This is a genomic window from Nostoc sp. (assembly GCF_036917315.1).
Classification (GTDB): domain Bacteria; phylum Cyanobacteriota; class Cyanobacteriia; order Cyanobacteriales; family Nostocaceae; genus Nostoc.
The window spans coordinates 1-43,736 of sequence record NZ_JBALDR010000026.1 but is presented as its reverse complement, the minus strand read 5'-3'; the positions used below and the strand labels follow the sequence as shown (position 1 = coordinate 43,736).

38 protein-coding genes and 2 pseudogenes are annotated in these 43,736 nt (G+C 42.1%); 16 read left to right on the top strand and 24 right to left on the bottom strand.

The genetic code is table 11. The features are described from left to right. Together V7K84_RS12015 and V7K84_RS12010 are read right to left on the bottom strand one after the other, a co-directional pair. Positions 1-2,363, bottom strand: a pseudogene (locus V7K84_RS12015) (calcium-binding protein); the annotation flags it as partial. Positions 2,364-2,615: 252 nt separating this feature from the next. Further along, entirely contained in the window at positions 2,616-4,130 is a 1,515-nt protein-coding gene (locus V7K84_RS12010; protein ID WP_334838287.1) for a phenylacetate--CoA ligase family protein, read from the bottom strand. A 178-nt stretch (positions 4,131-4,308) separates the two neighbouring features. Here V7K84_RS12010 and V7K84_RS12005 point away from each other — a divergent pair, with 178 nt between their 5' ends. Beyond that, positions 4,309-6,000, top strand: coding sequence for a serine/threonine-protein kinase (locus tag V7K84_RS12005; RefSeq protein ID WP_334838286.1), 1,692 nt, complete (start codon positions 4,309-4,311; stop codon positions 5,998-6,000). 51 nt (positions 6,001-6,051) lie between these two features. Continuing rightward, positions 6,052-8,232: a serine/threonine-protein kinase gene (locus V7K84_RS12000; RefSeq protein ID WP_334838284.1), complete on the top strand. Its 2,181-nt coding sequence runs from the start codon at positions 6,052-6,054 to the stop codon at positions 8,230-8,232. Between the two features lie 299 nt (positions 8,233-8,531). On the opposite strand, the gene V7K84_RS11995 is transcribed toward V7K84_RS12000, so the two are convergent. Together V7K84_RS11995 and V7K84_RS11990 are read right to left on the bottom strand one after the other, a co-directional pair. Next, positions 8,532-9,149 (bottom strand): NUDIX hydrolase, encoded by a 618-nt coding sequence (locus V7K84_RS11995; RefSeq protein ID WP_334838282.1) that lies wholly within the window; start codon positions 9,147-9,149, stop codon positions 8,532-8,534. Between the two features lie 87 nt (positions 9,150-9,236). Further along, positions 9,237-10,439, bottom strand: coding sequence for a phosphoglycerate kinase (locus V7K84_RS11990; protein WP_193948422.1), 1,203 nt, complete (start codon positions 10,437-10,439; stop codon positions 9,237-9,239). 89 nt (positions 10,440-10,528) lie between these two features. Here V7K84_RS11990 and V7K84_RS11985 point away from each other — a divergent pair, with 89 nt between their 5' ends. Both V7K84_RS11985 and V7K84_RS11980 read left to right on the top strand, forming a co-directional pair. After that, positions 10,529-10,939, top strand: a complete 411-nt coding sequence (locus V7K84_RS11985; RefSeq protein ID WP_334838292.1) for a universal stress protein — start codon at positions 10,529-10,531, stop codon at positions 10,937-10,939. Between the two features lie 460 nt (positions 10,940-11,399). Then, positions 11,400-11,696, top strand: coding sequence for a hypothetical protein (locus V7K84_RS11980; protein WP_334838280.1), 297 nt, complete (start codon positions 11,400-11,402; stop codon positions 11,694-11,696). 124 nt (positions 11,697-11,820) lie between these two features. Here V7K84_RS11980 and V7K84_RS11975 read toward each other — a convergent pair whose 3' ends face one another. Then, positions 11,821-12,456, bottom strand: a complete 636-nt coding sequence (locus tag V7K84_RS11975) for a hypothetical protein (RefSeq protein WP_334838278.1) — start codon at positions 12,454-12,456, stop codon at positions 11,821-11,823. Positions 12,457-12,596: 140 nt separating this feature from the next. On the opposite strand from V7K84_RS11975, the gene V7K84_RS11970 reads away from it, so the two are divergent. Next, on the top strand, positions 12,597-13,028 hold the full coding sequence (locus V7K84_RS11970; protein WP_334838277.1) for a biotin carboxylase: 432 nt from the start codon (positions 12,597-12,599) through the stop codon (positions 13,026-13,028). 170 nt (positions 13,029-13,198) lie between these two features. On the opposite strand, the gene V7K84_RS11965 is transcribed toward V7K84_RS11970, so the two are convergent. From V7K84_RS11965 to upp, 3 genes are all read right to left on the bottom strand, one after another. Beyond that, a complete protein-coding gene (locus V7K84_RS11965) occupies positions 13,199-13,477 on the bottom strand; it encodes a YggT family protein (RefSeq protein WP_069070457.1) in 279 nt (92 codons plus the stop codon). 125 nt (positions 13,478-13,602) lie between these two features. Continuing rightward, a complete protein-coding gene (locus V7K84_RS11960; protein ID WP_094348734.1) occupies positions 13,603-13,956 on the bottom strand; it encodes a hypothetical protein in 354 nt (117 codons plus the stop codon). A gap of 75 nt (positions 13,957-14,031) precedes the next feature. Continuing rightward, complete coding sequence (gene upp / locus V7K84_RS11955) at positions 14,032-14,682, bottom strand: uracil phosphoribosyltransferase (RefSeq protein WP_292740824.1); 651 nt, start codon at positions 14,680-14,682, stop codon at positions 14,032-14,034. 435 nt (positions 14,683-15,117) lie between these two features. Here upp and crtH point away from each other — a divergent pair, with 435 nt between their 5' ends. Then, on the top strand, positions 15,118-16,608 hold the full coding sequence (gene crtH / locus V7K84_RS11950) for a carotenoid isomerase (RefSeq protein WP_334838275.1): 1,491 nt from the start codon (positions 15,118-15,120) through the stop codon (positions 16,606-16,608). Between the two features lie 31 nt (positions 16,609-16,639). Here the strand turns inward: crtH and V7K84_RS11945 are convergent, their stop codons facing one another. The 3 genes from V7K84_RS11945 to V7K84_RS11935 form a co-directional block, all read right to left on the bottom strand. Next, on the bottom strand, positions 16,640-17,272 hold the full coding sequence (locus tag V7K84_RS11945) for a DUF1003 domain-containing protein (RefSeq protein ID WP_334838273.1): 633 nt from the start codon (positions 17,270-17,272) through the stop codon (positions 16,640-16,642). Between the two features lie 515 nt (positions 17,273-17,787). Beyond that, positions 17,788-18,252: a hypothetical protein gene (locus V7K84_RS11940; RefSeq protein ID WP_334838271.1), complete on the bottom strand. Its 465-nt coding sequence runs from the start codon at positions 18,250-18,252 to the stop codon at positions 17,788-17,790. 283 nt (positions 18,253-18,535) lie between these two features. Further along, entirely contained in the window at positions 18,536-18,667 is a 132-nt protein-coding gene (locus V7K84_RS11935; RefSeq protein WP_334838269.1) for a hypothetical protein, read from the bottom strand. Positions 18,668-18,715: 48 nt separating this feature from the next. Here V7K84_RS11935 and V7K84_RS11930 point away from each other — a divergent pair, with 48 nt between their 5' ends. After that, positions 18,716-20,119, top strand: a complete 1,404-nt coding sequence (locus V7K84_RS11930) for a serine hydrolase (protein WP_334838267.1) — start codon at positions 18,716-18,718, stop codon at positions 20,117-20,119. A gap of 232 nt (positions 20,120-20,351) precedes the next feature. Here V7K84_RS11930 and purT read toward each other — a convergent pair whose 3' ends face one another. The 7 genes from purT to rppA form a co-directional block, all read right to left on the bottom strand. Further along, a complete protein-coding gene (purT, locus tag V7K84_RS11925; protein ID WP_334838266.1) occupies positions 20,352-21,515 on the bottom strand; it encodes a formate-dependent phosphoribosylglycinamide formyltransferase in 1,164 nt (387 codons plus the stop codon). 64 nt (positions 21,516-21,579) lie between these two features. Then, entirely contained in the window at positions 21,580-22,062 is a 483-nt protein-coding gene (locus V7K84_RS11920) for a pentapeptide repeat-containing protein (RefSeq protein ID WP_334838265.1), read from the bottom strand. A gap of 103 nt (positions 22,063-22,165) precedes the next feature. After that, entirely contained in the window at positions 22,166-23,929 is a 1,764-nt protein-coding gene (locus V7K84_RS11915) for an ABC transporter permease (RefSeq protein WP_334838291.1), read from the bottom strand. Positions 23,930-23,973: 44 nt separating this feature from the next. Continuing rightward, positions 23,974-24,924, bottom strand: a complete 951-nt coding sequence (locus tag V7K84_RS11910) for an ABC transporter ATP-binding protein (protein WP_334838290.1) — start codon at positions 24,922-24,924, stop codon at positions 23,974-23,976. A 204-nt stretch (positions 24,925-25,128) separates the two neighbouring features. Further along, entirely contained in the window at positions 25,129-25,983 is an 855-nt protein-coding gene (locus V7K84_RS11905) for a mechanosensitive ion channel family protein (RefSeq protein ID WP_334838263.1), read from the bottom strand. Positions 25,984-26,598: 615 nt separating this feature from the next. Beyond that, on the bottom strand, positions 26,599-27,879 hold the full coding sequence (locus tag V7K84_RS11900) for a sensor histidine kinase (RefSeq protein WP_334838262.1): 1,281 nt from the start codon (positions 27,877-27,879) through the stop codon (positions 26,599-26,601). A gap of 102 nt (positions 27,880-27,981) precedes the next feature. Beyond that, positions 27,982-28,662 (bottom strand): two-component system response regulator RppA, encoded by a 681-nt coding sequence (gene rppA / locus V7K84_RS11895; RefSeq protein ID WP_334838260.1) that lies wholly within the window; start codon positions 28,660-28,662, stop codon positions 27,982-27,984. A 140-nt stretch (positions 28,663-28,802) separates the two neighbouring features. On the opposite strand from rppA, the gene V7K84_RS11890 reads away from it, so the two are divergent. After that, positions 28,803-29,189: a hypothetical protein gene (locus V7K84_RS11890; RefSeq protein ID WP_334838259.1), complete on the top strand. Its 387-nt coding sequence runs from the start codon at positions 28,803-28,805 to the stop codon at positions 29,187-29,189. A 19-nt stretch (positions 29,190-29,208) separates the two neighbouring features. Here the strand turns inward: V7K84_RS11890 and V7K84_RS11885 are convergent, their stop codons facing one another. Then, positions 29,209-30,009, bottom strand: coding sequence for an HNH endonuclease (locus V7K84_RS11885; protein WP_334838257.1), 801 nt, complete (start codon positions 30,007-30,009; stop codon positions 29,209-29,211). 656 nt (positions 30,010-30,665) lie between these two features. Between V7K84_RS11885 and V7K84_RS11880 the strand changes: the two genes are divergently transcribed. From V7K84_RS11880 to accD, 6 genes and pseudogenes are all read left to right on the top strand, one after another. Then, complete coding sequence (locus V7K84_RS11880; protein WP_334838256.1) at positions 30,666-31,223, top strand: hypothetical protein; 558 nt, start codon at positions 30,666-30,668, stop codon at positions 31,221-31,223. A 95-nt stretch (positions 31,224-31,318) separates the two neighbouring features. Continuing rightward, positions 31,319-34,090: pseudogene (locus V7K84_RS11875) on the top strand (HAD-IC family P-type ATPase). Positions 34,091-34,231: 141 nt separating this feature from the next. Then, on the top strand, positions 34,232-35,320 hold the full coding sequence (gene leuB / locus V7K84_RS11870) for a 3-isopropylmalate dehydrogenase (protein ID WP_334838255.1): 1,089 nt from the start codon (positions 34,232-34,234) through the stop codon (positions 35,318-35,320). Positions 35,321-35,410: 90 nt separating this feature from the next. Then, positions 35,411-35,671 (top strand): hypothetical protein, encoded by a 261-nt coding sequence (locus V7K84_RS11865; protein ID WP_094347451.1) that lies wholly within the window; start codon positions 35,411-35,413, stop codon positions 35,669-35,671. A gap of 123 nt (positions 35,672-35,794) precedes the next feature. Continuing rightward, the gene (locus V7K84_RS11860) at positions 35,795-36,622 is read left to right on the top strand and encodes a prepilin peptidase (RefSeq protein ID WP_334838254.1); all 828 of its coding nucleotides are present in this window, start codon (positions 35,795-35,797) and stop codon (positions 36,620-36,622) included. Between the two features lie 645 nt (positions 36,623-37,267). Further along, positions 37,268-38,218, top strand: a complete 951-nt coding sequence (gene accD / locus V7K84_RS11855) for an acetyl-CoA carboxylase, carboxyltransferase subunit beta (protein WP_334838252.1) — start codon at positions 37,268-37,270, stop codon at positions 38,216-38,218. 67 nt (positions 38,219-38,285) lie between these two features. Here accD and V7K84_RS11850 read toward each other — a convergent pair whose 3' ends face one another. Beyond that, a complete protein-coding gene (locus V7K84_RS11850) occupies positions 38,286-39,707 on the bottom strand; it encodes an MFS transporter (RefSeq protein ID WP_334838251.1) in 1,422 nt (473 codons plus the stop codon). 227 nt (positions 39,708-39,934) lie between these two features. Between V7K84_RS11850 and V7K84_RS11845 the strand changes: the two genes are divergently transcribed. Continuing rightward, the gene (locus V7K84_RS11845; protein ID WP_334838289.1) at positions 39,935-41,155 is read left to right on the top strand and encodes an ABC transporter substrate-binding protein; all 1,221 of its coding nucleotides are present in this window, start codon (positions 39,935-39,937) and stop codon (positions 41,153-41,155) included. A 60-nt stretch (positions 41,156-41,215) separates the two neighbouring features. On the opposite strand, the gene V7K84_RS11840 is transcribed toward V7K84_RS11845, so the two are convergent. The 4 genes from V7K84_RS11840 to V7K84_RS11825 all read right to left on the bottom strand — a co-directional run bounded on the left by V7K84_RS11840 (position 41,216) and on the right by V7K84_RS11825 (position 43,376). Further along, positions 41,216-41,569, bottom strand: a complete 354-nt coding sequence (locus V7K84_RS11840) for a hypothetical protein (RefSeq protein ID WP_334838249.1) — start codon at positions 41,567-41,569, stop codon at positions 41,216-41,218. A gap of 11 nt (positions 41,570-41,580) precedes the next feature. Further along, on the bottom strand, positions 41,581-41,985 hold the full coding sequence (locus tag V7K84_RS11835) for a hypothetical protein (protein WP_334838248.1): 405 nt from the start codon (positions 41,983-41,985) through the stop codon (positions 41,581-41,583). Between the two features lie 12 nt (positions 41,986-41,997). Then, a complete protein-coding gene (locus V7K84_RS11830) occupies positions 41,998-42,534 on the bottom strand; it encodes a hypothetical protein (RefSeq protein ID WP_334838247.1) in 537 nt (178 codons plus the stop codon). A 125-nt stretch (positions 42,535-42,659) separates the two neighbouring features. Continuing rightward, positions 42,660-43,376, bottom strand: a complete 717-nt coding sequence (locus V7K84_RS11825; RefSeq protein WP_334838245.1) for a hypothetical protein — start codon at positions 43,374-43,376, stop codon at positions 42,660-42,662. A 56-nt stretch (positions 43,377-43,432) separates the two neighbouring features. Between V7K84_RS11825 and V7K84_RS11820 the strand changes: the two genes are divergently transcribed. Next, positions 43,433-43,729: a hypothetical protein gene (locus V7K84_RS11820; protein WP_334838243.1), complete on the top strand. Its 297-nt coding sequence runs from the start codon at positions 43,433-43,435 to the stop codon at positions 43,727-43,729. The last annotated feature ends 7 nt before the right edge of the window (positions 43,730-43,736 follow it).

The window sequence follows — 43,736 nt, the reverse complement described above, 5'->3', positions numbered from 1 at the left end:
AAGAATGTACCTGAGATATTTAATCGTTCGATACTCTTGTAACTAACCCGATTCGTGCCTGCCGTAATTGAGCCAATGTTAGTAGTGGCATTGAATATCATTGTGATTCCTCCAGAACCACCATAATTGGCAGACAATAAATCCTCACCTCCCCCCCCATCTACCGTTTGAGTCACGAAGTTAGAGGAGCTACTATCATAAGAATTACCGCTGCTTACATAGAAGGAATCATTGCCATCGCCCCCAGAGAGGAGGTTATCGCCTATTGAAGAGTCAACATTCAAGGTATCGTTACCAGCGCCACCATCGAGAGTATTATTGCCAGTGGGAGCATAGCCTTGGATGTAGTCCTTCCTTGAAGCAGAGAGATAATCATTCCCATCTTCTCCCTTTAGTAGGTTATTGCCTGATGCATAGTTAATATTTAAGGTATCGTTACCAGCGCCACCATCGAGCGTGTTATTCCCAGAAGTGCCAAAGACTCCGAATTCAAAGTCGTAGAAGCCCCTAGCATCAAGAGAATCATTGCCATCGCCCCCGGAGAGCAGATTATCGCCTGTTGACAAGCCAGCACTCAAGGTATCGTCACCAGCACCACCGTTGAGAGTGTTATTGCCAGACACATAGCCATAGAAGTAGTATCCGTTAGGGCCGAGTCCAATGAGGGTGGGAGAGGCATCAAGAGAATCATTGCCATCGCCCCCAGAGAGCAGATTATCGCCTGTTAAATCGGAATTATCCGATAGAACATCGTCACCTAAACCCCCAATGAGAGTATCATTGCCTGCGCCACCCCTCAAAAGGTCGTTGCCACTTTTGCCGTCAATAATGTCATCACCTTTTTGACCATTGATTACATCATCCGAATTATCAAAGCCGTTGACATTGTTGGAGAGGTCGTTAAGGAAGGTGACTGTGTTTTTGTTGAAGATGGTGCTTTGGGTGGAGTTGGTATCGAAGACATCAAAGCTATCTGTGGTGCTAGTTTGCCCATCAAACACGATATTGCTGACCTGGGCTAAATTGTCTAGGTTTTCTAGGGCAAAGTTCTGCAAGACCACTTTGAAAGCAAGCGCACTTTCAAAAGTGATTTCAGTGTTGTTACCATTTTGAGTTAATTGCAGATTTCTCACAATTAATGTGTCATCAAAATCAGTTCTTCTAAATTGCAAGCTATCCGCTTGGGCAATCACTGCTGCTGATGGGTTTGAGCCTTTACCAATGCCATCGAAATCCGTGATGGTAATAGTACCACTATCAAACACGTGCCGCTGGAAAACAAATTTATCCTTGCCGCTGCCACCAGTTAAAATTTTATTGAGCGAATCAGCACCACTATAAGTGATGTTATACGCACCACTATAAAATGTGTCATTTCCATTGCCACCGTTGAGGGTGCTATTACCATAGATGTCATAGGCGAAGAGAGTATCATTGCCATCACCTCCAAAGAGCAAGTTATTGGCTTTTGGATCGCTAGCATCGAAACCGAAACCATAATCGCCTATCAAATCCTTAATATTTAAGAAATCGTCACCAGCGCCACCGTTTAGGGTATTATTTCCCGCACCAGTGTCAAGAGTGTCATTGCCATCACCTCCAATGAGAGTATCATTGCCATCACCTCCAATGAGAGTATCATTGCCCGTGCCACCTCTCAGCATGTCGTTGCCACTTTTGCCGTTAATGATGTCATCACCTCCCTGACCATTGATTACATCATCTGAGTTGTCAAAGCCGTTGACATTGTTGGAGAGGTCGTTAAGGAAGGTGACTGTATTCTTATTGAAGATAGTGCTTTGGGTGGAGTTGGCATCAAAAACATCAAAACTGTCGGTGATGCTAGTTTGCCCATCAAATAGGATATTGCCAACCTGGGCTAAATTGTCCAGGTTTTCCAAGGCAAAGTTTTGCAGAACAACAACTTGGTTCCCAACCACCTCGCTATCAAAGATGATTTCTAAGTTGTTACCATTTTGAGTTAACAGCAGATTTCTCGCAGTTAATTCCTTAGAACCTGTAAATTGCAAGGTATCCACTTTGGCAATCACCGCCGATGAAGGGTTTGAGCCTTTACCAATGCCACCAAAATCAGTAATGGTAATGGTAGTGTTAGTACCACCCCATAAATCGTCATACACCTCAAAAACAAATTTATCCTTGCCGCCACCACCAGTTGTCAATATTTCATAACTATTACTAGAAAAATCACTATAGATGATATCGTCACCAGTGCCACCATTTAGGGTGTCGTCGCTTCCGTTACCATATAGTTTATCGTCACCTGCTAAACCATTAATCAGGTCATCACTGATTGTCCCATTGAGGGTATCGTTACTGTTAGTACCATTGAGAATTGCCATATTTATACCTACTGAAATCTAAATCGATTTTCTGAGTAACTTCATTTTTGATTTCAACATTCACCCTGTTGAGCAACTTGTAAGTAGCACTTATCTAGCTATCTGGATACTGCTTACAATGATAAATTATGTTTTTACACATTTGAAATACACCTCTAGCTCTTATGCACTGTACAACTTTCTTATTGGTAGCAGGAAATCTGTGTAACTCTACCACGTGTCGCTTCTAACAAAAATTAATTCTATATTGTCTTATTGACGCGTATAACGATGTTTCACACCAATCGGGAAATATTCAAAATCACCCATTGGCGCTAATGTAACCTGTGGTGTTTGATATTCTGCGGGAACATAATTAGCAAACTCGCTATTTAGGCGTAACAGTTGTGAAAGAATAGAAGATGCGATCGCTTGCTTTTTATCTTCACTACCCTCTACCCCTACTGCTAATTCCACAACCACAGATAAAAATCGGTTTTTATCACCATCTTCCTTCACCTGCAACACAAATTTACCCGTCACCCATTCTTGAATTCCTGGTTGTTCTAATCCCACCGTCACATTTTCGGGATAGATATTTGCACCAAAGTAAGAAACTGTAAAATTAGAACGACCGAAGACATAAACAAAAGGTAGCTGATGAATACCTCTAGCTAATTCTTGAGTATCAGAACGAAGATTTTCAAGCGGGTTAAATCCCCATTCAGCTAAAAATTGCAACATGGCATCATAACTAATTATCCCGCCAGTATCTAAGATGTCATAACGCACTAAGGGAATACCGTTATCTCCCGAAAACAGCAATCCGCCATCTTGAACTTCAAAAAAGCGATTGAAAGGATCGTATTGTACTAGCGTGGGTAAACGCGATTCTCCAAATAAAGCTCTCGCTGCATCGGGATTTATTGCTAAAAAGCGGCGGATACAGATACTTAACGGTGTTTCATTACCCAAAACTCCCGCATCCGCAGTGCCGTAGAGTGATGCAAAATCATAGCAAGGATTTCGCGAACCAACTCGTTCGCCAACCAAACTCCGCCATTCTTCACTAAATACTTCTCCCGCCATCACTAATTTAATCTGATATTGCTGCCACTCCACACCACGAGCGATACCAGTATCAATCACATCTTTTAAAAATGGCGGGTATCCTAATAACACCACTTGCTCAAATGCTGAACCTAATTCTTCGACAACTCGCAAGATTTCTTCTTTGTTGTTACCAGGAGTAATTACAGTGATGAGATAACCTTTGTTAGCAAGATAACGACAGCAATTAGTAGTAAACATTCCACCTACCCAAGTGCCTAAAGTGAAACAAATCACTGCTAGGGTACGTCTGCTGTCTGTATAGAAACTATCGTGAAAAATCTGTTCAAAGCGTGTGGCGATTTGGAGTTCATCTGTGAAAAAACGAGGCCAAAATGTCGGTTTACCACTAGAACCTGATGAAGCAGCTATCATGTCGCACGCTTCTAGTTGTCCGTTACGGCACAAGTCAGCTAGAGGATAACGCAGTATATAATTTTGTTTAGCGATCGCTGGTAGTTTCTGAAACTCCTCTAAAGTTTGAATAGTCGCGGGATCAATTTCCCTTTCTGCTAAAAACGCCTTGTAGGCCGGTACATTCGCCGCCACATCGTGAAATAAACTCAAAGCTGGCGAAGTTTGAGTGTCGAGATGCCTTTGCAGTACAGTTTCTAGGGGGGTAGACAAAAAATCTTCAAATGCTTTAATTACCTGCTGCTGTCTTGATTTGCCGTTCATGACGCTTGTTGTTTATCCTGAAGTAGAATCAACACCGTTTAAAATAATTCGTAATTCGTAATGACGCTCCTGCGTCGCTAACGCTGCGCTAACGTAATTCTTAATTCGTAGAATATCCGAAAATGAGGGTATGCGCGTTGTAGTCATTCAATAAAACCTTAATTTATCCTTCAGCACCATGCAGCTCTATTGCAGTAAACAACACACAAATAATGGTAGTAACCGCTTTTGCACCCATTGTGGTGAACCATTACCTCTTGCTGTGGGACAGGTTGTGGATAATCGCTATCAAATTATCCGTCATCTAGGACAGGGCGGCTTTGGACGCACCTATTTGGCGGAAGATATCAATAAATCCCATCAAACCTGTGTGCTGAAGGAATTTGCACCCCAAGTACAAGAAAATCAAGATTTACAAAAAGCTAAAGAGTTATTTGAGAGAGAAGCGAATGTCCTAAAAAAACTCCAGCATCCACAGATTCCGCGTTTTCACGCCTCGCTACAAGTGAAGATAGGCAGTAAAGATTTTTTCTTTTTAGTGCAAGATTATGTGGATGGTGACAATTACTACCAGTTATTAGAACAGCGGGAAAGTCAAGGAAAAACCTTTAGTGAAGAGGAAGTAATCACCCTCCTGCAACAGATTTTACCTGTCTTATCATACATCCACTCACGAGATGTAATTCACCGTGATATCTCTCCCGATAATCTAATCTGGCGGCGTTCTGATAATTTGCCAGTGTTAATTGATTTTGGTGGTGTCAAACAATTGCCAGCTTCTCAAGGTTTTTGGCGCACCAAGTTGGTTGGAAATAACACTCTGCTGGGTAAAAAAGGTTACGCTCCAGAAGAACAGCTACGGCAGGGCAAAGCATTTTTTAGTAGTGATTTATACTCTTTGGCAGTAACAACATTAGTGTTACTCACAGGTAAAGAACCGCAGAAACTATACGATAGTTATCAGGGAATTTGGAGGTGGGGAAAGGAAATCCAAGTTAGTCCCAAACTAGAAGCAGTGTTAAAAAAGATGCTGGCTTATCGACCGAGCGATCGCTATCAACGAGCCGAGCAAATTCTCCGAGATTTACCATCACCAACTGCAACTAAATCTCCAGGCAATTATATTAGCACCAAGATCAAGACGATGGTCGTTGCTCCGGGAAGACAACACGCCAGTGCTGTTGTGAGTAGATTCCAGAGGCAAACGCAAGCGATTGCTAAACCGAGAACTTTCCCTGTTTGGATTCGCCCTTTTATGATGAGTTTAGGAATAACGGCTTTAGTTGGATTAACTTTAGCGGCGGGAAATGCAGCCATTCGGGCGGTAACTTCAATCACCATCCCATCAATTTCATTACCTTCATTACCGCAAATCCCACAGTTTCCAACTGGAAAACCAGCCGGCGACAAAGGAAAAAATAGCGACCTCCAGAAAATTATCAGTCGTCGTCAAGAGTTAGAAATTACTGAAGGATTTTTTATTCGCACAGTAGATGATTTATTTTATACAAAAAAACCAGAATTAAAAGGACGTAGCCTGACATCTAAATCTGAAGATGCTGGTTTACGAGATGAATGGTCTGATATCGCCGATAATTTATTGGATAAACTAGAACAGGCTAACCTCAGTACAGCAGCTCGTCGGAAATTGGGGAACTATAGTCAAAAAGATTACGATACATGGAGACAACAAGCGCGATCGGGACAGTTTGGGAACTATACAATCGATCGGTTGACCAAAGACACCAATGAAAAATTCGATCGCTTGTTTCCCGATCAACAGCGTAGGAAACTCAATCAACAGACTTTTGGTCAAATTTGGTATGCGATCGCAGCCGATCGAGTCAGTAAAGTACAATCTGGCAAATAAGGCGACTGGGGAATAGTAACTTAATAACAAATGACAAATGACAAATGACAAATGACAAAAATATTTTGTTCTAAAGGACATGAAAATTCCCCAGGTAGTCGCTTTTGTCTCCAGTGTGGCGAAAATTTGTTGGATACGCCCATGAGTTATGGTATACAACCGGGACTGACTTTAGGCGATCGCTATGCGATCGTGCGTCAAATTGGCCAAGGTGGCTTTGGACGCACTTATTTAGCTGAAGATGTCAACCGTTTCCGCGAACTTTGCGTTTTAAAAGAATTTTCTCCCCAAGTTCAAACCGCTTACGTTGTCCAAAAAGCTGAAGAACTGTTTGAGAGAGAAGCGAGTGTTCTTTATAAACTGCAACATCCCCAAATTCCCCGCTTCCGGGAACTGCTGCGGCTAAATTTAGGGGGCAAAGAATATCTGTTTTTGGTGCAAGATTATGTAGAAGGGGAAACTTACAATTCTTTGTTAAATACCCGGATACAAAAGGGTTTGCGCTTTACAGAGGCGGAAGTACGCCAATTATTCCAGCAAATTTTGCCAGTGTTGGAATACATCCACTCACTAGGAGTAATTCATCGAGATATTTCTCCAGATAATTTAATGCTTCGGACTGTTGACAAACTGCCAGTTTTAATTGATTTTGGCGGTGTCAAACAAGTAGTAGCAACCGTAGCTTCCGAATATTACCAACCCGGTATGGTTGCACCTCCGCCAGCACCAACCTTATTAGGCAAAATAGGATTTGCACCCCCAGAACAAATGCAAACTGGGTTAGTATCTCCCCACAGCGACTTGTATGCTTTGGCCGCAACAATGTTGGTTTTACTGACAGGGAAACAACCCCAAGAATTAATTGATACCTATACTCTCAGTTGGCAATGGCGACGGGAAGTTAATCTGAGTCAAGATTTGGCACAGGTATTAGATAAAATGCTATCGGCTAGACCAAGCGATCGCTATCAATCAGCCCGTCAAGTACTCCAAGCCCTCAACTCACCCCCAGCGAACTATCCGCCAACTCAATATCCCACTCCACCACAACCCACATCCGCCACCGTCGCCGTCTCCCCACCTCCCCCACCTTCCCCAACCCCTGCATATCCCTCATATCCCTCATCTTCCCCCTCTTCCTCCTGGTGGACACCAACAAAAACCTTCCTGGTGGCGGCGCTAGTCGCTGGGAGTGTGGGATTAATTTGGTGGGGATTGAATGGCAGACGAGATGTCGGGCAAGTCGATCCTAATCCTACAGCCAGCCCCATTCCAACTAGCGAACAACCAACCGATCCTTTAGCGCAATATTCGCCAGCAGAACGAGAACGCAAAGAAAGATTAAGCGATCGCCGTCAACAGTTGGGTATTGACTCTAACTTCTACGTGAACTTGGTGAATCAAGTTTTTTGGGATAGAAATCCCAGTTTACGAGGACGTACTCTCAGCAATGGCCCTGAAGATGAGAGTTTGCGGGCAGAGTGGGATCAAACAGCTTCAGAATTACTAGAAAAGCTTGCACCACTGAGTAATAATGCCCGCCAAAAATTGGGAACTTACACAACTGCTGAACGCGATCGCTGGAAAGTGGCAGTCAACAAAATCAACGTTGGTAGTCGTTCTTTGTATGATTTGGGAGATACTGCATTTTTACGTGTATTTCCTGAGCAGCGGGGTAAAAGTTTTCAAGGTCAGCCCATTGGACAAGTTTGGTACGGATTTGTTAGCGATCGACTCAGTGCAATCCTTGACGGTAGCGCTTTCCAGAAACTTGTCTTCGATCCTGGGGCTACTGGCAAAACAGTCAGCGGTACTCTGCAACCTGGAACTGGTAAAGTATTCATTGCTGGACTTGCCAAAGACCAATCTCTAGACTTGAAGCTAGAAGCAAATTCCCAAGTTTTGTTATCAGTTTATTCACCCTCTGGCAAAATTCGATTTTTAGAAGATTCTACCAAGCGTAGTTTGTCAACTAAATTACCAGAAAATGGATTTTATGAGTTTGTTGTAGTTTCCACAGCAACGAAACCAGTAGATTATCAACTCACTATTACAGCCGAAAATCCCACCGCTCCCCCATTACCAATACCAACGCCCACAGAAACATCCACGCCGACACCAATTCCCACGCCAACGCCGACACCTACGCCGACACCAACTCCCACGCCTACTGAAACCTCCACACCTGAACCTGAACCTACACCAATACCAACTCCTGAGACAACGCCTTAGTACCGCAAGGCGGAATTAAAAATTAAAAATTAAAAATGTTGGGGAAAGGTTAAAGGTTAAGGGAAAATTCCATACCTTTACCCTTTCCCCAACAATGCCAAAAAGTTTATTGTAGTAGTGTCTTTCAATCTGTATGCACTACACCTAAACCTTTCTTGAGCAATAGTGAAACTCAACAAAATCAAGGATTATTGGTGTTGGGTTTCGTTCATCAACCCAACCTACGCATAGATTTATAAAAACTTATTACTACAAAGGTTTCTAATTTTTATCTCGTGAAAGCCATAAATAAAACAACGCTAATCAAAGTCTGTCGGTAAATCTGGTTGGCGATAATGTTGAAAAAGTCGATTGATTTGTGCTGGTGTCACGCGTCCGAGAGAAAGTTCTGGTAACGCACCTTCAGGGAAAAAACCTACTTCTTCAGTTTCAATACTTGATGATGGAGAACCACCAATAAGTTCGCAGTGAAAAAACAGCTTGTAGACATAAAACGGTAATGGTGGATGTCCTTGTTTGTTTCTGTCATAGACTGCTAAGAGTTTGATAGCGCGTGCTTGATATCCCGATTCTTCATATACTTCTTTTACAACTACCTCACTGGCAGACTCGCCAACATCAGCCCATCCACCAGGTAAAGTCCAGCAGCCGTCTACCCGTTCCTTGACTAACAATATAGTATCGTCACGGAAAATTGCTGCCCGCACGTCAACTTTGGGAGTTGCATATCCGAGTTCACGGCTAAATAAATCGAGGACATAAGTGTGTTCTACATTTGAGTAACTCGCCATGATTTCTGTGGCGATCGCCCGCAATTGCTTATAGCGTTCGATATCAAAAGGGTTTTCAGAATAAGTCAAACCATTTTGAGCGATCGCTTGTAACTTCTGTGCCCATTCCAGCCATTTGGTTTCCACAGTTTTTTCTCCTATCTACAGTAGAGGCGCACAACTGTGCGCCCCTAACGATGGTTTAATTACCTGAAAATTGCTGTAACGTCTGTATTAAGCATCATCTAAAGCTGCAATTCCAGGCAACACCTTGCCTTCAAGTAACTCCAAGCTAGCGCCGCCGCCGGTGGAGATGTGGCTCATTTGGTCGGCTAAACCAACCTTTTCCACAGCCGCTACTGAGTCACCACCGCCAATAATGGTAGTTGTGCCAGTTTTACCAATTTCAGCGAGGGTATGAGCGATCGCTTCCGTACCTGCTGCAAACTTATCAAACTCAAACACACCCATTGGCCCGTTCCAAATTACCGTTTTGGTATCTGCAAGGGCTTCTTGGAAAAATTTCACCGAGTCTGGCCCAATATCTAAACCCATCCAACCATCGGGGATATTCTCAATGCTAACGGTTTGAGAATTGGCATCAGGGGCAAAGTTATCTGCCAATACCACATCTGTGGGCAGCAATAAAGCAACGCCACGTTCCTTAGCCTTAGCTTCCAAAGACTTCGCTAGTTCCAGTTTGTCTTCTTCCACCAAAGACTTACCAACATTCAAACCACGGGCTTTGTAGAAGGTGAAAATCATCCCACCACCAATGATCAGCTTGTCGCACTTCTCTAGCAATGTTTCAATCACGCCAATTTTGCTAGAAACTTTGGAACCACCGATAATTGCCGCTAAAGGACGTTGGGGATTTTCAATGGCATTTTGCAGATATTGCAATTCCTTCTCAACCAAATATCCAGCCACAGAAGGACTGAGGAATTTAGTCACACCTTCTGTAGAAGCATGGGCGCGGTGTGCAGTACCAAAAGCATCATTTACATAGAAATCAGCATTAGCTGCCAATTTTTTCGCAAATTCTGGGTCGTTCTTCTCTTCTTCTTTATAAAAACGGACATTTTCCAGTAACAGCACTTGGCCATTTTGCAACGCGCCAACTTTAGCTGCAACTTCATCACCAATGGAATCATCAGTTTTAATGACTTCTTGCCCCAGTAACTCAGACAGACGCTTGGCAACGGGAGTTAGGCGTAATTTGTCATCCACACCCTTGGGACGGCCAAAATGGCTGGCGAGAATGACCTTAGCTCCCTTCTGCGTCAAATCTTGGATGGTTGGTAGAGCGGCGCGAATGCGAGTATCGTCAGTAATGTTGCCTTGGTCGTCCACAGGCACATTAAAGTCAACCCGCACTAAGGCACGTTTCCCAGAGATATCAGCCGAAGATAAACTTGCTAAACTTTTTTTGGACACACCAAACTCTCCTGATTGCCTTTTTGTTATTGTTTTGAAAGTAGAACCATCAAGATTTTACCGGAGTCAGGGGTACCCAAGTGACAGATATATTTAAGACGGTATTATTTCCTATCGATCAAAGCCGGGAAACGCGGGAAGCTGCTGATGTTGTTACCAACGTAGTCAAAAAGTACGGCAGTCGCTTGATACTGCTGTCTGTGGTAGAAGAACCACTTCCAGACGCGCCTAGTGCCGACGATCCGATGGTGTCGCCAGAGGTAGTTGCAAAATTGCTGGAAAATGCCCAATCTTTATTTTCTGGGCAAGGAATTCAATCTGAAACCTTAGAAAGGCGAGGCAAACCAGCTTTTACGATCTGCGATGTTGCTGATGAAATTGGGGCAGATTTAATTATCATGGGCTGTCGGGGGCTAGGTTTGACTGAAGAGGGAGCAGATGATAGTGTTACCACTCGCGTGATTAACCTTTCCCCTTGCCCAGTGTTGATTGTGCCTTAGCAGTGTGTTGCTCAATACTAAGTTGTAGTGCGATCGCTAATAAAAAGATTCTGCGGTTGCTATAAAAAGGGGGCTGAGAAAGGTTGTCCTAGATTTATTGGTGCTAAATAAAGGCATCAAGTTTTTAGCCTTAACCAAGCATTATTGCCTCCTGTCTCCTTAGCTCGACTTTATCCTTTTTTTGGCAACGCTCAAACTGAAGCTAAAACCTTTGTAGGACAGTAGTTTTGCCTTTTCGACTTCACCGATAATTTGTGGCGTGGAAAAAGTATTTGCCAAAAAGCCAGAGTTTTTGCTGGATAAAGAAAACCGACTTCTTAATTTTGGATAAAGTCGAGCTTAGAGCATATTTGAAAAGTCCTCTTGTCGGTATTAAAAGTTTTAGATCCTCCTAAATCCACGCCACGTGCTTCAGGGGAGACCTCTTGGCGCTAGCCTCTCCCTTTGGGAAAAGACCGCAGTGGCTCCCCTTAAAAGAAGGAAATTAGTTGCTCGGTGCGATCGCTTAACTCAAAACAATGTGCAGTTCGCTCAAATTCAACCCGAATCACCCACACTAGAAAACGTTTTCACCACCCTATTACGCCAGAAAGGTTCTCTACCAAAATCTCTGCCATTTCCGCGAGTTAAAAGCTTGGCATTCTCTGAACTTGCAAAGGCGAAAATTGCCATCTCTGCACGGAATCTCAATCGCGTTTTCGGTTCTTTTCACGCCCTTGTGGATTTGAATCTTGATATCCGCGATGGCGATATTTGATGCTGTTTTCAACGGTGTGAGCAATCAATTAGCGTTGTATTATACTGAGAGGTTTTTGGCTTGGGCGTTGTTCAGGCAATGATTTGATTTGCAGCATTCACAAGTATTAAAAACTCAGCACTCCTTACTCCTTTTGAGGCCAGCGCCAGTTATAGCGATTCCATTCATACATTCCTTGAATTTCATACTCAGCGCCATTGAAGAAGCGGACGACGCAATTAATAGAGGAATCATTGCTGCATCTACGCCCGTCGTAGACATCGCTAATTTCCTCGACCTTAATCACCATACAGGGAAACCATTCCCGCTTACAAGGCCCATCTTCTTGCACCCATTCCCATAGTGCATTGGAAATTTCAATGCGATCGCCTACTCTTAACTTCAGTGCATCCTCAAAATAAGAATACTTGTCAAAATGATATGACTCAACCCGATTCAGCCACTGCAAACCATAGCGTTGGCGAATAAATTGTACCGTTCCAGAGTCATTTTCCAGCAACCAGTCGTTGAGTAATTGCACTTTCCAAGTGCGGTTGCGTTGTTCTTCATCCTTAACAAATTGTAAAAATGCTTCTAACTCCTCTGGGGTAAGTTCGTCTAAAGGATTAGCAATATTTGACTTCCCAGAGGTAGAATTTCCCTGAATTTGCTCAACCACTTGCAGTAATATCTGTTTTTGCGTGTCAGTGAGAGGACAGCTTGCTGCATCACAATCATTGAAGGCTGCGAACATAGCTACTTCAATCTCATCTGGAGTCATAAGTTCATAGCAATTGAGGGGTTATTCCCCTAATTATTACAAATGTTAAATTCAAGTCTCCAATCACCCTGTAGTTAAATCAAGGTAAGCTGAGGTTGTAAGTCTTGTATTGTTTGTTAGATTAAATCACGGGGTCTTTTATGCGGTTGCGTTCACTCACGGTCGTTTTTATTTCCTGCCTCATTACCTTTCTCTCGTGGGTGATTATTCCCCCAGCTGTAGCCCTGACACAGATTAAACTATTTGATGTCTCCTATAAAGATTGTCCGCCAGAACTAGCACAAGGGGCTGTTATCAGTAGTGGTAGCGCGGCTGCCAATTGTTTTCTTGTCATTGGCAAAGCAGAAAATGGCACTAATAAAACAGTCTACGACGCAGATATTTTTGGACGCATTTATGATGCCAATAATGACTCGGTGATGCAAAACCGCACTCGCTTAGGCTCTATTACCGAGGTGCCACCAGGTGTTAGCGATTTTGAATTGAGAATTTCTGTACCTGCGAATCAGCCTACTCCGTTGAAGCTAAAACAGTTCAAGGCTGCCGGGTTTAGCGGTCAAGTGCGTAAGTAATATGATGTTTAGTAAAATAGAATCTCACTCTGCCAAAGCTGTGCTTTATCTCGCCATCTTCGCTTGCTGTGGGGTGTTAAAATATACAACTATATAATTTATACGCAATAAAAATTGTAGAGACGCTTTTACACTTGCCGTCTCTACAAAAGTTTTTATTAGGGTAGTAATCAAAATCCCTGTACGAATGGTAGACGAGTTAGGGTTCTCAGAAACTCTCCAGCTAGGTTGAGTGCTAAGAAAGCTAAGATCGGTGAAAAATCCATACCGCCTAATGGGGGAATAATTGAGCGGAATAGATTCAGATAAGGATCGGTTATCTGGGCTAAAGCGGCAAATGGCTGGTTATACCAGTTGATTGTCGGGAACCAGGTTAATAAAACCCGGATAATTAGCAAATAGCTATAAAAGGTGACAAAGGTAACTAGTGTCGTAATCAGTAAACTCATGGATAGCTTTGTTTCCTACTAGGTGTCAAACGCGGTCTTATTTTAATTTTAATTTAGTCCATGTCATGGTGTTTGCGGATTTCACGTTTACCACACTTGACACTTTCACCACGCCTGAACAAACTTCAGGAGTCTTTAGTGAGGGAGCGGTCATTGGTTGCTTGGGGTGAACCGCCATTAACATTTCCCAATTGCTTTCGCACTTCATCAATTGTGGCATTTAGCTGGGCAATTTTATCTTCTAGCGATCGCCTGGCCGTTTCTATGCCGATGCTTTCGCTTTCTGAGGCTTTCATCTGACGCCGCTTTGCTGCTATTTTCTTAGCTTCGACTTGGCTATCTGTCAGTTCTGTCTCCTCTTCTATTAGCAATTCTGGATCGCGTCGAGAAGCAATCAGCGCTCCGATGACACCGCCAAATACGCCACCAACAAACGCCCCTGCTACAAAACCACTGCCAAAACCATCTCGCTGACTCATATCTTTACCGCCTTCAACAAACCTTGCAACTTTTACAGTACTTATGCTATTTTCCTGCCCTAGCTGCATACTAGCTTAAGTCCCAAAGATGCGATCGCCTGCATCTCCCAATCCCGGTACAATATACCCCCTGCTGTCCAGTTTTTCGTCAATAGTAGCGGTGTAAATTATTAAACCTGGATAAGCTTCACTCAATTTTTGCAAAGCTGGTGGAGCCGCTACTACACAAACAATCCGCGTCAGGGCTGGGTCAGCGCCCCGTTGTGTCAATTCTGCCATTGCTGCCATCATTGACCCTCCGGTTGCCAACATTGGATCGGTAACTAACACTCGTGTTTCGGGGTCAAATTTTTCTGGTAACTTGTTCAGATAACAATGAGGTTGCAGTGTCTCTTCATCTCGCGCCAAGCCAAGGTGGTAAATCGATGCTAAAGGCAGTAAAGTCTGCGCTCCCTCTAGTAATCCTAGCCCAGCCCGCAGAATCGGCACTACTGCCATAGGGACTTGCGGATCGATCACCGTTGCTGGACAGGTATCTAAGGGACTCTGTACTGCTGTTTCTTGAGTCGGCAACCAGTCTCGTGCAGCTTCATAAGTCAGCCATCTTCCCAACTCAGTCATGGCACTGCGGAACAATACTGAAGGCGTGCCTGCATCACGGGCAACTGCTAGCCAGTGCTTAATCAGGGGATGGGGTGGAACATAAACGCGCAATTGTAGCGTCATAGCCAGAAATAGGCGCCTTTTTATTGTATAAGAACTGAAACACCATAATACTCTTTCCTGCATCCGGCTGACAGCTTAAAATTAACAATCTCAATTTTATTGATAAATTTTTTCATTAGTAGTTGACATATATTCTCAATCAAGACTATATTCTTATAAAGTGTTCTCCTCTCTTTTAAGGATCGGCAGACGGGATTAGCCAGCAGTAGCAGGCTCGTCCCTCTTTTTTTTGATTGGTCATTGGTCATTTGTCATTGGTCATTAGTTAAATTAAATATTGATTGATTCTAGACAAAGGACTAATACTTCTCTACGTTCGCGCAGCGTGTCGCAGACAGACGCTACGCGTTAGCGGAGCTTTCGCTTTAGCGATACGCTCAGTACAAATGACAAAGGACAAAGGACAAAGGACAAAGGACAAAGGACAAAGGACAAATGACAAATGACGCAATCGTAATTGGATCTGGGATTGGCGGATTAGTAACAGCGACCCAGTTAGCGGCGAAGGGAGCGAAAGTGCTGGTACTGGAACGTTATTTGATTCCAGGCGGTAGTGCTGGTTATTTTGAACGCCAAGGCTATCGATTCGATGTTGGTGCGTCAATGATTTTTGGACTGGGACAGAACGGTACTACCAACTTACTCACCCGTGCATTATCAAGTGTAAATGTCAGTCAAGAAGCGATCGCAGATCCGGTACAGATTCACTATCATTTACCCGAAGGTTTAGACTTGAAGGTTGACCGGGTTTATGAAAAATTTTTGCAAAATCTTATTGCTCATTTTCGCCATGAAGAACAAGGGATTCGTCGCTTTTATGACGAATGTCAAAAAGTCTTCAAGTGCCTCAACAGTATGGATTTGCTGTCGCTGGAAGAACCTCGGTATTTACTGCGGGTATTTTTCCAGCATCCTTTGGCGTGTCTCGGTTTAGCCAAGTATCTACCTCAAAATGCCGGGGATGTGGCGCGGCGTTATATCAAAGACCCGCAATTATTGAAATTTATCGATATGGAATGTTATTGCTGGTCGGTGGTTCCATCAGACATGACACCAATGATTAATGCTGGAATGGTCTTTTCTGACAGGCATTATGGCGGAGTTAACTATCCCAAAGGCGGAGTCGGGCAAATTGCTCAAAAACTAGTGGAAGGTCTAGAAAAGGCTGGAGGTCAGATTCAGTACCAAGCTAGAGTCACCAAAATTCTTACAGAACAGGGAAAAGCGGTAGGTGTGCAACTGGCTAATGGTAAAGTATATCGGGGTAAACGCATAGTTTCTAATGCTACACGCTGGGATACATTTACACAATTATTACCATCAGAAGCAATGCCACATAATGAGAAAAAATGGCAACAAAACTACCAAAAATCTCCAAGCTTCTTGAGTTTGCACATCGGAGTAAAGGAGTCAGTTTTACCTGCGGGGACAGAGTGTCACCATATTTTGCTGGAAGACTGGGAAAAGATGACAGCAGCAGAAGGCACAGTGTTTGTTTCGATTCCCACATTGCTTGACCCAGATTTAGCACCAAATGGATATCACATCATTCATGCCTTCACGCCTCACTGGATTGATGATTGGCAAGAACTTTCTGTGAGTGAGTACGAAGCAAAAAAAGAAAAGGCAGCTTGGCGAATTATTGACCGCCTAGAGAAGCTTTTTCCGGGTTTAGATGCTGGATTGGATTATTTAGAAGTGGGGACACCGCGCACCCATCGCCGCTTTTTGGGTCGTGAGGATGGCACTTATGGGCCAATTCCTCGGCGCAAGTTATGGGGGTTATTAAATATGCCCTTTAATCGCACAGCTATTTCAGGACTTTATTGTGTAGGGGATAGTACCTTTCCGGGTCAAGGGTTGAATGCAGTCGCGTTTTCTGGGTTTGCTTGCGCCCACCGTATTGCCGTAGATTTAGGATTTTAACGTGCATCAATCAAAGCAATTAAAGGAATAGTTACTGCTGATCTAGTGTTTTTTTATTCTGAAAATTAGCTAGTTCTGATGCTAAAGTTTCTTCTAACGCATCTACAATCGCTTGCGGATCGACAGCTTCCTTCATTATTTGGGCCTGCGGATCGGAGCGATTTTTGACATTGGGAATATCTTGGCGTAATTCTTCAACTAAAGCGATAAGTTTTGCGATTTTCTGCTCAGAAAGCAGGTTAAGCTGAAGGCTAAGTTGCGCCCGTTGCTCTGCTAATTTTTCCTGACGCTCTTGTTTTATCAACACCCCTGTTGTGACTAACAGGGAACCTGCGGTCAGTGAAAATTGTAGCCAATAAAATGGCGGTGGATCGAATCTTGTTATTCCTAAACGTCGTGGTAAAACATTGGGTGTTACCCACAGAATAATTCCTAACAGGATACTATATAGGAATACCGGACGATCAAAAAAGGCTGTTACTGTTTCTACAAATCGTTGATGTTGAGGTACGTCTTTTTCATAACGTCTGTGCAGGGCAATAATAGTCTCGATATTTTGACTAATCGCTTCCGGCAATGGGGCAGTGGGCAAAATGGTTTGGTAAGGTGCTGAAGATGATACTTGCGGGGAATCTTTTGGATTTGGTTTATCTTGGGAAAACATGGACAGGTTTTTTGTAGCACTGATTTCTCTAATTTAATAACTCAAGTTTTAACTATTGATCTATACTTGTAGGTAGAAAAATATATGAAAGTATCTATAGACATATCTTTGCACATTGCTATAGTAGTGCTACATGATGATGAGGCGGTATTCTTTAAAGGAGGGAGACTAGCATAAATTGCTAAATATTTAACTCTTATAATGAAGCAGTTATAGTACATTCGGAAGCATCTACAATTGACTCAATGATTAAAAAACAACTGAATTTGACATAAATATTACTAGCTTATATTTAGATAAATCAGACATTTACAGATGTTTGAAAAGCATTTGTCTATATTGTTACGCACTTATTGATTCCCTTTAAACCCATAAAAAAAGGGAACCAGAATAAAGGTTCCCCAATTTATCGAGCAGTTTAGAAGTACTTAGAAAGTTTTAATACCTCTAGTAGAAATTTTCAAATATCCTCTTACACGGTATTTTAATTGAGATTGCAAGTCAAACGTAGACAGTTAATTTTTGGAAGTTGAAAACTTCAATTCCTCTTGAATGCTTTTAGTGTCATCATACAGATTTGTCACTCTCGAATCATTACTTGGACAGCTAATATCTTGAGATTTTTGCCCTTGATACCTGACTTCAGTTGACGTACCGAACGAAACAGGTTTCGCACATGGTTTATATGGTAAATTTGACAATGATTTAGCTGCGGAAATATCATTAAAAAATTTCGTGGCTGTGTTCACTTTTATTTCACCTACACCTTTTCTGTTGCAAACAGTGTAAGTTGCTTTTCCAGATGGCAATACGCGAATTCTATATTTGCAGGTATTTGTAGAGCCACTATTAATAATAACTGCTGGCTGTTTGAGATTTGGAGTTTGGGCAAGTATTCTCAGAGGTAAAACATATAAGGGTGTAGCTAATAATAACGAAGCTAGACTAATTTTATATATATTAGAAACTTTCACTTTCACCTCTAATTTTTTGAGTTACCTAATTAGAACAAAACTGATTTGAGATATCTTATGCAACAAAAACTTCTGCAATAGCACTTGCTTGGTGAATACTTGATTAAGGAATATTAAATTTGTTAGGAGTGCAGTTACTAAACATAAATTATGGTGACTTTTTAAAAGTATAGTTGATTCTATATTTTTTAAATATGTCATTATCATGTCAATGTTATGTCAGGATAATACTCATTTTTTATGTGGTATTCCTGTCGAATATCTACTGTAAATTTCGCAATAAAAGCCTTCAGTAAGACAATTGTGGTATTGCGATCGCGCCTGGAGAAACGGTCATCAGGTGCGATACGCAAACAGATGCGTGGATGCGGTAGGTTACGCCACACTGAAAATCGGTTCGTTCGTTACTGTGCCTTTTCACCGCTATTTACAAAACTTTTCATAATTGTGCTTTAATGGTGGGCGGCTTTTGTTCGTTCAAGAATTTTCCTCACACACAAAGCGATCGCTGATGCTACTCACACACAAAGAAAACATTGTAAAATTTAGCTGGCTTTTACCCAGTTTCTTAAGCTTGATTCTGTTTGGCTCCACTGTTAAAGCTAATGGTGCGATGCCTGCGGCGGGCATAGCCATCGCAAATTGGCATTTTGATAGCAATCGCAATCATCTGGACTTCACCACAGATGAGAATGTTCAACCGAAGTTACAACTACTTACCAACCCGACTCGTCTAGTAATTGATTTGTCTGGAGTTACATTAGGATATCCACAGACTAGTCAAAGAGTGGGGCCAGTAATTAGAGACATTCGCATCGAGCAGTTTAATGCAGAGACTACCCGCATGGTAGTTACTTTAGCACCCGACTACACCTTTGATTTAGCACAGGTGCAACTGCAAGAGGAATCCCCCAATCATTGGTCTGTGCAGTTACCCAAGCCAATACGATTGACTGCAACCCAGCCGCAATATTTAGAGATAACTCCGAGTATTTCTCCAAGAGTGAATGATAGTAGCACTCTCTTTGCTGGTGTGGTTCCAATGCATTCACCGATGAAAGCGCTGGAACCTCAAATTAAAGCCTTGATGAGTCGCTACAGCTTTCTGAAAACAGGAATGTTTTTCTTGGATTTGGATACTGGGGATTATTTGGATATTGGAGGCGATCGCGTTTTTCCCGCTGCTAGTACAATTAAACTGCCAATACTCATCGCCTTTTTCCAAGATTTAGATGCTGGTAAAGTCACCCTTCAGGAAAACCTGACTATGCGGCGTGACTTAGTTACCAATGGTTCTGGAAGTATGCAATATGAGCGAGTTGGGAAGAAGTACACAGCTTTGGAAACCATCACTAAGATGATTACCATTAGTGATAATACCGCCACCAACATGATTATCGATCGCTTAGGTGGAGCGGCGAAACTAAATCAGCGCTTCCTTAGTTGGGGACTGAAAGACACAGTAATTCGCCATCTTTTAGCTGACTTGAGAGGAACCAACACCACAAGTTCTCAAGATATGGCGCGGGTGCTGGCTTTAGTTGTGAATAACAAGTTAGTTTCGCCACAAAGTCGGGAGCAAGCCTTAGATATTCTGCGTCACACCACAATTCACACACTGCTTCCCGCTGGTTTGGGGAAAGGTGCAGTTATCGCTAACAAAACTGGAGATATCGGCTTTCTCATCGGCGATGCGGGATTTGTAACTATGCCCAATGGTAAGCGTTACCTGGCGGCTATCTTCGTCACCCGTCCTTATAAAGACACAAGAGGGAGAGACTTTATCCGTCAAGTTTCCCGATTAGTTTACGATTATCTGAATCAGCCGAATCCAGTTGCTGCGGTTGATTTAGATAATCGTGTTACGAGATAGCAGTAGGGGCGTACATCTGTGCATTAGTGTCAACTTAAGGTTGAAGCCAGTCTAGAAAAAGCTTTTAGCAGATTATCTCGTTCCCAGTCTGAGACTGGGAATGCCCCTCATTGAGGCTCCGCCTCTCAACTCGCGGCAGAGCCGCTAGGTAGTAGCATTTCCAGCCAAAGGCTGAAAACGAGATTTTAAGGCTGAAGTTTACACCAATGACAGCTGTGCGTTCCTACAGTAATTAGATAATCGTGATTTTACTTGCAGCTTTAGTAGCCTTTTCCCTAGCCTCTTGGACATTCTCACCCTTCGCTAAAGCTACGCCCATTCGCCGATATGGATGAGCATTAGGTTTACCAAATAATTTAATATCTACATCTTTTTCTGACAAAGCATTGGCTACACCACCAAAAGCAATAGAATCAGATTTTTCTGAAGCTAAAATAACCGCACTGGCTGAAGCTCCTAGCTGTTCAATATGAGGAATTGGCAAGCCTAAAATAGCTCGTAGATGTAGTTCAAATTCGTTAAGATTTTGTGAGATTAATGTCACCATTCCCGTATCGTGGGGTCTGGGAGAAAGTTCAGAAAAAATCACTTCATCTTTGGTAATGAAAAATTCAACGCCAAAAATTCCGGCTCCTCCTAAAGCATCAGTGACTTTTATAGCTATTTCTTGAGCTTTTAATATCTTATCTTCAAAAATTTCTGCGGGTTGCCACGACTCTTGATAATCGCCTCTTTCTTGGCGATGACCAATGGGAGAACAGAAAATTGTCGGTGCATTCCATTGTTTAATTGTCAGTAAAGTTATCTCAATTTCAAAGTTAATAAATTCTTCTACGATGACCTTTTGACTGTCTCCTCTAGAATTAGCGATCGCATAATTCCAAGCTTTCTCAACCTCAGTCTTATCCTGCACTACAGATTGACCTTTCCCTGATGATGACATCACAGGTTTAACAACATTGGGAAAGTCAATTTTATCCGAAGCTGCAATCAATTCTTCTAGAGTTGTTGCATAACCATATTTAGCTGTTCTAATGCCCAATTCTTGATGTGCTAGTTCCCGAATTCTGTCGCGGTTCATTGTATAGTTAGTAGCAGCCGCAGTCGGAATAACTGTAATCCCTCGCTGTTCAAATTCGATGAGTTTTTCTGTTCGGATTGCTTCAATTTCTGGTATAATAATATCTGGCTGATGTTTTGTCACTACAGCTTCTAAATCATCAGCACTGAGCATAGAAATCACTTCATAAGCATCAGCAACTTGCATCGCCGGAGCATTAGCGTAACGGTCAACAGCAATCACATAATTACCAAGACGTTGAACTGCGATCGCAAATTCTTTACCTAGTTCTCCTGAACCCAGCAACATCAATTTTTGGGGCAACTTAATACTCATTAACTTATCCAGTCAATTTCAATTTAATCATCTTATAATTTTTTGCGTTTTCATTACCATTTTCTCAAGAATTAAATCTAGCTCCGCGCAATTGTAAATCTTGACGTTGCAAATCATTTAAACCAGTACCTACGCCAAGCTGACACTTATCTACTAGAGTCTCTAACCAAATAGTCTCGTTCAGAGTTGCACCTCGTAAATCTGCATTTCTCAAGTCGGCTTTCGTAAAATTTACAAATAAGAGGTCTGCATTGACTAAACTACTACCTTGTAGATTTGCTTCTGATAAGTTTCCTCGAATAAAGTTTACTCCATCTAAAATTAAGCCAGATAAATCTGCTCCTATAAGGTTAGGAAACTTTAACTGACTTGGATATTTAAAAAACTGCATCATACAGATGATGTTTGCTTCATTTAGTTGTATTTTGGTTAAAAACTCATAACGAGCTATACCCAGTTGTTTAAGAATTTGTAGACGTTGTGGGGGACTTTGTTCTAAAAACTGGATAGCTGTATAGCGTAAGTCTTGAGTCGGCCGATTTAGCATGATTATCAGATTGTCGTGATACTTGTGCTAATTAAAAGTTTAACCTTAATGCAAAAACCCCGACTTCTCAAAGAAATCGAGGTTCTAATTGATAACTACTTACTTAGCGTCCTGCCAATAATGCTTTTGTAGCAGATTCGCCTGCTAATCTCACCCGTCTTGTCAACTGGAAGTTTAACAACGCTAAAACACTCAAATCAGCTAAGAGTGCCATAAAAATTGTTGTCGTGCCAGAGTATTCTATAGCTGCCCAAGGAAAAGTTGAAAACAGCCATACAGTAGGATATTCCGACGAGGATATATCGAGAAATCCTAGAATCATCGATGGTAAGAACATTGCAGCAGCTAAACTCCCTATTGCCCAGAAAGAACGCTTAGGAGTTTTCAGCAAAAGTATTAATTGGGCGATGGTAGCGTAAATCATCATTAAGCTGATAGACAAAGCTATAGCTAAAAGTACTTTAAATCTGCCAATATCGTTAATCAGCCAACTTTGGCGATCGTTCGCATCAAAAACAGATGTAAATAAAATCCAAGCTAGCCAAGGGATAGTAATAATTGTCAGATTAATAGCGATCGCTACGAGTGCAGGGCTTTTTTCAGTCCAGATTAGATCCTGCCAAACACTCTTGTGGTTAGAAACTCCCTGATGTCGATATCTTGCCCAATCTTGCACATCTTGACGATGAGGGGAGAGAACCGCAATTAAACTTAAAATCAACACCAAATTGTACAGTCCCAGCAGAACGAAATTGTCCCTAACTTGCTCATCCAATTTAAAATTATTGTTAGCAACTTGTAGGGTAAATCCCCACATCATTAACTGGCAAAATCCTACTAGTAAATAACTTTGCTTCTTGCTGATTATTAAAGCTTGAGGATTGCGGAAGCAACGTTTAAGAGCTTGCAAAATCCCGTAACTACACACTCCAAAGTTAAGTAAGTGGAAACCAATAACGCTAACAACACTTTTCCCTAATGGTAAATAGAAAAACTGCCAGTATTTCAGGGGAGAACCACTAGATAGATGGAACAAGTTAGGAAATAGATAATTAGTTGTATCCCAAGGATTAAAAAGCCTAAACCAAGCATTTGAATTATTTAAAGTATTGTAAGATGATGCCAGCCCCATTGTTATGCACAGAAAAATGAAAACTGCACCACTACCCAACCAAGGCTGAAAACCGCTAAACCAATGACTCAATAAGCCAAATAGTAGTGCTGTATTATAGAAGAAAATACAGCTAGCAGCAAGAATTGCGTAGTAACTTAAAATGTAACTAAAGGCAATATTGGCAGAACGCCCTGCCCACAGATGTAAAGGAATTGCTGGTAAGATGATGAGATAAATTAAGCTTGGAACTCCTAGCAATTTGCCAGTCAATATAGTTGTTTCTGATTGAGGACTGAGACGGATGAAATTCAGCGTACCGCGAGTTTCTTCTTTGGCTAAATCGTTGATTAGCAAAAAAGTTCCTGCAACTAATAGTGTAAATACAAAAATTACACTAAACGCTAGAAATATATATTCCCAATGATCTCGCCACCACAACTGCCAATCAATTTGGTTTGTGGGGCAAATATCCATTGAGATTAAATCATCGTAATCAGCATTTGTTTTATAATCTGATTGCTGCAAAACCAGGTTTTGTAGTCGTTTATATTCTTGACTCAAACGACAATATGTGCCCTCTATCGAGTATGTATTACTTGGCAATTCCCGTAATTGATATAAAAAAACTATCAGTTGCAGCAGTAGAGATGTCGCAACTGCGATCGCAACATTAAAAAACTTCAGTCGTCCTTTGAGTTCCCGCAATAGTTGCGGATTCCAATCGCCGATTTTGTCTATTAAATTCAGCATAATAGTAAAAAATTCTCCAAAAATGGGGAGTGATATTTATTGACGAATCAAGATGCTTGTTTGTGACCTAATTTTAAGAAAATACTTTCTAAGTCTTCTTGTGTGCAATGAAAATCAGTCAGAGGAATGCCTGCTTTGATGAGCGATCGCAACAACTCCGCACTATCTTCATCTTTGCCCGAAAAATTCACCCGCACGCTGTTTTTTCCTGGAATCACCTCCCACTCTTCTACCAGGGGATGATGTTTAAGTTCGCTCAAAAGTGCCTCTAAGTTCCCCAGAGTTGATATCACTATTTGCTGATGGGCAAGACGTTGATAAAGTTGCTGTAGAGAAGTACTTTCTACCAAAAAGCCAAGTTCCATAATTCCCACAGAAGTACAGAGTTCTGCTAAATCACTAAGAACGTGGGAAGAAATGATTACAGTCATCCCAGCTTCTTGCAAAGCCTTAATGATTTCGCGGAAGTGCATTCTGGCGATGGGGTCAAGCCCGGAAACAGGCTCATCTAGTAGTAGTAAAATCGGTTCGTGGATAATGGTTCGCGCTAAACTCAAGCGCTGTTTCATCCCCCGCGAGAGAGTAGAAATCTGGCTATTGCGTTTATTTCCAAGTTGGATGAGTTCTAAAACTTCATGTAAGCGTTGAGTGCGGCGTGGTTCTCGTAAACGATACAGACGCGCAAAATAATCTAAGTAGTCCCAGACTGTTAGATCCTCATATAGGGGATAGTCATCGGGTAAGTAGCCTAGACGACGCTTGAGCTTGGGGTTACTCTTGTCACGGATTAAGCGATCGCCATTAATATAAATCTCACCCGTAGTTGCTTCCTCAGCAGTTGCCAACATTCGGATGAGAGTTGTTTTACCCGCGCCATTCGGCCCAATCAATCCATATACTTCCCCCGCCTGAATTTCTAAATCAACATCATTGACAGCAACGTGTCGGTCAAATTGCTTAGTTAGTCCACGGGTGCAAATTGCTAATTCTTTTACCATCGCTGCTGGGGTGCGGCTTGTGATTAACACTTAAGCTAACCTTTTCTACAGCTTTTGTCAGACTGGTTTCGGAAATTGAAACTGACTCTAAGGAAATTGGTGACATAAAAAAAGTAGGTAAGGCTTCTGCCCAATCTACTTATTAATTCTTATTGTGTTGTTGAGTAAAATTCTTTGATTAAAACTTCACTGTTTAGCCTAGTATCAAGTTATCTCCGATAGTGGTGGAATGACGTTATTAATCCCATTACCAGATGAGCCGCTAATTGCATAACGGTATTCGGGAACTGGATATCCAGCCTCACCAAAGGTTTCACGGATAGCTTTATTAGTGTCGAAGTAAACTTGCCAATAGTGATCGTTATTGCAATAAGGACGTACTGCTAGTACAGGCCCTGCAAAGTTGAAATTCTGAATTTCCACATCTGGTGCTGGATTTTGGAGAACATTAGGAATTTGGCTAATTTTCGCTTTCAAAAGTGCGATCGCTTCGTTGTGTTTCACATCATGATGGAGTTGAGCCACTAGATCGACCCGACGGTAAGGGTTGGCAGAATAATTCTGGATGTTATCAGCAAAGATTTTATTATTGGCGACAATTGTCAACACGTTATCAGGTGTATTGATATTAGTTGTGAACAGTCCAATTTCTGTAACAGTGCCTGTCACGCCTGCGGTGGTAATGAAATCACCAACTTTGAAAGGTCGAAAAACAATTAAAAATGCTCCGGCTGCAAAGTTGGCTAGTAAACCCCCCCATGCTGCACCAATTGCAATGCCTGCTCCTGCTAGCAATGCAGCAAAGGAAGTTGTTTCAACCCCAAAGAAGCCGAGAATTGCCACAACTAGAATAATTCTCAGTGTGACACCAATGATATTCAGAAGATAGTTAATGAGTGTTGGATCGACGTGTTGACCTCGGAAAGCACGTCGTACTAGCTTCAATCCAAAGTCAATCAAGCGTTGAGCAATCAGCCACAGTGCGATCGCACCTAAAATTTTCAACCCAAACTGAGTTAAAAGTTGGCTAGCAACTAAGCTAATTTGTCTAAAATCCATAATTTTTGTCTGTGAATATTAAATACAATAAACATACAAGAAATTAAATCAAAATGATATATCAATACTTTTTTTTAATTTTTGCTGTAATGTGCAGCAGATAGGAAACTGTTCTCGGAGCATGTCTGAACAGTTTTGGTCACATATAAATATTTTCTTGCAGAATTATCTACTTTTCACTTTACTGCTGTTTTTTCCACTCCTCAATTCGAGCAAAGATGTCAATCGATACTGGGATTTTGCAAGATTTAATCCTTGTCTGGCGTATCAATCTTTGCTCCCGATCTCAAATTTCTGCGTGATTTTAGGCACTAACCGATCCCCCCTAGCCCACGCCAGTCGCTCCACTTGGGGAGACCCCAAGACCGCGCTGGCTCCCCTTAAAAAGGGGGGAACCGGAATCAAAGTCCCCCTTTTTAAGGGGGATTTAGGGGGATCTAGAACGTTTTGTTACCGAGAAGAAAACTTTTCAAACATCCTCTAAAATGTTTTTGTAATATTCTACCTTTGGATTAATTTAACTTGAATTCGCTAACAGTGCCTTCTCTGTTAGCGGGTCGTTAAATATAGCTCTTTGTTTTAGATTTTCATTATGAATCATCCCTTAAAGGTGATTTAGGAATGGCTCATAAACGGTAACTTTATCTGGAAAGTTGAGCCTTTACCCTCATTGCTCATCACATGAATGTTACCGCCGTGAGCCTGGACAATTTGTTGAGCGATCGCTAATCCCAACCCAAATCCGCCGCTTTCTCTGGTACGTTCTGTGTCAACCCGGTAAAAGCGATCGAAAATGTAAGGTAAATCTGCCTCTGGAATTCCAATTCCAGTATCAATAACCTGAATTACTGCCCGATCTGGGTGAGGTTCTAAGCGTAACCAGACAGTTCCACCAGACGGAGTGTAATTGCAAGCGTTGTTGAGTAAGTTTTCCACAGCTAACCGCAGCAAATCGGGGTCAGCCCACAACTGAATGGGTTGTTCTGGTAAATGACCGATCAACTCGATCGACGCTTTTGCAGCAACAGTATTGTAATTAATAGCTAAATTCTCTAGCAAGCTATTAAGATTAACCTTTTTGAGAGATTCGGGAGTTAATTTTCCCTGATGCCGAGCCAACAGCAGTAGGTTATTGACCAAGGTACTCATCGACTTAGCGCTATCGATGATGTTCTCCACTGAGGGATGGATTTGGGGATGGTCTGCTGCCATTATTAAACCAACTTGGGCATTGGTCAAAATCGCAGAAAGGGGCGATCGCAACTCATGAGAAGCATCTGATGTGAAGCGTTGCAGTTGATTATAAGCTTGCTGAACGGGTTGCATTGCTATGCCACCAAGCACCCAACCTGTAAGTCCAATTAACCCCAGTGCTACAGGCACAGCAAGGGTCAACATCAACTGAAATTCTCTGAGATCGTTTTGAGTTTCTGTCAGCGGGATAGCAACTTGCAGATAACCGATGACCGAATTTCCTCCTTGAACAGGTAGGGTGACTTGACGAAGCCAAACTGTCTCACCTGTAAACTGGTCAACGGACTTAATCGTGAGGAACTCAGATGCTATTTCTAACTTTTCTGGAGGTGGAGTACCAAAAAAACGATTGATTTTGCCATTGGGGTCATACCAGCGAACATAAACTAGTTCAATATCAGCAGGGTGAGAACCACTACCTAATAGCGGTATATTGCTCAGATCGACTTCTTTTTGTCCTCGATCCAGCCGATACTGCGAACTGGCTGCCATTAGCTCTGCTCTTTTATAAAGCAGTTTATCTAATGCTTTGAGCTTGTCTTTCACCTCAAGATTGTAAATGACTCCAGCAAAGAGAATCAGAATGCACCCCATTGAAAGGGTAAACCAACGAGCTAAGTTACGACGACTGCGGTTAAACACAAATAGAAGAAGAATTCAGAAGTCAGAATTCAGAAGTCAGAATTCAAGATGTAATTAAATCGGATTAGCATTCTACTTGATTGTAGACTCTGAAATTAAATCTCAAGATGGTTCTGGAGGGTTGAGACGATAGCCCATACCGTAAACAGTTTCAATCCAATCAGCTGCTGCTAATGTTTGCAAACGTTGGCGAAGTTTACGAACTAGAACGGTGATTGCATTGCTTTCTGGTTCACTGCCCCACTCCCATACAGCTTGCTCAATCTGGTTGCGAGTCAGGACTTGTTTAGGATGACGCATGAAGTACTCTAGCAACTGAAATTCTTGGCTGGAAAGGGATACGATCGCCCCTTGTCGCTCCAAAATTAGTCTATCGAGATGAAGTTCGAGGTCTGCCAAGCAGAGGGTGTCTCCTTGCCAAAGGGGCGATCGCCTCCTCAATGCCCGCACCCGTGCCATGAACTCCACGATATCAATCGGTTTTACCAGGTAATCATCTGCTCCGGCATCTAATCCTATGACTTTATCGGCTGTGGTATCTTTTGCCGTAATCATTAATACAGGAGCTGTTTTTCCTGCCGCCCGATACTGTTGACACAAACTCACTCCACTAATCCGAGGTAACATCCAATCCAAAATCAGCAGGTCATATTCTTTTTCAGCCAAAAGCCATTGAGCGGTTTCACCATCCTTGACACCATCGACGCTGTGTCCAGCCTGAGAGAGAACCATTTGTAACGGCATTAATTGCTTTGGATCGTCCTCTACCAGTAAGATTTTCATCACCTTTATACACTTGTGCTTGTTTAGAATAATCCATTGAAGCAATCTCAACGTCTTTCATCAGTCAGATTTCAGAGGATTGTCTACCCCATTAGGATATACATGAAGTGTGACCTAGCAAAATCAGAAGCAGGTGTAGTGTGTGGCGTATTAGTAAACGTTGGCTGCAAGGGCTGGGATTAGAGTTTTGGTTGCCTCTACCACTAGTAGCGGTTGTGTTTTGGCTTGGCTGTAATTTCCTAGCCGCTCAAGAGTTAAAGCGGCCCTACTCCACCGAGAAAAAACTTCAGTCAGATACTCAGCTTGAAGCACGGGTATCAGTCAATGTATTCCTCATTAACGCCGCTGTCAATCGAACTAAAAGAATTACCCAGGTAGAAGTGGAAACAGCAGACCATATCTTAAAGCGACTGGAATTAGAACTTCCAACTATAGAATTCAGGCAAATAGAAGCGACAATTGCCCAAGAACTAGGTCTACCCCGTGAAGATGTTAGAAAGTTAGTACGCTATGAGGTTGTGGAATAACATCGATCAAACAAGGCAATTATAATTGAGCGTTCCTATTAACATAAAGTGGACTACGAGCATTATGATTTCGCAACCATTCGTGATAACCATCGATTTCTCGCCCACCCAGATTTAGTACATATTCAACTCCAAATAAAGCAACAACAATGTAGAACTCAAAGGACTCAGTAACTAAAATATCGTATTCATGCAACACCTCAAATACTTCACCTTGTTCAGTAAATAGGAAATCTGGCGGATAAAGTGAACGACAGGAATATTGCCAGACTCTTCCGGGTGTACCAATCCGCACGTATGAACGCAAATCGTCTAATTCTGGTTTATCTACAACCTCATCTAGCCCACCTTCAACTTTAATAAGGCGAGATGCTAATACTTCAAGTCCAACCTTTGCTATGAATCGCGAAATAACGTAATCGTTTGGTGGAGAAACAATAGGAATTATAAGCGTTCCATTTTTCTGTTCTGTTAAAGCTTGAATCCACTGAGATTCATCTTCGCCTGGAGCAGCACCTATACTAATTCCATCTTCATCCGATCGCTTCATTAACTCAATCAGTGTGCGGGACTGAAGATGGATACCACCAATCATAGGAATTTTGTTTTCTTTGCTTGGGACAGACATTTTAAAACGCTGTTCCTTGAAATAAGGCGAATCTAGTAAAGGCTTTTCCACTTTGCGTCCAATGTAATTATTACATTTATCACATACAACTCCAGGTGGAAGTGTATGTTCCTTATTGCCAAATGACTCAGGAATGATATGTTCTCTTGACATAGATGAAGAGGAATTACACTTACAAAAAATACAACGCATAAACATTATTGTCTAATCAAAAACTTAACTTGCGGTGCAGCTTAACCTGATACCGTCCTAAAAAATAATCTTGCAATTACATCCTCACCAGTAACTTAATCGACCTAACTATTATACGGTTATTTTCTGGATATCCACTTTAGTAAGTGAGGATAAATCAAGGTTGTTGGCGTTTTTTTCATAATAAAATGAATGCGTGAATTACTCATTTTAGTAAGCAGTATGCCTATTTGCTTGCGGAAAACACTAAGATTAATGCGCGATGTACTCAAATGAGAAAGCAATAAGTCTTTTTGCTTGCTGAATCTACCGAAATTAGAAAGCAATCAAGCATATTGAGAAAGCAATAAGCCTTTTTGCTTTTCCTTCTGCCTTCTGGAAACAGTGGGGTTTTGGGGTTTCCCTAAATGGAGCAACTGCTGTCCTCCTGCCTTCTTTAATCACTTTTTGTTCACATTTATCAGCAATCCTAAAACAGAAGAGTATTGAGCTAAATATATACCTTGTGCCAAATGCAATAAATTTTACTGCTGTTGTCTACGGCAACCGTTCTAGCTACACGGATTATGCTCACACTGCAAACTTATAGTTTTTTGCTATTTGGAGATTAATAAAGCTTCGTTTTAAACTTACTGATTTTTATAGGAGATGTTGTGATGAATTTCAGTGCAGTTAAAAATGCGATTGGCATCATTTCTACCCGTCAGGCTGTAACACAGGTGCTTGATGAACTCAGAGCGATTGACTTTCCCATGCAAAAAATTTCTGTGTTTACTTTAGACTCTGAAGACGAAAATTTGCACGAGGATGCTAATGCGGATAAACATCCTATAACTCCGATCGAAGGTGCTAAAGCAGGCGCAATTACAGGAGGAACAGCCGGGGGCTTATTGGCACTCACAGCCGGACTTGGCGTATTAGTTATTCCCGGTTTTGGGCCGGTATTAGCGGTTGAATCTGTGGTGAGTACACTGCTGGCGGGTGGAGCGAGTGCGATTTTTGGCAGTGTTTATGGTGCATTTCAAGGTTGGTTTGCTCCTGAAAGGCAAGCTAGACTCTGTGAGCCAGCCACCTGCCAAGAAAAATTTTTGGTGAAGGTAGAAGGAACAGCAGATGAAATCTGGCAAGCAGAATCTATTCTCCGTTACTGGGGTGTGCAAGAGTGGCATGTTTATGAACTTAGCAAAAGATTCTCGTTAGTAACACAAATTTGAAAAAAAGGTAGAGATTCAAACAGAGAAATCGATATTAAATCTGATGAGTCTTAATTACGAATTAGTTTAAAGGTTACTTTTATTTGGAGACTGAGATGACAGCAAATACGATCGCTACAAATACTTTTTCTGAGACAACAAAAGATTTACTCAACTATGAATGGCATTCTCTGGGCGAACAAAAGGTTGTGCAAACGTTAGCCAGCCATCCCGAAGCAGGTTTGACCCATAAGGAAGCTACCAAACGACACCAGCAGATGGGTGCAAATCAACTGACTGGTAAAAGTGGAAAAAGTCCTTGGCTACGATTTTTAGAGCAATTTAATCAACCACTACTATATATTTTGTTGACGGCGGGACTGGTGACGCTGCTGCTCAAAGATTGGATAGATGCGGGAGTAATTTTTGGTGTCACCCTGATTAATGTCATCATTAGCTACATTCAAGAATCGAAAGCAGAAGGTGCGTAGGCATAGCCCGCCGCAGGCATCGCTGCTTTATCCAAAGCTATCACTACCGAAGCAACTTTGATTCGCGATGGTCAAAAAACCCGTTTGGCTTCGACTGAACTTGTTCTTGGTGATTTAGTATTGCTGGCATCTGGGGATAAAGTACCCGCCGATCTGCGGTTATTAAGTGTGCGTGGGTTGCAAGTTGACGAGTCTGCCTTAACAGGCGAATCTGTTCCGGTGGAGAAAGCAACGGCATCGCTGCCTATCGAAACACCGTTAGCCGAACGAAGCAATATGGTGTATGCAGGAAGTTTCGTCAGTTTTGGACAGGCAGAAGGGATTGTAGTAGCGATCGCAGATGCCACTGAAACCGGTCGTATCTCACAGTTAATTGAAAGCAGCACAAATCTGAAAACACCGCTAACGCGAAAAAATATTGACAAGTTTAGTAAAAGCTTGTTGTATGTCATTTTAGGTTTGGCTGCTCTGACATTTGCAGTTGGATTAGGACAAGGCGAATCTTGGATTGATATTTTTAAAGCGAGTGTAGCTCTCGTAGTCAGCGCGATTCCAGAAGGACTGCCTGCGATTGTTACCGTCACTTTAGCGATCGGAGTTTCCCGGATGGCACGACGTAAGGCGATTATTCGCAAGCTACCTGCTGTGGAAACTTTGGGAAGTACCACTGTTATCTGCTCTGACAAAACTGGAACGTTAACTGAAAATCAGATGACGGTTCAAAAGATTTATGCGGGTGGGCAACACTACACTGTTAGCGGTATTGGTTATGCCCCAGATGGTGAAATTTTAATGGATCGACAGCCTGTTGATTTCAATGCAGATGGACATGTTGCTCTTTGGGAATCCCTGGAAGCAGGATTGCTCTGCAATGATTCTCATATCGAATGGGGAGATGGACAGTGGGACTTAGTAGGAACCCCAACTGAGGGAGCATTGATTACGGCTGCCAATAAAGCGGGATTGACGCAAGATAATCTAGAGCAATTACCTAGAATAGACACTATTCCTTTTGAGTCTCAATTCCAATACATGGCGACTTTGCATGAATTAGATGCAAAGCGATCGCTCAATATCATTTATCTCAAAGGTTCTCTAGAGGCAATTCTCCAACGATGCGATCGGATGCTTGATGCTCAAGGAGAACTCGCTCGTCTCAATCCTGCCGCAGTGGAACAGGAAGTTGCTAGTATGGCAAACCAAGGGTTACGAGTGCTAGCTTTTGCCAGCAAAGAAGTTGCCACTAAGCGATCGTTGGATCGTAATGATATCGATCGAGGACTGGTGTTTTTGGGACTTCAAGGCATAATCGATCCGCCGCGTGAGGAAGCGATCGCCGCAGTAAAAGCCTGTCAATCTGCTGGAATTCAGGTAAAAATGATTACAGGGGATCATGCACTAACAGCAGCTGCGATCGCCCGTCAAATGGGAATTTGCTCCACTGAAGCACAAGTTTTCACCGGACGGCAATTAGTTCAAATGGATGAAAAAGAATTCGCCCAAGCAGCTGAGGAAGGTATGGTATTTGCGCGAGTTGCTCCAGAACAAAAATTGCATCTGGTGAAAGCATTGCAGTCTAAGGGTGAAATTGTGGCCATGACTGGAGATGGTGTAAATGATGCTCCCGCTCTCAAACAGGCAGATATTGGTGTCGCGATGGGCATAGCTGGGGCAGAGGTTGCCAAAGAATCGGCGGATATGCTTCTAACTGACGATAACTTCGCCTCAATAGAAGCTGCTGTGGAGGAAGGACGTGGGGTTTACCGCAACTTACGAAAAGCGATCGCCTTCTTGCTACCGATCAACGTTGGCGAATCCATGACGATTTTGATTGCCATTCTCCTGGCAACTGTGCTTCCCATCTTACCAATCCAAATTCTCTGGCTCAACATGGTCAGTTCAGTAGGGTTGATTGTTCCCCTCGCCTTTGAGCCAAAATCTGGACAGGTGATGCAGCAACCACCACGCAACCCTAGAGAAAAGCTTTTATCAGGTAGTTTACTTAAGCGCATATTAGCGATTTCTGTTTTCAATTGGGTGGTAATTTTTGGGGTGTTTCAATGGATACTTCAAACTACAGGCAATGAACCATTGGCGCGAACGATGGCGATTAATGGATTGGTGGCAGCAGAAGTCTTTTACCTGTTAAGCATTACCCAGTTTTTACCATCTCTAGTCGTGAGAATCCAAGGTAAACGCACACCCGTAGCCTATGCACCTGCGATCGGAATTGTGGTTGTGGTGATTTTACAATGTCTGTTCAGTCAGTGGAGCATGATGAATCAAGTGTTTGACACCACACCTTTAACATTTATCCAAGCTCTCATTTGTATGGGTGTAGGTTTGCCAGTAGTGTTTATAGCTCTCATCTTGCAGCGTTTCGATCCGCTCAACTAGGGATATAGGACTTTTTTAGTAGTTTCATCCAATGCCAGATGATTACATTAGAGCCGCACCCAAATAAATTAAAAACTCCATCAGTACATTTTGCTAGGTATGATATTTGATCTGAAAGCATTTACCTAGTAATAACCAGCTATGACCCAGAACTACCGCATTACTCTACTCCCCGGCGATGGCATTGGCCCTGAAATTATGGCAGTGGCGGTAGATGTGCTGAAAGTCGTAGGGAAGCAATTCGATCTGAAGTTTGAATTCCAAGAAGCCCTTATCGGTGGTGCAGCAATTGACGCTACAGGGGAACCTTTACCATCTGCCACTCTAGAGACTTGCCGTAACAGTGATGCTGTATTACTTGCTGCGATTGGTGGTTATAAGTGGGATTCCCTACCATCCAATTTACGCCCAGAAGCAGGTTTGTTAGGGTTACGTGCAGGTTTAGGATTATTTGCCAATTTGCGCCCAGCAAAAATTTTGCCCCAGCTAATCGACGCTTCAACTTTGAAACGCGAAATTGTCGAAGGCGTGGATATTATGGTGGTGCGCGAACTCACTGGTGGGATTTACTTCGGTAAACCCAAAGGAATTTTTGCCACAGAAACTGGTGAAAAACGCGGTGTAAATACAATGGTTTACACCGAATCGGAAATTGAACGCATTGGACGAGTGGCGTTTGAAGCAGCAAAAAAACGCGGTGGAAAACTTTGTTCGGTGGATAAGGCGAACGTATTAGAAGTATCTCAGTTGTGGCGCGATCGCATCACCCAACTTTCACAAGAATATCCAGATATCGAACTCTCTCATTTATATGTAGATAATGCTGCTATGCAGTTGGTACGCGCTCCCAAACAGTTCGACACCATCGTTACAGGCAATTTGTTTGGTGATATTCTCTCTGATGCTGCTGCCATGCTCACAGGTAGTATTGGGATGTTACCCTCAGCTAGTTTGGGCGCTTCTGGGCCAGGTGTATTTGAACCGGTTCATGGTTCCGCCCCAGATATTGCTGGACAGGATAAGGCAAATCCTTTAGCACAGGTTTTGAGTGCGGCGATGATGTTGCGCTACGGTTTAGACCAACCAAAAGCAGCAGATAGCATCGAACAAGCCGTATTGCAAGTTTTAGAACAAGGCGATCGCACCGGAGATATAATTTCTCCAGGAAAAAATCTCCTGGGTTGCCGCGCTATGGGAGACTCACTCATCAAAGCTATCGAACAAAAATAATTTTGTATAGCAACTTGGGCAATTTGGCAACCTTTGCTATAAGTTTCGGGTAGACTAAAGGGAAATCTAGCAATCAAATAACAGTCGATAGTGTACGCATTACGACAAGGTCAAGTAAATTTTACCGCCCCAAAGAACCAATCGCCTTTGATTGATCCCTCTGTAATCAGAGCTGCTGGGCAGATATACTATACTCACTGTGAAGTCCATCCCGAAATAGCTGGGCAACCTTCCGGTGTAGCAATTAATCGTGTGACTCATCGAGGTAAGGTTATTTTTACTAACCAACCAGTTCTTTTACCTCAAGAGTGTTTTGTGCCCTTAAGTCAAATTGAATCCCACATGTATTAGTCATTGGTCATTGGTCATTGGTCATTGGTCATTGGTCATTAGTTATTGGTCATTAGTTATTGACAAAGCACAAATGACAAAGCACAAATGACACAGGACAAATGACAAAGGACAAATGACTGTATGGACATTTTGTTCGCCATCCCGGCGAGTGTAATGGTCTTTGCTTTGGGTGCATCTATTGGTAGTTTTCTCAATGTTATTGTTTATCGCCTACCGGCTGGGTTGTCAATTCTTTGGCCGCCTTCTCGTTGTCCTAAATGCTTAAACCAGCTAAAAGCTTACGACAACGTACCAGTGTTCGGCTGGATTTCCTTAAGAGGGCGGTGTCGATATTGCAAAAGCAAAATTTCTGTCCGTTATCCCGTGGTAGAAGGGGTAACGGGCATAATTTTTTTACTAATTTTTTTGGTATTTCAAGTTTCGACTTTAACAATAGGCTATTGGGCTTTTTGCAGTTGGTTATTAGCGCTATCACTCATCGACTTAGATACAATGACCCTACCCAATCCACTTACTCAGTCGGGTTTAGTGGTGGGGATTTTGTTTCAAATGGTAGTTGGTTTTCTACCAGAAGGTAGTTTTGTGGCATTGGTAAATCAGCTTATGATCGCCATAGTTGGCGCAGTATTAGGCTTATGGCTGTTTGATGCGATCGCCCTATTGAGTTCAATTGCCTTTAGGAAAACTGCAATGGGTGCAGGTGACGCTAGGTTAGCAGCTATGATGGGAGCCTGGTTAGGCTGGAAATATTTGCTATTGGCTAGTTTTATTGCCTGTGCCCTAGGAGCATTAATTGGCATCGGTATTTTGATTATGCAGCGATCGCGACAAAAATTAGGACAAAAAATCCCTTTTGGCCCTTTTCTGGCTTTAGGATCTGTGATTACCCTGTTTAGCGGCGAAGCCATTTTGTCTAGCTACCTGCGGTTATTTTTCCCAGCGTCTTGAATTGGAGTAGGGAGCAGGGGAGAAGTTGCAGTAAGTTTTTCCTCTCTCTGCCCCTCGGTCAGTGAGCGTAGCCGTACCACTTGCCTACGGCACGCTCCGCGAACGTGGAAGCAAGCTACGCGTAGCGTCTCGTAGAGAAGTGCTGCCTCTTGTGCCCCATATTCATATCCGAGGCCCATTCATAAGAAATATTTATAATTCGTGACTGTAACCAACATTACCCCATCTGCCCTTCACATTTTGATAATATTCAGCTTGTGACTTGTATTACCCTCTTAACGACGATTAACCGTTGGCAAGTACAACTAGTGCAACAGATGCTGATTGTTCAAAACCCAGCAATACAAATAATTGATTAGGGTGGGAGGGGAAAAGCATCTTATTTGGAGGTTGGTATTCTCATGGTTTTGTCACTACGTCCATATAATTAAGTCTGCTGAAAAAAAGAGCAAGAGACTTGTATTGGTATAAGTATTTTCGTTAAGCTGGCAACCAAAGACGAAAATTAAGGTCTGAATTGCTTAAAAACGTAGTTTAACGATGTATTCATAAGTCATTAGTAAAGACAAATGACTTATGACTAAGCACAACCCAATACGGTTTGAAATGTTTTCGACCTCATGCCCACTTAAAATAAAATAAAAAATGGCTAACAACGAAGAATCACGCGGTTTAAAGTCTCTATTTGATTGGTTTGCAAATCGACGAAAATCAGGATCTACCAGCCTCGAACGCCAAGAACGTGAAATTGCTGATGGTTTGTGGCATAAATGTTCTAAGTGCAGCGTGTTGGCATACACAAAAGACTTGAAAGCAAATCAGATGGTTTGTGCCGAATGTGGTCATCACAATCGCGTAGATAGTGATGAGCGCATCCGTCAATTGATAGATAACAATACCTGGAAACCGCTGGATGAGCATTTGCGTCCAACTGACCCGCTAGAATTTCGCGATCGCAAACTCTACAGCGATCGCTTGCGGGAAACACAAGATAAAATTGGCTTAATAGATGCAGTTAGAACTGGTTTAGGTCAAATCAATGGTTTGCCCATTGCCCTTGGAGTTATGGACTTCCGCTTCATGGGTGGTAGTATGGGTTCCGTCGTGGGAGAAAGACTCACCCGGATGATTGAGCAAGCCACTCAACGACGCTATCCTGTAGTTATCATCTGCACCTCCGGTGGCGCGAGAATGCAAGAAGGTATGCTCTCTTTGATGCAGATGGCAAAAATCTCCGCAGCCTTACAGCGCCATAAAGACGCCCGATTATTATATATTCCTGTTTTGACCAATCCGACAACGGGCGGCGTTACCGCTAGTTTTGCAATGTTGGGCGATATAATTTTGGCAGAACCCAAAGCAACCATTGGTTTTGCTGGTCGGCGAGTGATTGAGCAAACCTTGCGGGAAAAACTACCCGAAAATTTCCAGACTGCTGAAGATTTGCTCCAGCATGGTTTTGTTGACGATATCGTACCCCGTACCCAATTAAAGAACACCCTAACCCAGCTGATTGCTCTACACCAGCCTGTATTAACAACACCTCACATGGTGTTGTGGGAAACAATGTCCTTGACTTCTACCGCCGCAGAATAGAGCAGGGGGAGCAGGGGGAGCAGGGGAAGACAAGGGAGAAAATACTACCTTATCCTCCTCATGCTTCTCATCCTCTGCTTGGCTCTTGAAGAAACATGAGTGGAACAAGGGCTACTAGTCGGAATAGACCAGAGAGGGCAAACAAGCCTAGTAAGCCTCCAGACTGAGCAAATTGGACGAGAAAGCTGCCTATAGTTGTGCCCAAAGCACCACTTGCTCCAGCAACGGCAGCTGCTGTTGCAAAATAGATAGACTGATTTTTAATTGGCGCAATGCCGATTTGTATATTGTTGCTGCACAAGTCAATCGCCGCCCAAGTACCTCCAGTCAAGATGTGTAACAGTGGCAACCACAACCAGATGTCAAGGCGATTTACACCAATCCCCAACCACAATAGTGGTGTGACTCCAACCAAAATCCCAATACAGATGAGGATGGGACGATTACCTATCTTGTCTGCTAATTTTCCCCACAGGATAAGCATCAGCAAAGTTGCCCCCGCCTGAAGGCTGTTGTAGATAGTCACATAGCTCACATCTAAATCCAGCGTGTCGAGCATATAGAGGTTAAAAAAAGGACTGCTGAGGTTAACAGCAAGCGTCCAGAAGCTGAAATACAGCAGAAATACCAAAAAGTTAGAGTTTTTCCAGATGCTGTTAGCTAACTGGTCTTGTGGCAAATGAATTGATTGAAGTACTTCAGAAGATTCATCTTTGGCAACCTCTGATTGAATCTCACTGGTTTGTGGTGACTTGCCATAATAAGTGTTTTGCGATTGCGGATTCATGTCCACCTGGAAAGACTGACACCCCAATCCCACAATCCCAAAGACAATGCTTATGAGTAGAACTATCCCATAGCCTTGTAGAGTTCCCCCATACCAATGTGATACAAGTAGACCAGCCATTGGTACGCAAACCAAATTAGTTAGGCTAGCAGCACTATTGCGTGTCCCAAAATACCTGCCTCGCAATCGTCGGGGAACTATCATTGCTACCCAACTTAGCCACGATGCAGTTCCTAGTCCTCCCAAAAGATTGCTGAATAGAACAATCAAGAGTGTCAAGATGACCAACTGGTGAGCATCAATCACTCCCAAGCTGGCGCTGACAATACCAATTACTAAAATCAGCCATAGCAACCGACCAATTCCGTGTGTCCGAAGCGAATATTGAAAGCGGCTGGTGCTGCGTTCCGACAAGTAAGCACCCAACGGCTGAATGAGATTGACCAACATGGGAATAGAAGACAGCATCCCAAATACCACTGGACTAGCACCCAACTCCACCAATAAATTGCTGAGTAAAATCCCGCCAGTTCCAAGAGAGTAAACCGATGCTAAGACAGAATCCGCAGTGGAAGCTTTTAAACTAGTGCGAATAGTATCCTTGGAAATTCGAGAGTTTGAAGAGATTGCTGTTGGTGGTAAGGCAATCTGGGTAAATTCCAGAGTCAGTGGCGCAGTTGTTTCAATCTGAACAGAATCCATCAACATAAATTATGGGTGAAGTATCCTCGGACAAATCAGGTTGCAAAGAGACTCAGTATGCTTGAATTAGCATTGCTGATAATTTTCCGTTATTTTAGCTTGCAATTTTCAGCCAAAATTTCAAATAAGTAAAATATCATTCCTTAATAGCACAAGGTATAAGCGAGGAAAGAGAATATTATTTGTTTGTGAACAATAAAGGATTATTTAATTTTTTGGCATTGGTGATGGCGATCGCGATCGCTATTATTGCTTGTCAAAGCCTACAATTGCCAAGCAAACCGTTAGCATCTACCGCAGTCACCATCAAACTTAGTGGTTGGGGAGGCTCTCCCGTTGAGCAAAAACTCTTGAGACAAGTACTGCAAGACTTTGAAGCACAACATCCAACTATTAAGGTCAAATATGAGGTAATTTCCGACCAATACATGGATGTAATCAAAACTCGTTTGGTTGGAGAAGCCGCGCCCGATGTTTTTTATCTGGATGCGCTGGAAGCTCCTTTCTTAATGAGTCAGAATGTCCTAGAACCGTTAGAAAGTTACATCACCCCCGAATTTGACCTCGCGGATTTTGAGGATACCCTACTCGACAGTTTCAAATACCAAAATCAGATTTACGGTCTTCCCAAAGACTATTCAACCTTGGCTCTGTTTTATAACAAAAAAGCCTTCGCCGCCGCAGGCTTGAGTAATCCGCCAGCAAGTTGGGAGGAATTACGTAACTACTCGAAACAATTGACAGGCAAACTTAACAAATACGGTTTTGGGGAAATTCCAGAATTGGCACGTCAAGCTTATAAAATTAAAGCCTTTGGTGGACAACTCGTAGATAAAAATGGTTATGCTACTTTTGCCAGTGAGTCAGGTTTACAGGGTTTAGAGTTGGTAGTAAACCAGTATCAAAAAGACCGCTCCTCTGCCCAAAAATCTGATGTGGGGACAAACTCAGGTAGTGAAATGTTTGGTCAGAGTAAAGTGGCAATGGCGATCGAAGGTAATTGGGCAATTCCCTATTTAATTGAAACCTTTCCGCAAGTAGAGTTTGGTACTGCACCAGTGCCTACTATTAATGACAAAAAAGGCACGATGGTATTTACAGTTGCCTACGTAATGAATAAGCAAGCACCACACAAAGCCGAAGCCTGGGAGTTAATTTCTTATCTTACAGGTAAAGAAGGAATGCAAAAGTGGACAGGAACAGGGTTTGCTTTGCCAACACGTAAATCAGTAGCAAAGAATTTGGGTTATGACCGAGACCCGTTGCGATCGCCATTAGTGGCAGGAGTGGATTATGCTACATCCTGGCAGGTGGGGAAATATCCAAGTGCGATCGTGAATAATTTTGATAACCAGTTTGTCAGCGCCTTACTTGGGCAACAACCATTAAAGCAGGCGATGCTGAAAGCACAGAATGAAGCTAATCAGCAAATTAGGGCGATGCAGTAACTGAAGGGTATCTACTGCCAACTATACTTAAATACTAGCGATCAACTTTGAGAGCACAATTTATTTACCAATAAACCAACGATACTTTTCACCATCAGAACCATAATAAGTCGATTGAAACTGACTCATGGCAGCAACGTATTGAGATAGCATCAGTACTACATCACTATTCTGAGGAACATCATCTTCATCGATTAGATCAAGATAGTCAAACGATGCCTCTGATGCAAGTATTTTACGACAGCTTTGTAGAAGTCGGTTAACAATTTTCATTTTACTCTTATTGAGCACAGCCTCTGGCTTCTTCTTGCTCAGTTCTTGGAACTCTGATCGCATAGCACGTAATAGAGGAATTATGATTTCGTACAGTTCAACATTTTCACTACTTGTCTGCTTTTGAGGTTTTGCATTCATAAATATTTCATTTACTCTCTTAATCGTTTTGGGCAAGTTGTTCTAATATAAACTTTGCCTAATTCATCTCCAGTTTCATCTCTTTCAGCATCTACTACCCAATGCCATTTTCCACTCTGAAACTCTACATTATCTGCACGCAGCTTTTCAAAACATTGTAAATATTGTGAGAGAATTAAAACTACATCACTGTTTTGTGGTATATCATCTGTATCAAACTCTGAAAAGTCTTCAAAAGGTCGATACTTTTCACTAAGGAATTCATTTGAGTTATTAAGCAATTTATTAATAAAGTTGAGTTTAAATTTATTTACGGCATCATTGGGAGATTTCTTAGACAATACAGAAAGTTCCTCATAAATACTCTGAACTTGTCCCGATAGTTTTTCAAATTCGTCAACATCTTTATGCTTCATATATTTTTGCCTTCATGAGGGACAAGCTCGACGAAACTCCAAATACTTCTTTTTAAGAACATCAATTGGTGAGCGCTGCTTACTCTCAAAAATATTAACCATTAACGAGATATCCTCATCTGTAAGCGTAATGATACATCGTCTTTGTCCAGACCATAAATCGATAGTATTGCCGAACATTGCTTTTGAGAGAGGGTTTCTTGTCACGATAACACCAAACTTACCAAGACCAGAATCAAGATATCTATTGAGTTGGCTAATGTGTTCACGCTCGATTGTCTTGACGTTCTTTAACTCAAAAATAAGCTGTCTATTACCATAATCTTGATGAATCTCTTGAAGAAAATCAATTGACCTATTATTGTAAAAAATGAGGTCTCGAATCAGTCTTCCAGATTCTGTACGACTCTGCTTTGCTGCAAAGTCAAGGTCTGGATAGAAAAGCGATGCAAGAAGTTGACAGATGTAATCTTCGTATTTAATGTCTGCTTCATCCGTTTTTCCTGTTGGTAGCTTTTGTATTTCGCCTAATTTGCGTTTAGCTGACAAGACTGGAATCTGTTTAAAGAGCGGATCGTTTTTACAGTCGTCTTGAGTTCGCTCTTTTACCTTGATATATTCCTGAACAATACCATAATTCTCCCTGTTAAAGTTTAGAACTTTAACAGGGAGAATTATGGTTCACCAGGATTAAAAATTTCATCACGAGGACAGTAATCTTTAAAATAGTCTTCAAAGTTGATCCACGGAGAAAATTTTAGCCATCTCTTAGGAACAAAAATTAAAGGCTCTTTGGTTTCAGGATTCACTGGCAAGGTAATTTCCTGATTTAGAATAAATGAGTTTTTTTTGTAGTCGTAAAGTACAGAAACAACAGCTTTATCAATTGGTATTCCTAGTTGCTCGCATTGTTGTATTGTAAAGTCTATCAGAAATGATTTAATAAAGTTACAACAAATATCACTGATCCGATCTTTCGCAATTCCATCTATATAAAACTGGATTTCTTCAAAGTGAATAAATCCGTATTTTCCATACTCAGGAACTTTCTGAAATAGAGAGAGAATTTCATCTGCTTTATTACGACTAATTTTTATACCTTTTCGTTTTTTTGACAATCCAAGTCCAATCTCTTGGCATTCAGATGCAAGAATGAGGTTGTCACGAGCCTGATCTATTTTGCCTTTCTGAACAAGAAAGTTTAGGTTATTAAAGGAATTAATTATAGAGGTATGAAGTGATTGGTCTTGTTGTGAGGGAGACTTCCATAAAAGAAAAGGGTCAACGTAAAGGGGAATATCTTCATCTAGAAATGCTATGGCAAAATCTAGCTGTGCTTGGGTTGCTGAAATGCCGTGGTAATCAATTATTCTTGGGTGGATGATCCCCATTTGCTATTTTTGTCTACGTATATTTGACTATTATAATGTCAAATAATTTTTGTGCCATGTCTAATACTTCTGCCCTCGAAGGTTTGATCTCATTTCGTGGTCATCAGGTATGGTATCGCATTGTCAAACCAGATCGAGAATATTCTGGTAAGCTACCGCTGCTGTGTCTTCACGGAGACCTAGGAGTACCCCACGACTACTTAGAACCATTAGAAGCGATCGCAACAACAGGAAGACAAGTTATTTTTTACGAGCAATTAGGGTGTGGTAAGCTGTTGCGCCTACAATTTGCATATAATAAAGATGAATATAACTTCGGGTACAGGTTGTTATGCCGGCTATTGGCTTTCTAAGTTTAGA

Coding starts and splice junctions, on each gene's coding strand:
- accD (WP_334838252.1), top strand. CDS start 37,268: ATGGCTAACAACGAAGAATCACGCGGTTTAAAGTCTCTATTTGATTGG.
- V7K84_RS12005 (WP_334838286.1), top strand. CDS start 4,309: ATGCAGCTCTATTGCAGTAAACAACACACAAATAATGGTAGTAACCGC.
- leuB (WP_334838255.1), top strand. CDS start 34,232: ATGACCCAGAACTACCGCATTACTCTACTCCCCGGCGATGGCATTGGC.
- V7K84_RS11820 (WP_334838243.1), top strand. CDS start 43,433: ATGTCTAATACTTCTGCCCTCGAAGGTTTGATCTCATTTCGTGGTCAT.
- V7K84_RS11835 (WP_334838248.1), bottom strand. CDS start 41,985: ATGAAGCATAAAGATGTTGACGAATTTGAAAAACTATCGGGACAAGTT.
- V7K84_RS11920 (WP_334838265.1), bottom strand. CDS start 22,062: ATGCTAAATCGGCCGACTCAAGACTTACGCTATACAGCTATCCAGTTT.
- rppA (WP_334838260.1), bottom strand. CDS start 28,662: ATGAAAATCTTACTGGTAGAGGACGATCCAAAGCAATTAATGCCGTTA.
- V7K84_RS12000 (WP_334838284.1), top strand. CDS start 6,052: ATGACAAAAATATTTTGTTCTAAAGGACATGAAAATTCCCCAGGTAGT.
- V7K84_RS11885 (WP_334838257.1), bottom strand. CDS start 30,009: ATGCGTTGTATTTTTTGTAAGTGTAATTCCTCTTCATCTATGTCAAGA.
- V7K84_RS11860 (WP_334838254.1), top strand. CDS start 35,795: ATGGACATTTTGTTCGCCATCCCGGCGAGTGTAATGGTCTTTGCTTTG.
- purT (WP_334838266.1), bottom strand. CDS start 21,515: ATGAGTATTAAGTTGCCCCAAAAATTGATGTTGCTGGGTTCAGGAGAA.
- upp (WP_292740824.1), bottom strand. CDS start 14,682: ATGACGCTACAATTGCGCGTTTATGTTCCACCCCATCCCCTGATTAAG.
- crtH (WP_334838275.1), top strand. CDS start 15,118: ATGACAAATGACGCAATCGTAATTGGATCTGGGATTGGCGGATTAGTA.
- V7K84_RS11905 (WP_334838263.1), bottom strand. CDS start 25,983: ATGGATTTTAGACAAATTAGCTTAGTTGCTAGCCAACTTTTAACTCAG.
- V7K84_RS11845 (WP_334838289.1), top strand. CDS start 39,935: ATGGCGATCGCGATCGCTATTATTGCTTGTCAAAGCCTACAATTGCCA.
- V7K84_RS11945 (WP_334838273.1), bottom strand. CDS start 17,272: ATGTTTTCCCAAGATAAACCAAATCCAAAAGATTCCCCGCAAGTATCA.
- V7K84_RS11840 (WP_334838249.1), bottom strand. CDS start 41,569: ATGAATGCAAAACCTCAAAAGCAGACAAGTAGTGAAAATGTTGAACTG.
- V7K84_RS11880 (WP_334838256.1), top strand. CDS start 30,666: ATGAATTTCAGTGCAGTTAAAAATGCGATTGGCATCATTTCTACCCGT.
- V7K84_RS11910 (WP_334838290.1), bottom strand. CDS start 24,924: ATGGTAAAAGAATTAGCAATTTGCACCCGTGGACTAACTAAGCAATTT.
- V7K84_RS11850 (WP_334838251.1), bottom strand. CDS start 39,707: ATGGATTCTGTTCAGATTGAAACAACTGCGCCACTGACTCTGGAATTT.
- V7K84_RS11975 (WP_334838278.1), bottom strand. CDS start 12,456: ATGACTCCAGATGAGATTGAAGTAGCTATGTTCGCAGCCTTCAATGAT.
- V7K84_RS11965 (WP_069070457.1), bottom strand. CDS start 13,477: ATGAGTTTACTGATTACGACACTAGTTACCTTTGTCACCTTTTATAGC.
- V7K84_RS11825 (WP_334838245.1), bottom strand. CDS start 43,376: ATGGGGATCATCCACCCAAGAATAATTGATTACCACGGCATTTCAGCA.
- V7K84_RS12010 (WP_334838287.1), bottom strand. CDS start 4,130: ATGAACGGCAAATCAAGACAGCAGCAGGTAATTAAAGCATTTGAAGAT.
- V7K84_RS11970 (WP_334838277.1), top strand. CDS start 12,597: ATGCGGTTGCGTTCACTCACGGTCGTTTTTATTTCCTGCCTCATTACC.
- V7K84_RS11960 (WP_094348734.1), bottom strand. CDS start 13,956: ATGAGTCAGCGAGATGGTTTTGGCAGTGGTTTTGTAGCAGGGGCGTTT.